Source organism: Pseudomonas sp. GM50 (genome assembly GCF_000282375.1).
Classification (GTDB): Bacteria; Pseudomonadota; Gammaproteobacteria; order Pseudomonadales; family Pseudomonadaceae; genus Aquipseudomonas.
The window spans coordinates 1-54970 of sequence record NZ_AKJK01000108.1 but is presented as its reverse complement, the minus strand read 5'-3'; the positions used below and the strand labels follow the sequence as shown (position 1 = coordinate 54970).

Genomic DNA, 54970 nt, shown 5'->3' with positions numbered 1-54970 from the left:
GCAACATCGGCTGCGAATACCACTAGGTGCTGCGTACCGCTCTGAGCTCCTTCGTTGCCCGTTTTTACGCTCGATAAACATTGTGCGTAAAAAACATTTTGCTGCACCACGAATCACTTTGTGCACAAAAAATATTCCTGCGCAAATTCAATGTCAAGCAGATTCGGGAACCCAGGTTCATGGGCGTGGCGCGATGGGTAGCAGGAGGAGGAAGTGGTGCAGACTGACCACGTCTTCAGGGAAGGAGGCTCAGGGCCGGACTAGAGCGCTGCGAAGACTGTTCTGAAATTTTCTCCTTGCGACGAAGGAAAATTCATGCACAAGAAGCGATATTCATCCTTTGCACTAAACTGTTTTTTGCGCATAAAATCCGTTTAGTGCAAAATTTCAGGATGACCACGACCATGATCCTCTCCCCCAGCAGTCCGCTGATCGATGTCGCGTTGGCAAAGATGAAAAAAGCGATTGTTTGCTGTGAGCTGGCCCCCGGCGAAAAACTCAAAGTTGCAGAGCTGTCCAAAACCTACGGACTCAGCAGCTCCCCTATTCGTGAAGCGCTGAATCGACTGACCCAGGATGGCGTTGTCGAAGCCAGCGATAACAAGGGGTTCAGGGTTGCGCCTATTTCCACGACGGACTTCCGGGACATCACGCGGATGCGTTGTCTGCTGGAATGCGAGGCGCTGGCGGATGCCATTCAGTATGGCGATGACACGTGGGAAGCCGACGTGCTGGGTGCGTTTCATCGCTTGAATCTGATCGAGAAAAAACTCGGAAGCGGTGAGCTCGTGCTCGATGATGAATGGTCCACCCGGCACAAGGCATTCCACTTTGCACTGTTCGCCGCCTGCCCTTCCCCGCTGATGTTGAAGATGATCGACTCCCTGTTTGACCGGGCCGAGCGCTACCGGCGCTTTTCAGCCAAGCAGCGGATCACCCCAAGACACAAGGGCAATGAGCATCAGGAACTGATGGAGACTGCCCTGGCGCGTGACTCCGAGAAAGCCGTGACGCTGTTGCGCAATCACATTCAGGACACCCTGGGCCGAACCGTCGAAGCGATCGAACGCCAACAGGCCACGCTTCAATAAATCAATCCACATTTACTGAACTCAGCGCAAATACCTGTGGGAGCGGGCTTGCTCGCGAAGAGGGAGTGTCAGTCAACATTAATGTCGCCTGACGCACCGCTTTCGCGAGCAAGCCCGCTCCCACAGGGAATCTGGGGTGCCAGGTTAATGTGCAGAAAAAAGCCCTTCGCCTCGTCACTGCTTTCGTGGACAGTGCGAAGCGAAGGGCTATTCCTGTTACTGGCTTAGCGCCTGCGCAAACCTGATCGTCGTATCGCACGTACCGCCATGAACCTGCGCAGCCTGTTCCGGCTCCTTGCACCACAGCGCAAGCTCCATTCCCTCAAGCAACTCCATCGCCCAGGCCACCGTGACCGCCCCGCCATACACGTAGTGATCCGGCCGCACGATCACCACATTGCAGCCTCGACGTTCAAGCCATTGCGCCAGTACGCCATCGACCTCCTGATAATCATCGGCAGTGCGCGTCCCTGGCTGTTGAGCGCTGACCAACCGCACGACATGGATAGGCAAGCCTTTAAGCGATTGACTGCTGTGCAGACACCTCAACAAAGCGCTGGCGTCGAACCCGGGCGCTATGACCACGCGAAAAGACTGGCCGGTAAATTCATCGAGAAGCGCCTGCTTGCCGGCATGGTTGATGACCATTGGCTGAGGAAACAGCTCACCGGCCGGCGCGACTTGCGCGACAAAGCCTTGAGACAAACCGGGAATCAGCGATTGCCTGATGATCCCGTCAGGGTTCTCCGTCATCTGCTGGATCAACCGCGCATCCCGAATCGCGGCTTTCTCGCTATCGCGCTCGCAGATCACCCCACCAAATTCCTTGGCCGCCATCGTGGTTTGGCGGACATGGGGAATTCGCTCGGTCTGGTAGGTGTTCAGAAACGCGGGAGCTGCCAGCCCTCCTTTCACCAGTGCAAGCTTCCAGACCAGGTTCAGCGCATCGCGGATCCCCTGACACATGCCTTGTGCCAGGAACGGCGGCGTCATATGGGCCGCGTCCCCGAGGAAGAACACTCGGTCGGCTTTCCACTGCTCCAGAATCAGCGCGTGGAATCTATACGCAGAGGCGCGCCATAGCTGGTAGTCACCCTCCGGCAACCAACGAGCGATCAGTTTCTTGATCGCTTCAGGCTGTGAGATTTCCGAAGGCTGTTCATCAGGATTGATCATGAATTCCCAGCGACGATGCCTACCGGGGCCGACGACAAACGTGCACGGCCTGGCCAGCTCGCAAAACTGCACGTTGGTCTTCGGCAGATGCTCGCCCGCCCCTTCGTTGAGGATCACGTCGACCACCAGCCACGGCTCGTCGAACGCGAGGTCCTCCATTTTCAGCCCCAGACGGGTACGGATCGGGCTGGTTCCGCCATCGCACGCCAATACATAATCAGCTGTGACCGTGCGCTCAATCCCGTCTTTGGCTTGAATGCGCACCTGCGCCTGGGAACCGCTGGAGTCGACCGACAGCACTTCTGAACCGAGCTCAACGGTGACGGACTTCAAGTCGGCAATTTTGCTGCGCAGTGCACGCTCGACCGGTGGTTGCGAGAACACGTAGTTAGGCGCCCACCCCAGCGCAAAGGGCGGCTTGGCCGCATCGATGCGCTTGATCAGCCGGGAACCGGTGGTTCGGTACTCCGAGGGACGATAAGGCATGACATGCTCGGCGATCTCATTGGCCAAGCCAATATTGCCGAAGACACGCATCACTTCATGGTCAAAACCCATGGCCCGGGGATTGGTGTACACCGTTTCGGACTTGTCTACGACGAGCGCATTCAGCCCCCACATGCCGGCCAGATTTGCGCACAGAGCACCCACCGGACCCATTCCAACAATGATGACATCGTAGTCCATCGTCTACTCCGCTTTTTGTTTTTATCCCGTGTGACTTCTGGTTGATGAACGGGCTTGTGCACGCCCATCAACCAGACCTCAACAACCATCAGCCGATTCGAACCCGCTGCTCGGCGATCTTCGCCCGAATGGAATCCATCCACTGCTCTCGCGTCTGGAAACCGGGACGGCGCTTACACATGGCTTCGGTCTGGGCCAGGATGACCTCGGTCGGCAGTTCGAGATCAAGCGGCTCCTTGCAGGGTTGAGCGGTGTAGAAAGGCGCATCGACATACATTTCGATGGGGTTGCCTTCAGGATCTTTGAAGTAGATCGACCAGGCGTTCCCGTGATCCACCTGGACAACCCCTTCGATGCCGCTTTTTTTGGCGAATTGGTAGTAAGTCTTCAAGTCGTCCAGGGAATTGAGCAGAAACGACAATTGATTGATCGGGTTGAATGGCAGGTCAACAGGTTTGCCGTCAAACAGCACGACCTGGTGATGCAGTTCCGGGTTCTGCGTCATGAAGAACAGACGATGACCGGTCGAGGCCACGCCCTTGTCGCTGACGATAAAGCCCAAGGTGCGGCAGTAGAAATCGACCATACGATCGAGGTCTGCGCAAAACACGCCGGTGTGGGTGAAATTGATGGTCGGTAAGGCGGGCATTTGGAACCTCCGGTTTTTATGATTGTGTAGAGGACAACGCTTAGGCTTCGTCAATCACGCCGTTCGATAGCGTCCCGATCTCGGTGATGACCACTTCGAATACATCACCGGGTTTCAGGAAAATCGGTGGATTTCTCTTGAAGCCGATCCCGCTCGGCGTACCGGTTGCCAGAATGTCGCCCGGGTTCCATGGAAGCGCTTTCGACACATACGAAATCAAATGCGGAATGTCGAATGCCAATTCTGAAAGGCTGCCTTCCTGCAATTGCTCGCCATTGAGTACACCCCGTACCACCAGCTTACGGTAATCGGGAATTTCCGACGCTGGAATGACCCATGGGCCCAACGCGCCGGTTTTTCTGAAGGTCTTGCCCATGCCGTACTGGTGCGTATGGAACTGCCAATCGCGAACACTGGCATCGTTGAAGCAGGTGTAACCCGCGACGTGATCCATTGCATCGGCAGGATCGATGTGCGCGCCGCCCTTCCCGATCACCACGGCCAGCTCGGCTTCGAAGTCAAATTGCTCTGACACCTGAGGCCTCACCAGCGGCTCGCCGTGGGGAAGCAGGGTTTCGGCAAAACGCTGGAAAATCACCGGGAATTCCCCAACCTTTCGGCCCGCCTCTTCGGCGTGCGCCACATAGTTGATCCCCACACAAATCACCTTGCCGGGATTGGGTATGACCGACTCCAGTTGAATGCTTGAAAACGGGTAATCGGGCTGGACAGTCTCTACGACTTTACGCGCCTCCTGTACTAACAACGGATTGGCCAGAAAGGATGCGAGATCCGGAACCTGCGCAAAACGACGGGTCAGCTCAACGACCCCGTCACCCGACACGGCGCCGAAATGGGCCTTTCCTTCTTTACGGTACGAAATCAGCTTCATGTTCTTCTCCTGTTTTTTATGCACAAAAACTAATTTCTTGCACCATACATCATTAAATGCATAATGCAAAAGGCCGGTTTAAAAAAATAACGAGCTGCATAAAGCTCACGGTTCTGGAGGTTAGGCATGTCGCTTGTGATGGTTCGTAAGGTAAAACTGGACATCGAAGAAGTGTTCCACGAAGGCGGGCCTCGCTCGTCGGTCCCACTGAGGATCGCGGTCGCCACCGCCGTGGTCGCCAACCCCTACGCGGGTAAATATGTAGAAGACCTGCTGCCGTTCATGCAGGAATTGAGGGGGCTCGGCGCAGAGCTGTCCGAGCGACTGATCCACGCGCTGGGCGGTGCCCAACACGTGCAGGCCTATGGCAAAGGTGCAATCGTCGGTGAAGACGGTGAACTGGAACACGGCGCGGTCTGGCACGAAGCCGGTGGCTGGGCAATGCGTGAAGCGCTCGGCAATCCGAAGGCGATTGTTCCGGCGGGCAAAACCATCGGCGGCCCCGGTTGCCGGGTGATGATCCCGCTCGGGCATATCCAGGCGGCCTATGTTCGCAGCCACTTCGGTGTGGCTGAAATGACGGTATGGGACGGGCCCCGTCGCGGCGAAATCGCTTTTGGTCTGGCGATGGCCACCGGAGGCCGGATTCATGCACGGCTGGGCGGTCTGGCTGCCGCCGATGTGAAGGGCGAAGACGGGCTGCGTTAAGGTTCAGGGTTTAAAGCGTGCTCCAGGGTTACGTACCACTACAAAAACAATATGTGTGTTGGAGAAGATCATGACTACAAAAACTATGCGCGCCGCACGTCTGTATGAAGGCGGTAAACCCATGGTCATCGAGCAAGTGCCCGTGCCCGAAATTCGCCCGACCGAGGTGCTGGTCAAGGTCAAGGCGTGCGGGATCGTCCCGAACCTTCACAACATTCTGACCAACTGGGTCAAATGGTTCCCGCAGAGCCCTTTGCCCAAGCTGCCTGCCATTTTCGGACTTGACCCTGCCGGGGTCGTCGAAGCCGTCGGCGCCCAGGTCTATGACTTCAAGGTCGGTGACCGGGTTTATGTGAACCCGGGTCGGCACTGCGGCTCATGCCGGGCCTGCCGCGCGGGCAACACCATTGCCTGCAGCGCCTATACCTTCAACGGTTACTTCGGGTTCACCGCCAAAAGCCCGCGCATGTTCGAAGACTACCCTTACGGCGGTCTGTGCGAGTACATCCCTGCCCCGCAATACAGCCTGGTCAAACTGCCCGACAACATCAGCTTCGAGACCGCCGCACGCCTGGGCTATCTGGGCACCGCCTATAAAGCATTGATCAAGGCCAACGTCGGTCCCGGCAGCACCGTGCTGATCAACGGGATCAGCGGCACACTCGGCCTGGGTGCTGTCGCCCTGGCGCTGGCCATGGGCGTTCGTAAAATCCTCGGCACCGCCAGGAACCAGGACCTGTTCCAAAAGGTAAAAGACCTGGCGGCCCCGGGCCGGATCGAAATCCACACCCTCGGTACCGTCCCGACTAACCAGTGGGTCAGTGAAATCACCCACGGCGAAGGTGTCGATGTCGTCATTGATGCCCTGGGCCCCGGCGCACCACACGAGACCCTGACTCAAGCGCTTAAATCCCTTAACCGCGGCGGGCACCTGGTCAACGTCGGCGCCATCGCCGGTGATGTCCCCATCGACCTTCACTGGATCATGGACAACGATGTCCAGATCAGCGGCTCGGCCTGGTTCACGACAGGGCAAGGCCAGGACATGGCTGACATGGTTGAATCGGGAGTACTGGATCTCTCATTCTTCGAAAACACGGCCTTCAGTCTGGAAGACGTCAACAACGCGATCACCGGTATCGAAAACCGCCACGGCGGCTTCAGCAACTACGTGATCTGTCCTTGATAAAACACAGCGAGCGGAGCGGTTCCCCCTCCCTCGCTGCCTCTTTGAGTAATCCAGAATGAAGATAAGAAGAATCGTGACCGGCCACGACGAACAAGGGAATTCCGTGTTCGTTTCAGACGACTATGCCCCAAGGGCGCAATCCTTTGCCTCAATCCCGGGGCACGCGATGGCACAGCTGTGGACCACTCCCGCCAATCCTGCGCTCCTTGAACAGGAACGCGATCCCACGCTGGATTACGCATCGCTGATTCCTCCTCAGGGAGGCACAAGTATCGCCATGTATGATTTTCCGCCTGACACCGTCATGCAGAACCCCGTCGATGGCGTCCGGGTCTATGAGGAACTGGGCGCCGCATTGCCTGGCTTGTTCGAAAGCTTTGAAGCGGATAATCCGGGCATGCACACCACCCCCACTATCGATTACGGAATCATTCTGGAGGGTGAAATGTGGCTGGAGCTGGATAACGGTGAGAGTCGTCTGGTAAAAGCAGGCGAGATCGTGATCCAGAATGGCACCCGGCACGCATGGCGCAACAAAAGTGACCGGGTTGCCCGAGCACTTTTTGTGATGATTGGTACGTCGCGTCCAGAGAAAACCTGATGGGTAACCCTAATGCCTGTCAGTGCGCAAACTTGTGGGAGCGAGCCTGCTCGCGATGATGGCGGTACATTCAGCATCAATGTTGACTGACCCGCCGCTATCGCGAGCAGGCTCGCTCCCACAGGGGCTGCGGTGTTCAAGTCCTTAACTGACTGACATCAAGTTGTAGCCCCCCTTTTTTTATTTCTCCGGGTTAAGGATTTTTATGGACACGCTCGTTCATCGTCTGCTCGGTATCTCCGGCAGCCTGCGTTCACAGTCAACGAATACGGCGGTACTCAAGGCACTTGCCTCGCGATTGGGTGATCAGGCAGAGATGAGTCTCTTCACTCTGAACGATATCCCGTTGTACAACAGTGATCTCGAAGCAGAGGCGCTGCCAGCATCGGTGGCCGCTCTGAAAGAGGCCATTACACATGCCGATGGTTTGATCATCTGCTCGCCCGAATACAACTACGGCACCTCTGGCGTTTTGAAAAATGCGCTGGATTGGGCTTCCCGTCCCGGCTTCGATTCACCCCTGAAAAACAAACCCGTGCTGATCATGACTTCGTCACCCGGCGTGCTCGGCGGGGTGCGCGCCCAGTCTCAACTCCGAGAGACGTTATCGGCCACTCTTTCCAGGGTGATCTCCCGCCCGCAAATCGTCATTCCCCACGTCACTCAAAAGATCGAGGACGGCAAATTCGTCGATGAAACAACAATCGGGTTCATGCTCGCCGCCGTCGATGATTTGATCCGTGAAATCAATCTTGGGGGGTAACGAGTGAAATCGCTGCGCTGCTTGCTAGCCCCCCTGTAGCAGCTGGCGAAGCCTGCTGCTACAGGGTCGCATTCGACCCAACTGGCATTGCCCTCAAACCTTCCTCTTCTGCAGCCCCTTCAACCGCAAACTCGCGCGTTGCGCCGCCGCCATTTTTTCCGGACGCTTCATACGCTTCCATTTTCTGATGTCGTCCTTGGTGCGGCCACAACTGACACACAGCTCACCACTCAGCTGGCAAATGGAAATACACGGATTTTCGATATCCTTGGCCACGTTTCAACCCCGCGTCGAGCGCTTGGGCGCCAGGCGTTGCTGCCAGTTGCCGGCATGGGTGCGCTGACATTGTTCTTCAGAATCGAACTGCACATGGGCCGCTACCGGGCTGACGAGAACATCCGCTTCACTTAATGCCACGGCCGTCAGTTCGACCATGCGCTCGCCCTGCCCGCTCGCCAGCGCCTGAGCCTTGTTGGCCTGCGTATCGAACACCCAGATCACCCGCAGGCTGGAAGGAAAGACTGCGTAGTCGATCTCGTGGGTCAGCCAGCAGAACCCGACTATTTCCGCTTTGGCGGTTTCACACGCCTCGGTCAGGGTGGCGACCAGGCGACGTTCGATATGGGCCTGATCGCGTTTGCTTAAAGACATCGGGTAAGGGTCCTTGGGTGGGCGTCGATGGAAGGGGCTCATCATACGATACCGTTTGGCGAATAATGGAATTTGGGTTGAGCCGAGAGCGGCTGTGTCTGGGCTGCCGTCTTCGCGGGCAAGCCTCGCTCTCACACAGTCTGTAGGAGCGAGGCTTGCCCGCGAAGAGGCCAAAACACTCACCGAAAATTCATGCTCTGGAAACGATTGCGACGGGCCAGATAAAAGAAAATGCCTATCACCCCCCAATACTCCACCTATTAGCTGACTGCTTTATAGGCGTCTAACCTTACTGGAGCGCTGGCGTGAGCCGGCCGGTTGAGACTTGATAAAAAACACGAATGAGTCAGAAGCGTACTAGGCTTGCCGTGGGCCACCGTACAGGCAACTCGATTGCTGCTATCCAGATTTCCCGTGTGACCACAACGATCGGTTGATCGAACGGCTGCAGCCTATGTCATTGATTTCACTCGTCGCTATTTAACGCCCACCCCGGGCCGGATAGCCGGATGAATACGACCAAAGGTAGTGCACACATGGCAAATGAATCGAAATGCCCGTTCAATCACGCCGCCGCGGGCGGTGGTACGACGAACCGCGATTGGTGGCCGAACCAACTGAACCTGAAGATCCTGCACCAGAATTCGCGGCTGTCCGACCCCACGGACGAAGGCTACAACTACGCCGAAGCGTTCAAAAATCTGGACTTTCAGGCGCTCAAGCAAGACCTGCACGCGCTGATGACCGATTCGCAAGACTGGTGGCCTGCGGACTTCGGTCACTATGGGCCGCTGTTTATTCGCATGTCCTGGCACGCCGCCGGCACGTACCGCGTCGGTGACGGTCGTGGCGGTGCCGGCTCCGGTCAGCAGCGCTTCGCACCGCTCAACAGTTGGCCGGACAACGTCAGCCTCGACAAGGCGCGCCGGCTGCTTTGGCCGATCAAGCAAAAGTATGGTCGCAACATCTCCTGGGCCGACCTGATCGTCCTCACTGGTAACGTCGCGCTGGAATCCATGGGCTTCAAGACCTTCGGTTTTTCCGGCGGGCGGCCAGACGTTTGGGAACCGGATGAGTCCGTCTATTGGGGCTCGGAAAACAAGTGGCTGGGCGGCGACACCCGCTACGAAAAAGACAAAAAGGAACCCATGCAAGAACCCGGCGAAGGCCCACTCGTTGCTGAGCCGGGGGAAAATGAGGACAGCCGTACCGAAGGAGGACGCAACCTGGAAAACCCGCTCGCCGCGGTGCAAATGGGCCTGATCTACGTCAACCCGGAAGGCCCGGAAGGCAATCCGGACCCGGTCGCTGCTGCGGTGGACATCCGCGAGACCTTCGGGCGCATGGCGATGAATGACGAAGAAACCGTGGCACTGATCGCCGGTGGCCACGCCTTCGGCAAGACCCACGGTGCCGGCCCTGCCGACAACGTCGGTGCCGAGCCCGAAGCTGCTGGCCTCGAAGCTCAAGGCCTGGGCTGGAAGAGCACCTTCGGCAGCGGCAAGGGCGGCGACACCATCACCAGCGGCCTGGAAGTGACCTGGACCACCACGCCCACCCAGTGGAGCAACAACTACCTGGAAAACCTGTTCGGCTTCGAGTGGGAACTGACCAAGAGCCCGGCGGGTGCCAACCAGTGGACAGCGAAAGGCGGTGCTGGCGCGGGCATCATTCCAGATGCTCACGACCCGTCGAAGCGGCGTAACCCGACCATGCTGACCACGGACCTGTCCCTGCGATTCGACCCGATCTATGAGCCGATTTCACGGCGCTTCCTGGCGAACCCCGATCAGTTGGCCGACGCGTTCGCCCGCGCCTGGTTCAAGCTGCTACACCGCGACATGGGCCCCCTCTCCCGCTACCTCGGCCCGGAAATGCCCAACGAAGAACTCCTGTGGCAAGACCCCATTCCGAAGGTCGACCATGCCCTGGTCAACGACAGCGACGTCGCTGCACTCAAAGGCAAGCTCCAGTCCTGCGGCCTGTCGGTCTCGCAACTGGTGTCGACTGCCTGGGCGGCAGCCTCCACCTTCCGCGGCTCCGACAAACGCGGCGGCGCCAACGGCGGGCGCCTGCGTCTGGCCCCGCAGAAATTCTGGCAGGCCAACCAGCCTGAGCAACTGGCGAGCGTACTGGCGAAGCTCGAGAGCATCCAGAACGAGTTCAACAGCGGCGGCAAGAAAATCTCGCTGGCAGACCTGATCGTTCTGGCCGGTTGTGTCGGCGTCGAACAAGCGGCGAAAAATGCCGGCCAGACCGTGACGGTGCCTTTCACACCGGGCCGGATGGACGCCTCGCAAGAGCAAACGGACGTCGAGTCCTTCGGGTTCCTCGAACCCGTCGCCGATGGTTTCCGTAACTACCTCAAAACCCGCTACAGCGTACCGGCCGAGGCCTTACTGATCGACAAGGCGCAACTGCTGACACTCACCGCGCCAGAAATGACCGCGCTCATCGGTGGCCTGCGGGTGCTGAACACCAACGTCGGACAAACCCAGCACGGGGTGTTCACAAAGCAGCCGGAAGCGTTGACCAACGACTTCTTCAAAAACCTGCTCGATATGAGCGTGGAATGGAAACCGGTGTCGCAGGCCAATGAAGAGTTTGAAGGACGCGATCGGAAAACCGGCGACCTTAAATGGACGGGTACGCGTGTTGATTTGGTGTTTGGCTCGAATGCGCAGTTGAGGGCATTGGCTGAGGTCTATGCCTGCGACGATGCGAAGGAGAAGTTTGTGAAAGACTTCGTTGCGGCTTGGGTCAAGGTGATGAATCTGGATCGGTTTGATCTCAAGTAACGCGAGCAGTACTGCCGAAAACCCGCAACGCCTCCCTGTGTGGAGGCGTTGTGCTTTTTGCTGTTCTATCGGCCAGGATAGATACCCAATCGTGGACTTATTGAACCAGCTGACGGATCCCCAGAGACAAAATCAAACCGCCGCACAGTCGATCAATAGCTTTTTTCCTCCGTCGATACGCTGAAGCGATCTCAGGTTGCGAAAGAGCGATTGCGACCACTCCATACCAAGTCATCGAAACCACCACTACGACCGCCAGCATCGACAAAAACGTGCCTGGTGAAACGTGGGCGGGGGCTGCCGCTGAGAAAATAGCGGCATAGAAGGCCATGGATTTCGGGTTGCCAATGTTTGTAACGACCCCCTGAATGAATGACTGCCGCAAGTTACCGACGACAGCATTATCACAGGGGGCAAGCGCGCTCTTCCCGGCCTTGAGCAGCAGTCCGAATCCAAACCACATCAGATAGGCTGCCCCCAGAACTTTTACGATCAGCGCCGCCCAAGGGAACGCAGCGAATACAACGCCGATTCCTGCGATTGCACAGGTAGCCCAGAATAAATTGACCAATACGATGCCTGCTACCAAGGCCAAAGCTTCTGACCGCGTAGCCGCCACCGCTTTGTGGACTACTGCAACGAAATTTGGCCCTGGAATAACGACACCGGCCAGGTAAACCAAAAAGACTGTCAAAACGGCGGGACCATCGATCATCTGCATTCCTTGCGAGTGTTGTGGCTAGGGGACGTCTTTCAGATCAAGGCCGCCCGCGGACTCAACGTACAACGAAATAATAATTCGATACAGGGCTTTTCGGCGTAGTTGTATTTTTACGCCAGGAGCAGTCATTTCAGGCTCGGGCCGCGCTTGATCTTCAAAAAGAAAAAGCCCCACCTCACCTAAAAATGAGACGGGGCTTTTTGCAGAGCAACTCGCTGAAATATGAGCAACTCACCTCTCCTTACACCGGAGAAATAGTGGCAAGCGCACCAATCAAAATGGTCAACACCAGAAATCCACCCAGGAAAAATGCCATCTTGCCCATGGGGCCTCCTACGTAATGAGTTTGCGGTGCAGCGGCTACCACAACTGCTGACCGTGCCGTCATTGTGAGCCGGAGGCTGGGTGCATTACAGATGCAGATAGGCTAGAAAAATACGGATCAGCCCAACGCCGCCCCGAACAATCCCCGCCCCGTAGATGAAAATCAAAAGATCGCAGGCTTCGCCAGCTCCTACGCCGACCTCATACACCCCTGGGGTACGCCATCTCCGCAGGAGCCTTGGCCCGCTCGATGCTAAAGCAAGTCACTCAAGGTGTCGTACTTGTAATACTGGCTGTAATTCAAGACATCTCGAGGTGTCACCTTTTCCGGGAAAGGGCTGTACATCGGGTCATCAATCCGATGGAACTTGAGCGTATCCGGGGCATTTCCCGCAGGTACGTATGCGGCGGCGGGATGCTTCGCTTGCCATGCAGCCCAGAGCCGGTCGACGTTGCAATGATGCAGAAAGAACACTGGATCATTCGGCGAAGACGACAATCCCATATCACCACCGACCCACACATGGACGTTGTTATGAATGCGTTCTTCGCCCGCCCATCCCTCGATACTGTTGCGCGCACCACCGGTGGACTGCGCCGCGTTGTAGGGCGCTTTGTCATACACCGTGTTTTCATGGATGACCTTGCGCACATTGGCTCGGCTGGGCAGCGACCCACCGCCGCCCAAATAACGCACCAGGGGGCGGTTTACCCCGTCCAGGTCCATGGTGCGGCCATTACCCGTCAATCGCACCCGCCACTTCCCATTCACGAACTGCCCCAGGTACTCATCGGACCAGATGAGTGAAGTCCTCGGGTCCTGAAGTTCCGCGTCAGTGTTCCAATCCCAGTACGGGACTCGAAAGTGTGGGTCGTTTATCGCTTTGCGAAGCAAGGTTTCCAGGCGCACGAGGAAGTAGCGATGCCACGGCAAGAAGGATGGCCCGCCATGCGCGGCGTTCCTGGCCATCTGCCCGGCCGGCGTTGAAATCATCATGGCCCGGTGGTGCCAGGCCACGAAGGAGTCATAAATCGACAGGTTGGCCTGCCCGGGCCAGGGATTCTGCGCGGGATCCTTGAGCCGCTTTACCCCTTCGACGTATTTCTTAAGCGCCGGGATATCTTTGACCGCATTAGACCTGATCATGATGTGCTCCGTGCTCATGGTGGACGGGGTGGTCTGGGTGCTCTCCCCCGTCGCCATCGCCCTTGGCGAAGGATTCTGGATAGGCATCGATCACGGCGGTCATCAAGTCGAGAGCCGATCCGTAAGTGACGAATGGGGTGGCGTGCGTATGGACCTGGCCCGCATCGTCCACAAACAGATGCGCCTGGACCGGAGCCCCATCAACCTCCACCTGGTAGGTGGTCACGATCCGCACAACATGCCCTTTGTGGTTAATCTCGCGAACCGTCCTGGCTTCATGCCCTGCATGCGGGTCCACGTACTCAGGAAACTGCTCCTTGATCCACGCAGGGTGCGTTTTGTCGGGGTCGGTGATGGATATCTCTGCGAGAGCACCTATGTCAGGCGGGTTCAATAGCACGTTGGTTTTTGTGCCCGCTGGTTCGGGGCTGGAGACATTTTTCCCTGTCATGATTCCTCCTGGAGTGTGCCCCCGGACGGTTGCCCAGACTGGCTGGAGAAAGTGTAGTTGGTCCTTGGCCGGTGGGCTGTCTCACGCGACTGCTCGTGAAGCGCGCACTTTCTCGTACCGCGCGAATCCGATCTTGATGCCGACCAGAATGGGGGCGGCAATTACAAAAAGCAGGGCCACGGCGACGAACGCTGTGTCGAAGGCAATCACCGTGGACTGACTTGTCACCAACCGGCCCAGAAGGCTCGTCGCTGCCCGGCCAGCGGCCGCTGCATCCATTCCTTTCACGGCCAGCATGGCTGTCGTGTTCGTCATCCGCTCGATGAGCGCGGCGCCGCCTGGGGTGACGTTGGCGCCGAGGACCACGGCATTGGTGACGACGTTATGGTCGATCAGTGTCTGGAGCCCTGCGACCCCAATAAGGCCACCCAACTGGCGCCCCGTATTGAAAAGGCCTATTCCGCCAGCGAGGTTTCGGCTGTTGAGGTGGCTGAAAGCGATCAGCGTGATCGATAGAAACAGGAAGCCAAGCCCCAACCCGCGCAACAGGATAGCCGCCATCATGTCGTCCGCGCCGCTTTCGCTGGTCGAACCGGACAGCATCCACATCGCTACCATAATCATCAGGATTCCAAAGGGCACGGTGGCGAATGGCGCAACGCGGTGGGCCTGCATCAGATAGGCAGATATGAGGAGCGCGCCGACAAAAAACGCGCCACTGGGCAACAGCAGCTGACCGGCATCGGTAGGCGTGAACCCGAGGACCGACAGGGCGAACGCCGGAATCAGGAACGCGCTGCCGAACAAGGCGGCGCCGGCGACAAAACTGACGATAAAGGCGAAAGAAAAATCGCTCGTTTTGAACAGGGTAAAGTCGAACAGTCCCTGCCCTTTGGCCAACACTTGTTGGCCGAGAAATGCCAGCAAAGCCGCTACGCCAATCACGGTTAGCCACAGGATGCGAGGTTCCTCGAACCAGTCCCATCGGCTGCCCTGGCTGAGGACGTAGGTGAAACACAACAGGGTGGTAGAGATCAGCGAGAAGCCAATCCAGTCAAACGGACGCTGCCGGGCCTTGGCGGGCATTGGGCCGCCTGCGATCAGCACAAGTCCGCTAGCCGCCAAGGCAATCGGGACAACACTGAAGAAGATCCATGTCCAGGATTGGCTATCGATCAACCACCCTTGAAGCGCCGGGGCAAGCGTCGCGGGCGCGACAACGGAGCCCATGGCAAACAGCGCTTGAAGGATGGGTTGATGGGACCGCGGAAAAGCGCGAAAGATGATCGCCTGGCCCCCGACCAGCAGAGTGCCACCCGCGAAGCCCTGGATAACTCGAAGTGCAACCAGCAGATCCAGCCGAGCGGTGATGGCGGCAATGCCACACGCCAGGCCCATGACCAGGGTTGAGCTGATGATCACATGACGCGCAGCGAAACGGTTCATCAGCCAAGGGGCGGTCATGAACCCGATCAGCTTGAGCGCGATGTAGCCGATATCTAGCCAGGCAAACTCATCAGGCGTTGCATAGGTGTCGCCAATGATGTCGCTGCGTCCGAGCGACAGAACGGTGCTGGCGATCGCCTCTGTTAGCGTGGCAAGCACGATGCCCGCCATGAGCAGGACACCGCTCGTAGCGCTGGCGTTGCTCCGCGTGGCGCTGGCAACCGTGTTCATGAGCCGTCCCCTTGCGCAACCTCGACACGCGCGGACAGGCCAGGGACGATGCGACCCGGCAACGGGTTGTGGGCAAGCCGGATTTTTACCGGAACCCGCTGCACGACGCGCACAAAATTTCCTGTTGCGTTGTCTGTGGGCAGCAAGCTGAACGCCGATCCGCTACCCGGTGCAAAGCTGTCGACCACGCCTTCAAGTGCCCCGTCGGGATAGCCGTCGACCGTGATGCGCACGCGCTGACCGGGGCGGATATGTTCGAGCTGGGTTTCCTTGAAATTCGCCACGACCCACACATCATTGACCGGCACGATATCGAGCAAGGCCCCTCCCGGCGTAACGAACCGGCCGACACGGACCTGACGGTTACCGATAACGCCATCAACAGGCGCGTGTACCACGGTGCTGTCGAGATCGATCTGGGCCAGATCGCGCGCGGCCTGGGCCTGCGCCACAGCAGCAACGGCAGCTTCTCGCTGGGCCACGAGGACGGTGATGCGTTGCTGTTGAGCCTCGACCGTTGCCGAAGCTGCCGATACCGTCGCCTCGGCTCTGGAGCGTGCCGTGCCGGTTTCATCGACCAGGGCCTGGCTGACCGCGTGGCTGACGATCAGTTTTTGGCTGCGATCATGGGTCTTGGTCGCCAGATTCATCTCGGCGGCGGCCGAGCGTCGCTGGGCTTCGGCCTGTCGAATCAGGGCACGCTGAAGCTGGGTTTCGGCATCGACGTGGGTCAGGCGAGCCTGGGCAGCGCTGACATTGGCCACTGCCTGCGCAAGCCGTGCGCGATAGTCCCGATCGTCAATCCGGAACAGGACGTCACCCGCCCGGACGGTCTGGTTGTCCTCGACCTCTACCGCCGTGACATAGCCAGCAACCTTGGCGGCGAGCGAGGTGAGGTCGCCGCGCACATAAGCGTTATCGGTGGAGGTCGAACCGCTCGAAAACGCCATGGCCCATCCGCCGGCCACGACCACCACGGCGCCGATGCACAGCAAGATGCCGATCATTTTTCTCTTGCTTTGCCGCGCCACCACGACAGGGATCTCGGCGCTTGCGCCGGTGGCAATGGCGGCCTTGTCCTGAAGCGAATTCATGTTCTTGTTTCCTGTTCAATGCCAAGGACCTGCAACAACCGCAGGACGGCAGTGACCTGCCGCCCGGCTGTCGAGCGTCGATGAGCGCGTTGATCGGCTCACTTTTTGATGAGTGTGACGAGCACCTTTTCGTTGCTGTCGAGGACGAACACGGCCAGCAGGCGTGCAGGTTTCGTGTCGCTGGCGTTAGCGCTGACTTCGTGCACGGAGCCCGGCTCCTCTACGAAGTTTTCGCCGACGTTGTAGATCTTTTCCGGCTCGCCTTTGACTTTGATGCGAAACGAGCCCTCCAGGACCGTTGCATAAATGAAAGCCGTTTTCGGATGGGTGTGGGACGGCGACGCGGCGCCCGGCCCATACTCGACCAGCACGCCCTTCATGCTCTTGCCAGGGATGTTGGGAATGGGCCGGTCGAATACGACCGTTACCTTGCCTGCGGGCGGCTCGGCGGCCGACGCTGCGCTGATCGACAGCGCGGCGAAGGCAGCGGCCAAGAGATATCGGGTAACCATGGCGATGCTCCTTGGTGCGTAGGTGGTGTGAGCACGCGGCCCGTTACCGAGCCGTCGACTGAGCGAGCCAGTCCTCGAAGCGAATCGCGCCCAAGCGTGGGTTCTTGCCGGGGGTCAGCGATTGATCGTCGAGTACCGAACCGAAGTAGCGCGCATGCACGTCCGGCACGACCTTGCGCGTGTCCTGAGTGGCCCGCAGGAACCGCCTGACCAGTTCGTCGAGCGGCATGGCCTCGGGACCGGCGACTTCGACCGTGCCATTGACCGGCGCTGCCAGCGTGACCTCGGTGAGCGCCGCCACCACGTCGTCGGACGCCATCGGCTGGATCAGCGCCGGCGACAGGCAAATCTCCTCGCCGACGGTGGCCGCCTGCGCAATGCCGCCGACAAACTCGAAGAACTGCGTAGCCCGCAGGATGGTGTAAGGAATGCCGGACGCCTCGATCAGGTTTTCCTGCGCGACCTTGGCCCGGAAATAGCCATTCTCGGGCAGCCGTTCACTGCCGACGATCGACAGGGCAACGTGATGGCGAACGCCAGCGGCCGCCTCGGCAGCCAGCAGGTTACGGCTCGACGTTTCGAAGAACTCGAGAACGGCCTGGTCTTCCCACGAAGGCGCGTTCGCCACGTCGACGACAATATCGGCGCCATCCATCGCCTGGGCCAGGCCCTCGCGGGTGATGCTATTCACGCCCGTGCTAGGGGCGGCTGCGAGCACGTCATGGCCGCGCTCGCGGAGGTTCTGCACAAGTTTCGATCCGATGAGGCCGGTGCCTCCAATGACGACGATCTTCATGGTTTCTCTCCGCTTCTCGACTGCAACCATTGCTGTCGACGTAGATCGAGAGTGCCAGCGCGCGTCAGGAACGTCCTTGTACCGGCCTTGATTTTGCCTTCAAGGAAGCTTGGTTTTTCGTCCAGAAAAACAGTTATTCGACGGGTCTACCTTGCCGCAAACGGTGCAGCGGGTCAGGCGCTGCCGTATTATCGATACCACTTACCCACCGCCAGCTCAGACACGGAGTCGAGGGCGCTCGACCAGGGGATCCTCACCTTGCAATTCGTGTTTGAAGACTACGTGCTCGATCAGCAGCGCCGGGAACTGACCTTGCGCGGGCAAGTCGTGGCTGTCGGGCCGCAGGTCTTCGATCTATTGCTGCAACTCGTCAGCAACCGCGATCGCGTCATGAGCAAGGACGACCTGCTCAAGGCCGTGTGGAGCGGCCGGATCGTCTCGGAATCGACCATCACCAGCCACATCAATGCGGTGCGCAAGGCCATCGGCGATACCGGCGAAGAGCAGCGTCTGGTGCGTACGGTTGCCCGTAAGGGATACCGCTTCGTCGGCGAGATCAGGGTGGATGAGGTCGGGGAAACGCGACAGCCTGACATCGAAGAACCCACGCCCGTGGACCTGAAGCAAACGCCTGCGCCCACGCTCGTCCTGCCGGACAAACCCTCCATTACTGTCCTGCCCTTCCACAACCTGAGCGGCGATCCGGAGCAGGAGTATTTCGCCGACGGCATGGTGGAGGACATCATCACCGCCCTGTCGCGTATCCGCTGGCTGTTCGTCATCGCACACACTTCAAGCCTCACCTACAAGGGTCGGGACGTGGACGTCCAGGGCGTCGGCCAGACGCTCGGCGTGCGCTACGTGCTGGAAGGTAGCGTGCGCAAGTCCGGGAACAAGGTACGCATCACCGGGCAACTGATTGACGCGACAACCGGGACGCATATCTGGGCGGAGCGCTTCGAAGGCATGCTCCACGACATCTTCGAGCTGCAGGATCAAATCGCCGAAAGCGTCGTCGGCGCCATAGCGCCGCAGCTGGAACGGGCGGAAATCGAGCGCGCCAAGCGCAAACCGACGGAAAGCCTGGACGCCTACGACTATTACCTGCGTGGAATGCCGAAACTGCACAACGGCACCCGCGAAGCCATCGAGGAAGCGCTGCCGTTGTTCTACAAGGCCATCGAGCTCGATCCGGAGTTCGCCTCGGCCTATGGCATGGCAGCCTGGTGCCACTTCTGGCGCAAGTTGAATGGCTGGATGACCGATCGGACTCAAGAGATCGCCGAGGGCGCACGACTTGCGCGTTTGGCGGTGGCGCTCGGCCGGGACGATGCGGTGGCGCTGACGCGAGGCGGACATGCACTCGGCCATCTCGCCGGCGATATTGATGGTGGCATTGCCCTGCTCGACAGGGCACGCCTGCTCAACCCCAACCTCGCCCCCGCCTGGTACCTGGGCGGAATCCTGCGCGCACTGCGCGGTGAAACCGACGCCGCCATTGCGGATTTAACCCATGCCGTTCGCCTGAGTCCGCTGGATCCGGAAATGTTCAGAATGCAGGTTGGAATGGCACTCGCACACTTCTTCGCCGGACGCTTCGATCCCGCTTCCGCCTGGGCGGAAAAAGCGCTGGGTAATCTGCCCTGCCTCCTGGCATCGGTTGCCCTGATGGCGGCCAGTCATGCACTCAGCGGACGCATGGACAAAGCGAAGCAAGCGATGCAGCGTTTGCACGAGCTGGATCCGTCCTTGCGCGTCTCCAACCTGAAAGACTGGCTGCCAATCCAGCGTCCTGAGGATCTTGCGCGGTTTGCCGATGGGTTGCGGCTGGCTGGGTTGCCTGAGTGACTGCGGCCCGGTGACCTGCGAATTGCCTGCTAAAGCCAACGCAGGAATTCCCTACCGTAGGAGCTGCCGAAGGCTGCGATCTTTTGATCTGAAAACAGAAAAGCCCGGTCGCCGGGCCATCAGCAATCGGTCGTCCGTCACTTAGCCTGATTCGATGGATAAAGACCGGCAAAACGAGCGATCACAACACCAACGTAAAAGACGCCTGAAAACTCTTCGACCATTACCAGTGAGCGGGCGTGATTGGTCAACGGAATAACATCTCCGTAACCGGTGGTTGTGAGCGTCGTGAGGCTGAAATAGATTAATTTGAAAAACGTGCCAGGCTGTGCGAAGTCGAGGGGGACAGGACCGAATGAGCCAGCGCTGTATATCTCCACCAGGGCATAAACGAAGGACCAAACGAAAGCCAGCATGATGTAACCCGCCAGCGCGCCATGCAGCTTGCCCGCTGTAATTGGCCCCCGCTTGAGAATGTAGAGAAGCACTCCGCTAAACGAAACGGCAAGAGACGCCGTATACGCTATCCCGGCAAGGCTAAGAATCGCGATACTCCCAGCCCACAACGCCGTCCATTGAAGGCCAACTCCAAGCAACGCCAGGCCCAGTTTGAGAATGAACCCCCGCCGAGTCTGCCTGGCGGCGAAAGCCCCCACGAGCAGCACGATCGAAAAAAGAATGCCGAGCAAGGTACGAGCAAATATACCTTCCTCAAGAAAGGGAAACAGAAGGATCAACCCTAGCAAGAGCAGTAATAGATAGGTGTAGGGACCTTTCCCCATAATCAACCTAGCTAAATCCTCGTCGGGTTCGGCTTTATTTTGAGGATTTGTCATATCGGTTTCCCAGAGGCTGAAGTAACGCTCGATGTCTGACCGTGCACAGTTGAAATCTGACTTGGCTTTAGAGTAGTCGGCGGTGAAATCCTTGAGTGGCGGCTATGGGTTGAATTCTGCCTGTAAGGAAGGGCAGCTCTCGGCTGTGGATTCAACCGGTCGACGCAACACTCCTTCTGCTTACACAGAATTTAGTTGTGTTACATCGACCGGTTGAATCCACAGCCAAAAGCAGTCATTGGCACACCTGGTCAAAGTGAAAGACTCGTGCGTGTACTCCGCGAAAAAAGAAGGCAACATTCACTTCCCCCTCTTACCCAACTCTTGAGCAATGGAGCTTCGCGTCAGTATGGAAATTCAAGAGATCAGACAACGCTTGGCCAGGCCGGCCACAAAATTCGTCGCTGGCGGATTTCGACCTACCAAAGAGACTGAGGAAAACTGGCTTGGAAAAGTAATTCTTTTCCGGCCAGATGAAGTCATACCAAGAAACAAAGCCGGAGATGAGCTGCATCCGTATGCACAGTTTCACCTACCAAGCCTGCCATTTAACAGCCCGGTTCTTAAAGGGGTTCGTACACTTACACTGTTCGTTTCTGATCCCTTTCCAGAGCAGTTCGAGCCGATGGGTAACAACTGGCTTATCAGAGAGTATGGGGCTGACGATGTGCTTATCCGTAAGGAGCTGTCGGTAGCGGGCTCGTACATCAAGCCCTTTCCCTTGAAGGCTGAATTGGTGGCAGAGGACTTTCCTCTATGGGATAGAGGCGGAATACCGGCGAACATTGAAGCCGAAATACTCAGGCTTGAGCGGACAGGTGAGATACAGAGCTATTACGATCTTATGACTCACACATACGAACACAAGATCGGTGGATACCCCTCATTCTGCCAGTCTGGCGTTGACCCGGGTGATGATTTTGAGTTCGTGTTCCAGATATCGTCAGACCCAAAAATAAACTTGAATGTGGTGGACGGCGGAAGCCTGATGTTCTGGAAAAATAACACCACTGGCACATGGGCTATTTACTATGACTTCTACTAATCGTCATGATTAAGCGCCCAAGATTAATTGAGATCCATCCACTTCGTAGTCGGCTCACACACCGGCTTCGACAGCAGATCTCTAAGAGGTCTGCTCTGCCCCCAAATGCGACCGTACCCTTTGCACCATCTTCTCCGACTGACTGCAATGGGTCGTTTTCTGCCCATCGCGATAGGCAGAAAGCAACCATCACCCGCTCTGGATGATATGCAACAAAAAGAGTAATAACAGTGGCATTGGAAAACGCAAGGATAGTGAGGCATCTATGGAATTGATTGAAGAAATTGAAAAAGCGTGGGGTTGGGCCGGGATCAAACCTGCAGAAGTAGTTGGCGATAATGATTTTGGCAACCTCATCATCAAAGATGTAGCGGGTAGCTATTGGCGCCTGTGTCCTGAAGATCTGTACTGCAATCGTGTCGCAAATGATCGCGCGGAGCTTGACGCCCTCTCTCAGAACCAGGATTTTTTGCATGATTGGTACATGGAAACATTGGTCAAACAGGCAAGGGATAGACTTGGCCTGCTTCGCCCAGGGTACAAGTATTGCCTGAAAATCCCTGCCGTGTTGGGTGGGCAGTATGAAGAGAGCAATCTGGCGACAATCTCACTTCACGAACAGGTGGCAATTTCAGGCTACCTTGCCAAGGAAATCGACGATTTACCAGATGGTGCACAAATCCGCCTTAAAGTTACGGAGTAGCAATTCATGCGCATTCCTTGCTGGATGTTGGACTGCTGTTGGCCGAAGGCGGCTATTTGCAGATTGCTTCTGAGCATCTGAGAAATTCCATAACCGGCAGCTTTGGGTCGATTTTTGCCTGTCGCCACCCTCAGATATGTGGCTTGGGGTTGGCGACCAGTTAAACATTGAGAGTGGGATGGAGTGATGGTGTTAAATCCAGTCCGGGATACGACTAACGCCCCTAATATTTGAGGCTTCAATCGACACGAATCTGTTGGGTGACCCGCGGTAAGTGAATGCGGCTTAATGCCCAGCGGGCGAAAAGTGAGAGTATCCACTTACATCGATTTGACCGAGACTACTTCCACAAACCTGAATTTTTTTCTGGCCATCTTCGTAGCTTCTTGTTCTGCAACTAGGGAGCTCAGCGTATCGGCCTCATGCACCATCTCGTGCATCTCTCCTTCAAATTCGTTTCCCACACGGAGCGTAACTCTCAACCTAGGAGTGAAGCCTTTTGAGACTGCCTTTTTCTTCGCTGCCTTCACCGGTTGCACGATCACAACATCCGGGACTGTGGCCTGCACGTCTGAGTTAATTACCGGCGCAGAGGGCTCAGAATCACCGAATAGCGCCCGGCGCATCTCATCTTCCATCAATTCCGTATTCATACCATTTCTCAGAAGGGCGTTATCTATAACCTGATCGATTCTATCAGGATGGCCGGACTCTGTAGTAAAGCGTCGTTGGGTCTGACCTGAAGTGACAAAGGCCAGCAGCTGATACTGGCGAGCGTCAGCATCTGTCCATCTGCCGCCTATCATGGCGGGCACCTGTCGGCCAGTCTTAGCCAAAGACGAGATAAGCTAGGCTTCCGGCATCATTCCTCAAGGGCGACCGCCATGCCAGATAACTCAGACTGCAAGATCGCCACGGCGGACGCTCTGACATTGCTCCTCCACAACCAGCACGCCTTAAGTGCAGCTATAGAAGAAATAACCAAGTGGCTCTCAGAAAATGGGGTAGGAAGTGTCGCCGCTAATGCGATGTCGGCCATGGAAACGCTGGACACTAACGTTCAAGCCATCACAGATTCCATTTTGAGGATACGCCAGTCATAAATTACTCAGCGCAAGACTGCCCTCTGATTTGAATGCCCCCCGATTTTGTAGACACAATTGATTGGCGGCTATGGGACGGATAGCGACGGTCTAGAATCGACCGTCGCAGTGAATGGTCAGACTTCCGTCTGCTCCGCCATTTCCAAGGCATCATCGACCTCGATGCCCAGGTATCTAACAGTGCTTTCAAGCTTCGTATGACCAAGCAGGAGTTGTACGGCTCTCAGGTTCTTCGTCCTGCGATAGATCAACGAGGCCTTGGTTCTCCGTAGCGTGTGGGTACCGTACATGGTTGGGTCAAGGCCAATGGTTGTCACCCACGCTTTGACTATTCGAGCGTATTGCCTAGTGGAAAGATGGTCTGAGGCGTGCAACCGGCTCGGGAACAAGAAGTCGTCGCTGTGAAGACGCGCCTGATTCATCCAAGCCTCCAGAACCGTTCGGGTTTGCTCAGTGATTTCAAATTGCACTGGATGCTGAGTTTTCTGCTGCATCACGATGGCCCGTGACGACACATGCTCCCCATGGGCGATGTCGCGGACTCGCAGCTTGGTTAAGTCACAGGCACGCAGCTTGCTATCGATGGCCAAGTTGAAGAGCGCCAAATCACGCGTCTTCTCAGCAAGCTGAAGTCTTACGCGGATTGCCCAGATATCTCTGACTCGAAGCGGAGCTTTCTGCCCGACAAGCTTTCCCTTGTTCCAAGGCTGATGTCGGTATCTAGCAATAGAGTTCATGACTCGTCCTCCAGGTGAGGGGAGGACAAGGGTGGATCAGTCACAATGGCTGGTGGTCACTATCCGGCCAAAAGCGGACGCTTACACAAACATAGAATTGCTCATAGATCTGATGGCGCATGCGTCCAGCCCGGGGTTTCGTCTATAGTTTTTGCGGGGCCCGCCGCCTATACAATCCCAGGCAACCGTGGGTCCCTCTCCCTCACATTGCGAAGCCTTGGAAGTATGAACGGTGTCTTTCAAGGGCTTCATTCTGGATTTTATTGTAGACGTTGTCAGTTCGAAGTCCTTGCTTGTACATTTGATCAATTAGACGCTTGATAACTGTTTTGGCGGACATTTCGTAGCGCCTTCTATAGCATTCTAAAAGCATATCAAGAATGTTGTGTTGCCCTGAATAACGTGAAGCGTGCATTAAGACTTCGAAAGTCTCAATGTCAAAAGAGTGCAGTCCAGGGGCAAGATTATTGCCATGACCATCCTCGACGTTGAACTCCATAAAGTTCATCGGGTAATTATTCATGGTAACACTCACAATGGTATAGCGTGAGTCGACGCTAAACGACGGGTGAGCTTCGTGCTTCAAAATATTTTGCACGGCCTTGAATGCTTGCTTTAAAGGTGTTACGTACAGCTTGTCAACGCTTTTGTCTACGGCCTCTTGGTTGTTTTCTGTGGAAAGGCTATTATAGAGTGGTCTTGCTGATTTCATCTCAAAAACAGCCAAGGCTGACTTGCCTGGAACTGAGATAATAACATCGGGGGATAAAATCTTATTTTTCTTGTCTCCAAACACAAACTCTTCAATGACCTCATACTGTGGCAGGTTTTTCATGAAGATAAATGCATATTCCTGAGCGTATTTCTCGAACTCAAGGCCGAAGAGCGATAGAAACTCACGTTCCTCGCCATTTGCTTTGTGAATTCGATAGAGGAGGTTTTCGAAAAGTAGTTCCTCTAAAAGCTTTCCTTCCACAGGTACATAGCGTCCATCACTAATTTCAAACAGAGGGGTTTCTCGGTACAGCAAGAACTCGTTCGGTTGATGAATAGTGGACTCTGCAAAGGCTCGCCCCTGATCAGCAGAGAAGGAAATTTCCTTCAGGATAGACTTTATCTGATCAACGGAGGTATTGGTACGATTGCTGAGCCACTCAGCGGAAATAGCCCATTCGTTAATGCTTGGCGGCGATTGCCTGCTAGAACCCAAGTTATGCCAGTAATCTATGAGATAATAGATAACGTTGACATACATCTTCAAGGGTACGCCGAGATTTTTTTCAAAAAACTTGATGTAAGGCGCAAGAGATTCTGAGCCAAGGAATATGTACTGAGCGCGTCTTAACTTTGATACTCTATTGTCCCGACTGTTGCTCGCGTATGCCTTAATCAAGGCATGTAGAGTGTCGTCCTTAGTGTCATCTCCTCGATCGTTAAGCAGCGTAAATGCTTCATGAAGTATCTCGCGTGCAGGGCGATGCCCGTGAATGCTGGCACTTCCATCCCATTCGCTAAAAATAACACTCCAAAGCCGCCAGCACTGAAGTCGTGAAAAAATACAGAGATTTGCATATTGCTTGCGTTGAGCCTCAGACTTGCAGAGTGCTGCAAGCGCCCATTGCCGAAAAATATTTTCTTGACCATGAACGAAGGAAAGCCAAGAAAGTACGTTCAGTAACTCGACACGTTGACCATTTTCCAGAATGTTTTTGAAACTACGTGGCCTTTGATAAAACTTGGCATGCGACAATAAAATTTCCGCATTTGCCATTTTGTTGATATCAAGCATCCCTTCTCTCCGAATCCGAAATCTCAAAGCCTCACGGGCCCATTGCTTGCGCCAAGATACCTACGTCTGAGCGGCCCAATCTATGATATCAAAAAGGCATCATCCTGCAGGGAAAACTTCGTTTTGACTGTTCTGCCGGGCAGGCTTTTGGGATGCCTAGGTTCTGTACGAAATCCCGAGAAACGCCATGGCTTCCTTAGGAAGCTTAAATTCTGTCGGGTTCTCGGCTATCTACGGAAAGGAATTCTGTGATGGCTAAGCGTTACGAACTCTCGGATGAGGACTGGACTATGGTCGCCGATCTCTTCATTGAAATCCATGGCTGGGCGCGGCTCCGCCTGATGCTCGATGTCGTGCTCTGGGTCGTTTTCAGCCGGTCGCGATAGGCAGCAATCGGCCAGATGCTGCCGGTCGACACCGAAGCTGTTCGCGGTTTAAATGGCCGTCTCTTCGTTCTCAGGTGTGCTCCAAAATGACTGACGTCTTCCAGGGCAGCTGCCTTTGCGGCGCCGTCAAATACGAAATCCGGTCACGACCAAAAGCGCTTTCTCACTGCCATTGCAGCAAATGCCGCAAAAGCCATGGAGCCGCATTCGCCAGCTATGGCAGTGTATTGCGTGGCGATCTGCACCTCATCCAAGGCGCCGATGGCATCAAGTTGTACAGATCCTCTGAATCAGTATTGCGCCAGTTCTGCGCCCAGTGCGGCTCTTCGCTGTTCTGGTCAAAAAGCCAAGGTGAATACTCCAATTGGATCTCGATAGCGCTGGGCACCCTGGACACTACATTCACCTCGGATAAGCAGAAACATATCGAGGTGGCGTCCAAGGCTCCATGGTATGAAATTCAGGATCATTGGCCGCAATTCCAGTGAGCGCTGAGAGCCGAAAGCAGGCATCCGACTTCAATATGCTGGATTGGCACGACAAGGAGTGTTCGCTCATGAAATTTGGCTACATGATCATCTACGTCTCAGACGTTGCTACCTCACTTCAGTTCTTTTCATCAGCCTTCGGGCTCAGCATTCGATTCCTCCATGAATCCGCCACCTATGGCGAACTCGAAACAGGAGAAACTGCACTGGCATTCGCCGCCGATGAACTGGCCGCGATGAACTTCAGTACCGGCCATGTTTCGGCACACTCGTCCCCCAAACCGCTAGGCATCGAAGTAGGACTAGTGACTGAGGACGTTCCAGCGGCTCATGCCAGAGCGCTGCAAGCGGGCGCTACTGAAATGTCCGCCCCAAGCACCAAGCCCTGGGGGCAAACCATTTCCTACGTTCGATGCCCTGACGGGACGCTGGTGGAACTCTGCACACCAGTGATGCAAAAATCAGGTGTTACCCATGACTGAGGCAGAAATTCTGTCTTGGCTTTTTTCCAATGATTGGCCTAAGGCTGAGGAACTGGCCAGCTACGCAATAAGTCATCACGGATATGTGGGGGATGATGGCTACTACGGAATGAGATTTCGTTCCGATCTCGATGAGTTTGAGCGGACGGTTGAAGGTGCGTTCATCCCTGAAGGGTTTGTCGAAATAATGTACTGGGACGGTGACCACAAAGAAATTCACATTCCCGAAAGCAACTACATCTTCGGCTTAAAAAAGCACCTTTTGAAACTGGGCTATTGGAGTCTTGCTACCGATCTTGACAGTGCATACCCAGCGGCTCAAACAACAACGTCAGTTCTCCCATGAGCCAGGTTAAGTCAGTTGCCTGCGGGTCGATTTCGGTCAGTCGCGACAGACAGAAATCGGCCAAAAAGCGGATGATCACGACCGGCAGCTATGGGTCCAGAGTGTGTAAAAACGCTTCGCCGGAATCTGACTCTCCCCTGACGAAGACGGCGAACTGCTCCCCTCCTGCATCTCCCTCGGCCCCACCGGAGATGCCGCCCGAAACCTGAACGAGCCTGGTAGTGAATGTGTATGGATTTTCTGGGCTATGTCCCACATTGAAGCAATGCAGATTTACTACGACTTTCTGGATTTCGGAACATATCGAACCGAGTTTCCAGAGGACTCGATTTCTTGAACATCTTCCAGGTGGAGAAACGGCTGTTCCGCCTCCCTGGATAGCGTTTGAGGGGTACAACCCTTCGTGGTGGGGAGGAAATATGCAAGGCGCTAAGGGTTACTACAACGTATCCGTCCGGCCAAGTCACCTACCAAGCCCCGCAAAGCCAAGACATGGTGTGCACTTAACACGGAATCCCGGGAAACACAGAAACAAGAACGCCGATTTGACTGATGATGTTCGTGCGAGCATCACCCAACTCTACGACCGGCGTGATTCACGACCGGTGGATTCGCCTACCTTCAAGGTCCGTTACTGATACGGATGGATCTTAATCTTGAATTGATACTGCGATTTAATCACTGGGGGAAAAATATGAACCAGAAATCTGACATCGAAAGTAAACGCTGGATAGTTCAGCTGCGCTTGCCCGGCTAATCACGCGTGGCTATCCTGCCGCGCTCCAAATATTTTTCTCACAAGGAAGTCCCAAATGCGCCTGCTCTTAGCCGTCTTGCTCCCCCCTGCGTTACTCGCCGGGTGCGCCGGCATTCCCTACGAAAAGCCCGAGGATCGTGCGGCCATTCAGAAAGACCTAGCGGTGAAACCAGACGATGTTGTCACGATGACCCAGGTGTTGTGGTGCGCCAACCCCTACGGTGACATAACACCCTGTCAGTTGCAGGATGCACTGGCCGTGCAGACCCGCACAAAGCTGATTCTTGCCAGTTACAGCAATAAGCACTACAGGCCGGTCTTCCAGCCCCAGGCAAGCGAAGTCATGTGCGCCCACGCACAGGCATCCGTCGACACAGCGCCGAACTTCTACATGTTTACCAAAGACTACGCCCTGCAAATATGGCCGATTACCCCCGACGCAAAACCGGACTTACTGAAGAAGAAACTCATGCTGGATGCAATGACGCAGGGCAAAAAAACCTTCGTCGGCCCCCAAGGTAACTTCGTGGAGAACACCGGGCGGTACAATTATGGCGGGGGTTATATTGCTAACACTGCCATTCCCTATGCGACAAGGGCGCAGGTATTGCAGTTGGTTAATCCTTGTGGGGGTCGGGAGTAGGAGGCCGGGCTCGCGAGGTTGTCGCAGCCTATTGTGCCGCTTCCTACTGGCGTTGCACCCGCTCGCTAATCCGACCGTACCGTTGAGGCCAGGGGAATTAGGGGACGCGTAATGTCATTGCCTTGGCAAGCAATGACTGGCGGGGCCATCTTGATGACCTAAGCCCGAACGCCTTAGATAACTGCGAGCATGCCACGAAACGCTTGTGCTTCCATCTCCACGAGACTAGAAGAGGTGCTGCCCTTATGCTCCAACAGGAATCGTTTTACGAGCTGAAATCCAAGTGAATAGCCCAACCATCTCGGGAGGTCGGATGCACCAAAGAACCACGCGTCGTGGCCATAATCCTTGCGGTTCCAGTAGCTCGCCGCCATTCCGACATGGCGTCGAATGTCAGACACATCGAGGCGCTCCCATGGTTCAGGTAAACCACCACAGATTTCCTGTGCAAAAGCGCCCGCCAGCCCCTCCGAAACAAGCGCTTCACCTAATGATGATCCATAACCTGGCCCATCCCATCGGGCAGCATGGTGAAGCTCATGTGCGAACATCCGTTCGAGCGACGCTTCTTGGTTTGCTCTGAAAATTTCACTCGCAGGATCTACGGTCAAAAAAATAAGGCCTGGTTCGGGCGCATATCCTAGATGCCCCTTCTCTGGAATGACCTGAGTGCCAGCTTTCACGATCACATCAAGTGGGCGCAACGGCATCAACGCAATTGCTTTTTCGTAGGTTTCTAACAGGCGGGTGTGAAGCCAATTACGGTGATCGATAAGCGTGCCGCGCGCGTCGATGAAATGGAAATTTATGGATGTCATTGGTATGCCTCCTTGCATAAAGCCTTGCGTAACGAGATAGGTTGCCACCTATGCGGCAACAACTGATCGATTTCACTCGCCCGCTGCGTCGGCAAGCGAGTGAGCACGTCCTTCAAATAATCATACGGATCATGCCCATTCAGCCGCGCAGACTGGATCAAGCTCGTGATCGCCGCAGCACGTTTTCCGCTGCGTAGCGCCTCAGGGGGCACACAGCGCTCTCAGCCTCAGGGGCAGGTAGCCAGAGGCCAACCGACGCGCGCTGCACGGAGGAGACTGGCCTTAACAACCAAGCGGTGAAATGGGGCAATAACGAAGATGTAGGCCCGGCCTAGACGGTTGTGGCACTGGACCACGGTTGAAAAAACCAGTTGGCGACTGCCTTCTGGCTCTGCCTCTCCAGAACACAGGATCGATATCCGGAAGTCGAGGTGCTTGTCGTCCTCTCCCAACACGATTTCAGTCTGGTTCGTGCTGTAGACCTTGAAGATTCCAATCCGATTAGCAAGTGTTGCCAAATGTTTGGCTGTCTTGAGACCAAAACAGGCAACGATAGTGTCTCGGACTTTCATGAGCCATCCGATCCAGGATGGCTGGTGGGAAAGGATGAATCGAGCTAGCAAATCTGGATTGCCAGATGTGCCCGCAGGGAGCCGAATCGCAAAAGCGTCCGCCAGGTTCATCGACTTGTAGAGGTGGGTGATGCCGGACCTCGAGGGGACTGGCACGGACATAATGAGCTCAAATTCTCGGGGCATCGGGGATCTCTCCTGAGTTCTAACTACTAATTAGACGACATGCCATGTCGCGTTTCTTGTTGCGATGGTTTGTCGTATAACGCTCCTGGTCGCCCTGTAAGTGCTTGTCTGGCTTGGAAGTGACGGTTACCGACTTTCAAGCCGGGCACGGACAATCGCGCTCACTGCTCATTCCCAAGCACACGAGGTATCTGCATAGTGGAGGAATCTCGCTGCACAAGTGGCTCTTTTTCCATATTGCGGCGTGCCTGCTTAGGCTTGATGAGGTCCAGAGCCTCGCTGAGCGAGCATGGATTAACTGGATGTTGTTGAGGCGCCAACTTCTCCTTGCCGGATACTCAGCCCGATCAAGGCATCATAGAGCTCTTGCTGCCCAGCTGGCAGAACAGGGAGCAACGTCGCACGGCGCTTGTCGACATCGAACCAGGATTCAACCAACCATCCCACCAGATAGAGCGCCGAAAGGCATCCGCCAGCGGTTGCAACGTTCCCTTGGCACACAAGAGGCTGGTCCACGGGCTCAAGTCCCAGAGCTTGCAAGCTCGATCGTGCCTCCGGGTGTGTAGTTGCCTGGCCGCTGAGCAATCCAAGCCGTTCGAGAATGAAAGCTCCGGCGCATATGGAGCCGATTCGCTGGCGTCTGGAGTCAAGTTCAAACGACGGCAGGAAATCTGGGGCGGCAAGTGCAGCGGGTATCCCTTCCTTGCCGCTGACGAACAATACCGCGTCGGCACTATTGGCCTCGGAAAGCGGACCGTGCACCGAAACAGGCAGGCCGTGCGCTGATCGCACGATAGAGCTGGAACCCAATATTCGGACGTGCCAGTCCTCAGTGTTGCGGCCTAAAATGTCCCACATCAGGAACAGGTCGATATCAGTGAATTGGTCGAAAGCAACCAGAACGATTTTCTTCAAGGCGAGCTCCATGAAAAGTGCTGGCGTGCAAAACGCAACGGCCATCTTTGCTGGTGCTCGCAGCGTATCAATCGGTTGCGCACCATACACAGTCTGTATGGCGCTAAATATGGAGCGGAATAACGGGTGAGAAAACTAACTCGTAACCATTGGATCGCGGCTGGTTTTGAGGCCCTCGACCAAATTGGGCATATTGGCGTTTCGGCCGAGAGTCTATCGCGCCGATTGAATGTGACCCGCGGATCGTTCTATCACCATTTCCGCAATCGCGAAGACTTTGTCCGTACCTTGCTGGCCGCTTGGGAAGAAGACTACACGGAGCGCATGCTCGCTTATGCGGCGCAGGGTCGTAGCGCGGGCGAAACCTTGAAACGCTACTTGAGTATTGCCGCTGAGAAACAACCTGGGCGGGAAGTTTCCATCCGAGCCTGGTCGCTGCACGATCCGTTGGTAGGCGAGTTTCAGCAGCGTGTTGACACAAGACGACTGGACTTCGCGATACGGACGTGCCGCCGCTTGGTCCATATGCCAGGCGAAGCAGAAGTGATTGGTCAGGTGGCCCATCTGTGCCTGATTGGTGGTCAACAGGCAGGGCTGCGGCGTGATGCCGCTCGCTTCAACAGTTTCCTGCATCGAGCCTTTTCACTTTTCGAAGGGGCTCTTCCACCGTGGCGGGCCTAAGTCATGAGCTAAATGGGGTAACTGAATAAATAGAGGTCGCGTGCCAACCGTACGCTTACATCAGCCTTGGCCACCTAAACGGGACGAGGCTTCTTATTGCGCATCACAATGAAACAACGCCCTCACCTACTCCTGCGGATCGACCTGATCCAACACCCGATTCACCGACAACGGCGCTACGCCTTCGCTACGATCTCGTCCCACGCGGTAGGGCTGGGAAATAGCTCGGTCAGGAAACCCACAAACGCCTTCACATTCGGGCTGCCTCGGCGGCTCTCTGGCCACAAGGCCGTGATGGAGGAACGGTCGACTGCGAACTGAGGAAATAGCGGTTTCAGTTCTCCCCGTGCGACATAGGGCGCGGCGACATAGGTGGGTGAAATGCCAATGCCACCGCCCGCAGCAAGCACTGCGGCAACCGCATCGCTAGCGTCGATGACGATGGATGCGTCGGGCGCTATCTCCACCATTCGGTCCCCCACGCTGAATGGCCAGCGCAGCGCTTGGCCCGAACTCTGGTAGCGAAAATTCACGCAGTCATGGTCGGCCAGATCGCTGAGTTCCAGCGGCGTGCCGCGTTTGGCCAAATAGGCTGGCGAGGCAAAAGCGCAAATTCGATGCGGTCCCAGCGTACGAGAGATAAGTCGCGAGTCGGCCAGGTTGCCCACGCGCACGGCCACATCGATGCCTTGCTCAACGATGTCCGCAAACTGATCGCCCAGGCGCAGGTCGATGGCGAGCTTGGGGTAGCGCTCGCGAAACCTGGGAATCGCTGGCGCCAATATGTTCAGCCCGATAGGCGGTGGCGCTGTCACTTTCAAGGTGCCGGAGGGCTCGGCGCGCGAGGCCACTGCGGCCTGCTCGATGTCCTCTACCTCGCGCAGAATTCGTAGCGCCCGTTCGTAAATATCCCGGCCTTCAGGTGTCAGGGTCAACGAACGGGTGGTGCGGCTGAATAAACGCAGCTCGAAATGTTGCTCCAGGCGTTGCACGCTTTTGCTGATAGCGGACGGCGACACAGATAAATCGCGGGCTGCAGCGGTGTAGCTGCCTAAAGAGGCAGCGCGGGCAAAGGCAATAAGACCGGTAAGGCGGTCTAACCCTATTTGTTCCTTCATGGCACTAGTAAAGCGACTTATGGCCTGATTATCAATGTTGGCTCGAGTCTTTAGTCTTTGCCCAACGACGCCATTCAGGCAGTCAAGGAGATCGACCATGAGCCATTCCACCATCCTCCAAACCGCATTTACCCAACAGCTACCCGCTCATCTGGAAGGCCGCACGGTAGTGATTTTCGGCGGTACATCCGGCATCGGTTTAGCCGCTGCGATTCAAGCCAAAGCCGCCGGGGCATCGGTGACCGTGATCGGTTCCAATGCCGAGCGCGCCGAGCAAGCGGCGACAGAACACGGGCTCGCCGGCTGGCGCGCCGCTGATGTCACCAACGGCGATGCCGTCTACGCCGCCTTGGCGGACATCCCTCACGTGGATCATCTGGTTCTACTCGCCGGCACATTTGTGGCGGGCAAGGTGCTGGACACTGAAATCGACTACCTGCGTCGGGCGTTCGAAGAGCGTATATGGGCTTCGTTGCACGCCATCCGCGCATTGGGAACCCGGTTGTCCAAGGACGGCTCCATCGTCTTTATCTCTGGCTGTTTGGCCGACCGGCCCAACGCCCATGGCACCGCCGTGATCGCTGCTGCATCGGCGGCAATGGAAGCGCTGGCACGTGGCCTGGCCCTGGAGCTGGCGCCCATCCGTGTGAACACTCTGTCCCCAGGCCCGATCAACACCCCCATTTTTAGCAAAGCCCTGGGCGAGGGGCGCGATGCGTACGTGAGCGCATGGGAGCAAGTGCTGCCGTTACATCGCATCGGTACCGCCGCTGAAGCAGGCGCTGCTACCGTTTTCCTGATGACCAACACCTTTATGAACGGCGCCACGCTAAACATCGACGGTGGCGCTCGGCTGGTCTGAGTGACCCGCCTCGCACTGAGTCCATTTCAGGAACAACGCCATGACTTCGTTGGATACGTTACGGTTCAGGATTGCTTGCGCCCGGAAGCGGCCTGTTTTCTCCATTGCGTAAGATCAAAAGCTCGCGGCTAAAGCCCTCCTATAGGTAGAGGCTTTAGTCGCGATATTTTTTGAGGGCAGCAGGAGGTCCGCTTATGGCCGCGACGGGCAGTAATTTGGCCAGAAACGGACACTCGAACATTTGCGAGCAGGCATGGGATGCTGCCGTCGATGCGGATGCTGATTGATTTTATGGTGGAGCAATTCAAGTTGCTGGATGACCCGGCGCGGGGGATGCGGGTGAGTCCGCTGGTTTGATAGGAGCCACCGGCGATATCTGCGACACGCGAACACCACGAACACGTAGGAGCTGCCGAAGGCTGCGATCTTTTGATCTTTTGATCTTAAAAACACAAAAGCCCCGTCCCACCTAAATGGGACGGGGCTTCTTATTGCGCATCACAATGAAACAACGCCCTCACCTACTCCTGCGGATCAACCTGATCCAACACCCGATTCACCGACAACTCTGCCAGGGAAATCATCTGCTGGATGGCTAGCGCCATGTTGCATTGCGGGCCGGTGAGGCTGAAGGCCAATTCACTGGCTATTACGTTGGCGGAAGCGAGGGTTTCGCAGCAGTGGGCCAGGAGGGTTTCTTTGTCGACGTTGGGGGCGATGACGAAGATTGTGCTGGGACGGCGGTCGGCCAGCTTTGGTTTTGAGGGGGGTGGCGACAGGTAGTAATCGAGCGCGCGGATCGCGGCGTCGTGGAGTTTTTTTGAGTCGAGGCAGGAGTATGGGGAAACTGGATCGGTTTCTGCCGGTTCTGGGGTTTCTGGGGTTTCAGATGGGTTTTCGTCGTCGTCGAGCATTTGGAACTCCAATGGATTGGGTTCCTATGAAAATCGGGCTACCACACCCGGTCGCTGAATTGGCAGCGACGGAGGGAGGTTAGCGAGTGGGCTTCCGAAGGGCAAGGCCGGCGATGTGTAGGAAAGTTCTGAGGACGTGGTTTTCCGATTGATACTACGTGGTTGCTTTTAGTCAATCTATGCATCGACCGGTTGAATCCACAACCCATAGCTGCTGGTCGTTCACATGCCATCCAAAGTCAGCATGTGTGGATATGAAATCTTTGAGGCGATATATAGACTTATCTAGCGCTGTAAAGCCATCTATAATTTTTCTTCCGCGCCTTGAAAATTTCACATTTGAGTATCTCTGCAGTTTTTAATATTTCGGCTACAGGTGGTTTGATATTTTCTGGAAGTCCCTTATTAGGGAAGTTGTAACCGGTGCAGGACTTATTGAATTCGGTAAGTGCCGATAAGATCCGGGTCTTGTTAAATCCAGTATAATCCTTATTCAGGGCATCGACGCAAACCGTCAAGCTGGACTTCAGGCCAATGAGATAGGCTTCATCCGTGTACAGTTTGTCCGAGTTATCATCGATCCAAAATCTACAGCTACTTTCCGCTTTCCGGTCGATGAGTGCTAAGATCTGCTCCACTCTTTTCGAAAAATCGGCTGAGTATGCAGAATATTGGGTGCGGGATATGGTTATCCATACGCCAATTGCCCCCCCGAGTAGAGCACTGGCCAACGGAATCAGGCTCGTCGCAATACTCATGAGGGTTCCTCAGCCTCTTTTATGAACATCATCACTTCAGCCTTCTCGGTGTCCGTTGTTGCGACAACGTTGAGACGTGTAATCAAGTCATTTTTTGAAATAGTGCCATCTCTGAGCAGTCCTCCCACTACCTCCGACAGCCAAGAACTTCCCCATCCGGGTAAGTCGGAGAAATCGAGGGTGACTAGATTTTCTGTCGCCAAAGCGGGCTGGAGGACATCCTCGCGAAATGCTTGGGCATTCCCTGGTCCATCTTCCCGGAATCGGCCACAAGGAAACGGACATTCATCCTTGATCTTAATGATTTTTCCCTTCATGGCTTTCCGTCCATTCGAGCAACCGCGAACGTAATCCGAGTGCCGCACTGCAGATCGACGTCAGCAGCAAGGGTGCTTGTCTCTCCCAAAAAAACCGATCCAGCCGGACTTTCAATAGACAACGCAAGGAGTTCGCCTGACTTAAAATCCCCGACGACATCGGCAATTCCCTGTCCTCGGTTGAATCTATTCAGTCGACTCGCGGTGAGATTGGCGAGCGCGAGGTCAGCCGTGGTCTCAGTACCACCCTTTAGTTGAAGCGATTCGAAAAAACCTAAGCCATCATCCTGGATGCGAACGATAACGGCATGCTTGCAGGTGAAGCAATCGAAAGACCAGTTGACCTTGGGACGTTTCGGGTGGGGCGCATGGTGATACACGTTGCTGATAAGCTCAGCCGCATGCCGATACATCAGCCTGCTCTGAGCCAAGTCAGCGTTGACAGACATCACCTCATGGAAATGCGCCATATCCGCTGGTTGATCGGTACTCAGCTGGACGGTCTCTGCATTCTCTTTGCGCATTGATGCACTCCTGTTTCTTTGGCTCTCGGGCATCCTGCATCCATTCCAATTTTTTCAGGCCACGGGTCAGAAATGGTAATGGAATGATATCACGACGCCTCGGATGGCCTTGCTGCCGTCTTTTCGGAAGTTGGCAATGGTCTTGAAGTCCGGTATCAAACGCCCGGCCCGTAGTATTGACCGTGCGATCGCTCGACCAACGAACGTCGATGATCCGAGATGATCCGAGATGATCCGAGATGATCCGAGATGATCCGAGATGATCCGAGATGATGAGGCTATGAGCGTTTTTACACACTCTGGGCCATTAGCGGACGTTCTGGATGCCCGGCAAAACGAGGTGCAGTTGAATATTTTTGTTCCGCTTTAAACGTTGGGCAAATAAAGAAACTCGTCGAAAACTTGCATAAATTTTTCAGTCTCTTTCGCGTAAGTTGTGCAAAGATATTCGATAATTTGCGCTTCCGTCATAAGTTTATTTCTCACTACATGCTTATACAATTGTTTATTATCGAGACCTTGTATCTTACCTATTGCACTTTCTAAAAAACCTGACCCTCCATAGTAGTCTGAGTGCAATTGCTTTTCGACGCTCTCGAACGGGATGCAGTAAACATTTTTATAGTTTTTGACATGTTTTTCTTTCGCTTGGTCGCCATCAAGAATAGAGATTACGTTTTTCTGGTCAGCGAAGAATTCTTCTTTTGCATTTCTGCTCATTAAATCGACAACACCACTCCCCCCTCCAATATATATAATTTTATATTGAAAATGTGTTTTTGGATGGTGCTTTTCAAGTAGATGCTCTAAAAGTTTCTGGAGCAAGTCATCTTCAGTAAGGATATACCTGTCCCATCCTTTAAATCCGAAAAGAATGCTTTTCACATAGCTATAAGAAGCGGGAATTGCGCGAACACAAGTGGAATCATCAAGCAAATAAAAAATCTCATTATCGTTGAGTGTTTTCATCAACGCTAGAGAGTGTGTTGTAAATAAAATATTCACATTGTAGATTGCGCAAAATGATCGAAGTTTTGTTGCCAATCTAGTTTGGGCCGCCGCATCTAATGATATATCGATTTCGTCAATCACGATAAGTTTACAGCGATTTTTGATTTTTCTGTATACGCTAATAAGAAGATATTCGCCTGAACTCAAATAATCTTCACGTATATACCTACTCTCTTCCAAAAGAATGCAGTAGTACTCGTTACGCTTTACTTTTATCTGGACCAAATCATTAAACTTTGTCGTGGAGTATATATAATTCAGAAACTCAATTAGTTCCACAGGTCCTTCGTGTGTTCCCATTACAATGTTGCTTCGAATGTCTGGGTCTGCTTTTGTCAGTGTTTGGAAAAAACTAAATCGCTGGCCGTAAGGCATCGGCAACTCTACATCAATATTACTTTTTATAATATCTGGTATGACGTCCTTTGAGTTTAAGCTCCGAATGCCCGGGTCATAGGTGAACGTAAAAGAGATTTCGTCTACTAAATATTTTATATGACTATCGGTACGAAATATGCCTGGTTGTGATGTTTGAGCAAAGGTGTCGGCAAACCTTAAATTCTGTATGGCTTTAATGAGCGTAGTTTTGCCTACGCCATTCTTACCTATTAAACATGTCAACTTATTCAGACTTAGATCAATATCAAACCTCAACATGGACACATGTTGAATGTTATTGATTTCGATCTCAATTTTCATAGGGCCTTCACCGATCCGCGGACAAACATATCAACCACAGATGCCCCATATTTTTTGCGGAGTTTATTGAGATAAATTTTGTCTGTTGTGTTGATGTAATTTAAATACCCAGACACCTTGGCGAGCGCAGTAGCACTATCGGTTTCAATCTTATCTAAAAATTTTTGTTTATCTTTCATGAAGAAATGCAACAACACTTCAATATCGGCTTTCAACTTCGAGTCTATCGTGATGGTGCCGTTAGGCAAAATCATCATCCCGAGTATTTTAAGTTTATTGCCTGCAGAACTGTATTTTGTTTTGGATGAATTGATAGACAGACTGCCTTTGAATTGCTGATGAAGTACCTCTGCGATTATTTCACCTGTCCCGTACAGTTTTCTCTCACCCCCAGAAATTATGATGTCATCTGAGTAGCGTGTATATATTAATCCGTTTTCCTCACAGTAAAGCTCTACTTCATTATCAAAATGCAGTAGGCATGCGTTACTAATTAAAGGTGATGTTGAAAACCCCACCGGCAGCTTGCCAGATACAGTGCAGAGCTCGATTATTCTATCGATATATATAAGTACATCGGCAATAGGCATTCTATCAATGCTGGCGACTATACTAGCTTTAACAAAATCGCTTCGAATACTTCCAAAAAAATTGTTCAGATCGGTTTGATAAAAGTGCTTACTGTGAGCATGTTTCTTTACTGCGTCAGCTACATTCATTCCTTTTCTATAAGAATATACGCAATTCTCATTAAACTTGAGCCATTGAAATACAAATAGATTAAGAAATTTATGGTAGATTTTTAGTGTCGGATCGGCCTCGTATATATTTTTTTTATTTAGATCAAGCTTTCTGAATTTCTCGGAAATATCACCCGACTTAAAATCTTCAAAATCATACTTACCATGATACATGGCTTCAAATGCAGATTTAAAGTCTCTATTAACCATTTATCAATCTCTGATCAGATTCAACTATTGTTACGGCAACGCGCCCCAGGACAGTTGCATGTCGCATAAAAGAAAATTGGCGCGCATTAATGACACGCAATATTAATGCTAACGAGCCAAGTATTCGGGATCGGGATTTTGTATCGAGGTGAGGTCGAGCGATAATAAATATAAGAAGAGGAGGTGCAAAGGAGCAGACTTTACAATTCGCATGGCCCCCCTGATCAAACGATAACTGAGGAGGGAGGCCATACAAACGTAACATGGATCAAGACCTCTAGAGGTCAGCTTGACGACTGGAGATACCCCTAGTCACTGACATAGAGACATGGTAAAGCCTTCAGAATAAAAAAACAACCGTTGGGAATGTATTTGGAATACGATCTATTTACCTGATTTAACTAAGTATTTTATGTTTGATGGTGCCTGCGGTGGCGCCTCTGCTGCACCCAACCTCGACATGTGAGCAAAGCCGTCGGCAACACGATTGTGTCTGCTGCTCAAATGTATCCTATGGATAATCTTAGATAGCATTCGACTATGGTAAGCAGGAATGCCACTGCACCACGGCCTACCGTCACTATGGATAACGGCCTTTTTGCATGGAGGAGATAACGGCCCATGCAGACGTTTTGAATCCTCTCTAATTTCGCAATCACGCTGAAGGGCTGCTTTTGGGCCGAAAGCAGTCATGTGGGCCGAAATGAATCTGCCCCTTGAAAACCACCCCCCCCACAAAAAAGCCCACTGACCGTCACCGACCAGTGGGCTTTCCGATTACGCTTCTACTTACAAAGCCATATCCGTCGCAGCATTAGCCTTCGGCGCCTTGGCCGGAGCGGCCGGAGCAGCAGCCGGAGCCGCCGCCTGACCAATCACCGGCGGCGGAGTCAGCTCCAGCACCTTGGCGGTGTAAGCCCACTCTTCAGCCACTTTCGCAGGGTTGCTGTTCAGCTGAGTGCCATAGCTAGGCACGATCTGGTGCAGCTTTTCCTGCCAGGCAGGGGTTGCAACCTTGTCCTTGAACACTTTCTGCAGCACGGTCAGCATGATCGGTGCGGCAGTCGATGCGCCTGGCGATGCGCCCAGCAGGCCGGCGATGGTGCCGTCAGCGGAAGCAACGATTTCGGTGCCCAACTTCAGCACGCCACCAGCGGCTTCATCACGCTTGATGATTTGCACGCGTTGGCCGGCTTGCCACAGGCGCCAGTCTTCGGCTTTGGCGTTCGGGAAGTATTCTTTCAGGGCGTTGAGGCGGTCTTCGTCAGACAGCATCAGTTGGCCTGCAAGGTACTCGACCAGCGGGTATTCCTTGATGCCGACCTTGGTCATTGGCCACACGTTGTGCGTGGTCGTGGTGGTCAGCAGGTCCAGGTACGAGCCTTCTTTGAGGAACTTGGTGCTGAAGGTCGCGAATGGGCCAAACAGGATGACGCGCTTGCCGTCCAGGACACGGGTATCCAGGTGCGGAACCGACATTGGCGGTGCGCCAACGGAGGCTTTGCCGTAGGCCTTGGCCAGGTGTTGCTCGGCAATGGTCGGGTTTTCGGTCACGAGGAACGAGCCGCCAACCGGGAAGCCTGCGTATTCCTGGGCTTCAGGAATGCCGGACTTCTGCAGCAGGTGCAGTGCACCGCCGCCCGCGCCGATGAACACGAACTTGGCGTCGGTTTCGGTTTTGGTGCCGTCTTTCAGGTTTTTGTAGCTGACGCGCCAGCTGCCGTCTGCGTTCTTGGTGATGTCTTGCACTTCGCTAGACAACTTCAAGTCGAACTTCGGCGTGGTTTGCAGGTGCGCGACGAACTGGCGGGTGATCTCGCCAAAGTTCATGTCGGTACCGATCGGGCTCCAGGTGGCCGCGACTTTCTGGTTCGGGTCACGCCCTTCCATCATCAGCGGAACCCACTTCTTGATCACAGCTGGGTCTTCGGAGTACTGCATGCCGGCGAACAGCGGGCTCGCTTGCAGGGCTTCGTAGCGTTTCTTCAGGAACTTGATGTTGTCATCGCCCCACACAAAGCTCATGTGTGGAGTGGAGTTGATGAACGAACGCGGGTTCTTCAGCACGCCTTGCTGAACTTGCCAGGCCCAGAACTGACGGGAGATCTGGAAGGCTTCGTTGATTTCAACGGCTTTCGCGATCTGAACGTTGCCCTTGTCATCTTCCGGGGTGTAGTTCAACTCGGCCAGGGCGGAGTGACCGGTACCGGCGTTGTTCCAGCCGTTGGAGCTTTCCTGGGCGACGCCATCGAGGCGCTCGACCATTTCCATCGACAGACCAGGTTCCAGCTCATTAAGCCAGACACCCAGCGTTGCACTCATGATGCCGCCGCCAATGAGCAGCACATCGACTTTCTTTGCCTCTTCCGCGTAGGCGGACGTGATCCCCATCGACAAAGCCAGCCCCAGCAGGGCCGTGTTCAGTTTCTTAAACATCTGTAGCACCTATGATAAACGCCATCCGCCCTCAATCCTCAACATGAGCAACCCAAGAGTACGGGTACGCAGGCAGCGTGCCGTGGGTTCCTACACTTACAAGGATTTGAAGGTGGGCACACAAGGCCGACGTGTCTCCATCGACCTCAGTTATATGTCCCTCGTGCACTGATTTTTATCTTTATTGGGCTCAGCTACTGGAGCGACATTGATTCCGTCGGACGTCTGTGGACGTACGAACCGAATAGGTCAAACCAAGTTAGTGCGACAGAATATCACGCCTCGGCCAGCCTGCGCGCCCGAAAGGACTCAACAGTCTAGTCGGGACGAGACCCGCGCCCGGCGTCTTGGCTCAAACGATCCAGCACAAACGCCTTGGCGTTGCGCGTCATTTGGTCGAGATGACGGTCGCGTTGCTTTTCTGCATCGATCATCGCCCGCTTGCCGTGTTTCTGCAGCAGATACGTATGTATCTGCCGCACCTCCAAAGAACTGTAGATCGAAGTGACATCCAATAGGCCCATCAAGCCTTCGGTGCCGTGATCACGGGTGTTCATCAGCACCTGAGTGCCGCGCACGCCCAGCACCTGGAAGCCCATCGACTCGAACCAGGGCACCTTGGCGACCGTGCAGGTCAGTTCGGCATGCGGGTAGCGACCGAGCATGTCTTGCAGCATCGCCCGCGCGACGCCCCGCCGCCGATGGCTGGCCTGCACCGCCATATACGCCACGCCACACGCCTGGGGGTCGTCCTTGACCGGCAGGTACAGCAGAAAGCCGATGACCTGCTCGGGGTCTTCATCGTCCGTGGCGACGATCAGTTCGACCGCAATGCCTTTGGCGCCGCCGAGCGCTTCGAGGTAGAGATGAACCTCATAGCCCACCGTGTATTGATAGACGTTGTACAACGGGTTGCTCGGCGCGATGCCCACCATGCTGATGTCGGTCAGGTTGTCGACGACCATCTGCAGAATCTGGCTGTTGATGGGCTCTGGGCACGGGGTGGCAAAGTGGGTGAGCTGGGGCATTGCGTTTTAGACTCCGGGTTAAGCCCGCTATTGTCACAGATCGAGCCCTCGCAGGAAAATCAACGCTCGGGCGCGACGATGCGGAAGCGGATGTTGATGTCGTTGGAGACAACCGTGTCGCCCCACTCCCCTTCGCCGATCTTGAAGTCCCTGCGTTTAAGAATGATGTCGCCATCGAAGATGCCGATGGCCTTCTCCGGCTTCAGCAGCACCTTCACCTGCAACTCACGCGTCATGCCCCTGAGCGTGAGGTTGCCGGTGATCATGTAACGGTGATCGCCCAGCGCTTTCACCCCAGTCGATTCAAAGGTCGCCACCGGATAGTCCGCCGTGTTGAACCAGGCAGGCTTTTGCAGCTCGCTGTTGGCGTCGCTGCCCCCGGCGTCGATGCTGGCAAGGTCGATGGTCAGCTTGGCGTGGGCCGCGGTGGGGTTCGCCGTGTCGAAATCGAGCGTGGCGTCGAACTTGCCGAAGGTGCCATACGCCCTGGAGCCGAACTGGTTATAGGTGAACGAGATCTTGCTGGCGGTGGTGTTCACCTGGGTGTATTCGACGGCGTGGGCGCAGGGCAAGGCGCCGACCAGGAGGATGGCGAGCAATGCGGCGAAACGCGGGAATCGAGGGGTCATGGGATTCTCCGGTTGAAGCGCCTTGGGATTCAATCACCGCACAGGTGTGTCAGTGGACTTAAGCAAATATTCGATGTTTATTCCAGTGCAGCCGTACCGCGCGCCTTTACCCACAGCGCCATTACTGGATAATGGCATCCCGCCACAATCAGGCCCCGGACCTTGATATTTCAAGGTTTTCTATTCTACAGCCTGACAGTCACCTTCAAGGACGGACGATCGGCTACGAAACAAGGAGTCAACACAGTGATATCCCCGCAAGATTCAGCAATACCGCTTACCCGCACTCAGAAATTCACTTCATTGATCACCCGCGGCATGGCAGGGCTCAGTATCGTGCTGGGCGCCATGTGGGCGTTAATCACTTATGCGGTGCCGGACCCCAGCGTGTTCGGCTTCAGCTTCATCAGTTGGAAAAACGTGGTATTGCTGGTGAGTACCTTTCTGTTTCTGGGAACCGTTTCAATCGGCTGGCAGATTCGTAACTTCACGCCGATGCTCCGCGGCGCGTTGCAGTTTCTCATGGTTGCCGGCTTGTCTTTTGGCTTCTTCATCCTGGGCACCGAATACGCCAAGCCCTCTTTCGAGTTCGCAAAACTGCAAGCCAAGATCGTCGAAAACGAAGGCAACAACCTGCTCGGCAAACGCATGGAAGTGCTGGATAACGTACGCATCGAACTGGAGGGCTGCGAAAATATCGGCCGCTTGCCCACTTGCACATTTGAACTGACCAATCTGAACGTGGATCGCAGCTTTCGCTTCGACGACGGCACCCGACTATTCGACGAGTCTGGCGGCCCTCTCAAGTTCGAGTCGATCCGGGTAGGCCAGGTCGAGGACAACGCCTGGCTACGCTTCCCGCTGATTCGCAACGTACCGACACGCGTTACGCTGATCTTCCAGCAGAGCAACAGCAAGCTCAGCAAAACACCAGCGATCAAACTGGCGTTTCGGGATGGGAATGATGAGACGCTTACCGTCAAATTCAGTGAGATTGTAATGCGCTAGGTGCAGGAATAAAGGCTCTTCACTGTCTGGTTCAGCTCAGCGCTGCCCCAGAAATGTCTGGAGGCTGTGATGCCCCTCGACGATCAACTCCCGAATAACTTCCTGGTACTGTTCTGCCCTACTCGGTTCGCGCAGCTCAAAGCTGGCGGACCAACTGATAAACGCCTTGGACTGGCCTGTCAGGGGCGCCAGTTTCACGGTGGCCACGTAATTATCCAAGGGTAATGGCGCCTCTTCGAAGCGGTATGAGAATGTCAGATTGCGGTCATCGACTGACAACAAACGCTCCCTGACGACCGCGCCATCGGCCAATACGAGTTTGCGAATGCAACCCACCATGCCATCAGGCTGGTTGTCCTCAATGCCGCTTTCGACAATCGCCGGATGCCACCTTTGAATCTCGCCAAACTTCTTCAACACGCTCCACGCGTGTGCTGCGTCACTGTCCAGAACAGCGGAAAATTCAACCATCGGCATTTGTGTTCCTCCTAGAAAAAACCTGCTTGAAAACCCCCACCGAACCTGTACTCAAATGCAGCGTTCGGAGGAGATGACATGAATGCCCGGCGCGCGCTCAAGGGCGGACTCGAGTAACGCTCGGGCGATCCGCGACGCGGGGTTAAGTCGCCAGCGAGCGGGCAACAGCCGTCCGGCCAGGCCAAGTGCGCAAACCAGTGCACACTCACCCAATCGCAACTCGTCCCGCTGCCCACCGATGACACCGGGCCTTACATAGGTGAGTGAGTGAAAGCCAAGCCCGGCCAGATGCTTCTCCAGTTCGCCCTTCACTCGGTTGTAGAAGAAACGCGAAGTCGGATTCGCCCCGATGGCCGAATTGAGTACATATGCTGAGGTGCCATGCCGCTTGGCCAAGCGCGCCACATGCATCGGGTACTCGAGATCGACGCGTCGAAAGGCGTCTCTCGAACCGGCACTGCGCATCGTTGTGCCCAAGGTGCAGATCACGGCATCGGCCTGCCACCAGTCAACCGTTTCGGGCAAAATGTCGAAATCGACCAGAGGCGCCTGCAGCTTGGGATGAGCGACAAGTGCCCGGCGAACCGGAGCTACCACACGACTGATACGTGGATCGGCGAGCGCCATTTTCAGCACCTCTCGCCCTACAAGCCCCGTGGAGCCAACCAAAACCAACTTCATTGCGAATACCGCTGGTCGAGTCCGCCCGCGCCGATGATAAAAACGTCACTCACGGTCGCTTCTCCCCTTGGTGATGGACGAACTCCGGTCCCGGCACTGCCTCAACCAGGACCGGTGGACGCTCAACCTTCGAACTGGTGATAGACCTTGGCGATGACCTTCCAGGCACCATCGATTTTGATCAGGGTCAGGTAATCGTTGTAGTCGGCACCGATCGCATCCTTCTCCATATCAACACGCACAACAGCGGTCGTCGGCGTGATCGCCAGTACGTCGAGACGGGTTGTGATGTCGGGGGCACTGCCGTTTTTCCGAACGAAATCAAACAGGTTTTTGATCGGGCCGCCGAGCAGTTGGCCATTAGTGAAGCCATACATCACCGCGTCTTGGTGGAATGCCTTCGCGACACCTTCCGTACTGCCCGCCCGCAGTCCTTCAACGTACTGATTGGCGACGGCAATGACGGCGTTGTACTCGGCGGTCGGTACTGCCTTGATGTTCTTTGACATGGTGCTCTCCTTTCGGTGAAGACGAGGGATCAGGTGTTCGGATGGGTGTGGTAGATCTTGCTGACGATGGTCCACTTGCCCTCTACCTTCAGCAGGTTGAAGAAGTCGGTGAAGCGGAATCCGGAAACGTTGTCGGTATCGACCCGCGCACTGGCAGCCGTGCCGACGATGTCGATGCGCACGATGGCGGCTTTGGCTTCCGGGGATGGACGGAACGCGGTGTCAATGACGTCGTAGAGATTCTGGATCGCGCCGCCGACGAGCTTGTCGCCATCGACACCAAACATGGTGGCCTGCTCGTTGAAGGCGGGTTTCATCAGCGCGCTGTCGGCCTTCGCGCCACCTTCGTTGTACTGGTTAAGCACCTCGACAATCGCGTTGTATTCCTGAACGTAAGTAAGACTGCTCATTGCATGACTCCTGATAAGTAACTGACACGGGATTGGTTTTTTTCGCACTCATGTGCGGTTGCAAGGCGCCGGCCTGCAATCATTCAACCGGCGCTTTTTCGGGGATCAAGCCGCGCACTTTCAACATTTCCCAGAAGGCCTTGGGGGCTGATCTGGACGCCGCTTGAAGATTCGTGCTGACGGCCTCTGCGTTCTGCGCACCGAGCAACACCGTGCTGACGGCGGGGTGCAATTTGACGAACTCGATCGCGGCGGACACAAGTTCGACATTGAACGCATCGCACACTTTTTCGATGCTCCTGACGCGCGTCAGGATGTCCTCGGGGACGGTGTTGTAGTCATACGTCAAGTTGCCGGCTTTCGTTCCTGTCGCCAGAATTCCCGAGTTGAAAACACCTGCCGCGATGACCGAGACATTGCGCTTTTGGAGTTCGTCAAAGGCACCGTCCAACGGCGCGTGATTGAGCAATGAGTAGCGCCCGGCAATCAGTGCACAATCGATGTCGAACTCGGACGAGGCGCGAAGTACCGAATCGGTGTCGTTTACGCCGAGGCCAACGGCCGATATATAGCCGCCTCCGCGCAACTCATCGAGCGCCCGGTAGCCACCGCTTTTATTGAGCTGATCCCAATAGATGGCGGCCTGATCGCCGTGCCAGGCTTCGCCCACATCATGCAAAAGCAGAACGTCGATGAAGTCTTGCCCCAGGCGAAACTGGCTGTCTTCGAACGAACGCATGATGCCGTCGTAGGAGTAGTCGTACTCCGCCACAAAGGGCAGCGGCTCGACCCAATCAATTGCATATCGCCCTTTCACTTCCCTGAAGCGATTGGCGGGCTTCAGAATCCGGCCAGCCTTGGTGCTGAGCGTTACGTGTTGGCGAATTCCCAGCTCCCGGATCGCATGCCCCAAGTAATACTCGGCCTTGCCATGCCCATAGAACGGCGCTGCGTCGAAGTGTTGGATGCCTCCTTCGAAAGCTACACCGATGGCTTCTTCGAACTGGCGATAGTTGACGTGGTTGTTGAAGCCCGCCATGCCGACGGTGCCCAGCCCGATGGGGCTGACCAGCGCCCGGGATTTGCCGAGTGGAGTTTTCCGTTGATCAGACATTCACTTCACCTCCAGCGTTGGTGGTGGGCCAGTCGGTGTAACCCTCTGCCCCACCGCCGTAGTAAGCCTCACGGGGTGCAACGACCAACTCGAAGCCAAAGCGCAGACGCTCGACCAGATCCGGGTTGGCGATAAAAGGTCGGCCGAATGCGACGGCATCGACCTTGCCTTGCGCGCGCCGCGAAACGGCCAGATCAAGGTCATAACCGTTGTTGCCAATGTACGGGCCGTGGAACAACGCCCGTAGCGCGTCCAGGTCAATGCCTTCCGGTACATCGCGAGATGTGGCGGTGGCCCCTTCGACGATATGCAGATATGCCAGGTGGAACGCATTCAGTCGCTTGATCAGATAGCCGTAGGTGACCATGACGTTGCTGTCGGGCGGTGTATTGCCCGCGTCCGGCGTCACCGGCGAGAGGCGGATGCCAACCCGGTCGCTGCCCCAGATCGCGACCACGGCTTCGGTGACTTCGAGGGTCAACCGAGTCCGGTTCTCGATGGAACCGCCGTATTGGTCGGTGCGCTGATTGGTGGAATCGCGCAAGAACTGGTCTAGCAGATAGCTGTTGGCAGAGTGAACTTCAACGCCGTCGAAGCCTGCGCGTTTTGCACATTCGGCTGCGTGCTTGTACTGCTCGATGATGCCCGGGATCTCCGATGTCTCCAGAGCGCGGGGCATGGACACTTCAACCACGCCGTTGGCGGTGTAGGTGGTGCCTTGGGCTTTGATCGCCGATGGCGCCACCGGAAGTGCGCCATCCGGTTGCAGGTCTACGTGGGAGAAGCGTCCCACGTGCCACAGCTGGCAAACGATTCGCCCCCCCGCGGCATGGACGGCATCGGTCACCTTCTTCCAGCCAGCCACCTGCTCTGGCGTCCAGATACCAGGGGTCATGGCATAGCCGCGACCCTGGGCGGAAATATTGGTGGCCTCGCTGATAAGCAGTCCGGCGCTGGCCCGCTGGGCGTAGTAAGTGGCATGCAATTCGTCAGGCACACCGTCTTCACCCATGCGGCTACGGGTGACTGGCGCCATGACAATACGGTTGGGGAGATCGAATGCGCCCATTCGGTACGCAGAAAAAAGATCGGTTCTCAGGCTGTTATCGGTCATGTTTTACCTCGAATAAAAGACCAGAGCCATCGCCCAGGGTTGGCCGACGGCTCTTCATGGCTAGGTTTTCTGCACCACCCGGGCAACCCCCGAAGGCTCAATGCTGACCTTTTCCCATTTGGCGATGACCAAGGGTGCAATCGCATTACCCAGCACGTTCAGGGTGGTGGTACCGCTGTCGATAATCCGGAAAATGCCGGCAATCAGTGCGACCCCTTCCAGTGGAAGACCGGCCGATGCCAAGGTGGCGGACAGGATGATGATGGCGAAGCCGGGAACTCCGGCAGCCCCTTTGGAGGTCAGCACCATCGTCACCACCAGCAGTATCTGCTGGGACAGCGACAGGTCGATCCCATAGAGTTGCGCGACAAAAATCGTCGCCACGCCGAGGAAGATCGATGCGCCATCCAGGTTGAATGCATACCCCACCGGCACCACGAAACTGACGATGCGGCGCGGCACGCCATAGTGTTCCAGCTTGCTCATCAGCTGCGGCATGACCGACGCCGAGGCGGCGCTGGAGAACGCCAGAATCAGCTCATTACGAAAGTACTTGATCAGTTTGAAAATATTCTCGCCAATCAGGTAGCAAATGCCGCCCAGCACCACCAGCGCAAAGACAATCAGGGCCAGATAAACCACACCGATCAACTTGAGCAAAGGCAACAGTGAGGCAAAACCGAAGGTCGCCACGGTAGCGCCAATCATGCCGAATACCCCGATCGGCGCATAAGCCATGACAATACTGACGACCTTGAACATGGCATCAGAAATGCCTTGAACCACCGCCACTACCGGTGCGCTTTTTTCTCTGGGAAGCGAGTTCAATGCCAGGCCAAACAACACGGCGAAGAACAGTACCGAGAGCAACTTCGCTTCCGACATCGCGACAAAAACGTTATCGGGAACGATGTTCTGCAAGATGACGAGAGCGCCCTTCGAAGGCTCCATGTTGACCGAAGCGGTGCTGTGGGAAATGCCCGAAATATCAGTGCCCGTGCCGGGCTCGAAGATATTGGCGAAACACAACCCCATCACAATGGCCAGGCCGGTAATCGCGAAGAAATACCCCAGCGACTTGACGCCCATGCGCCCAAAAGACTTGTTATCACCGCCGCCGGCAATCCCCAGGATCATGCAACAGAAGACAATGGGAACCACGACCATCTTCATCATCTTGATGAAGATATCGCCAAGGGGTTTGAGGATTTCAGAACTGATCCACCCTTGATATTGCGGGTGTGTATTGAAGTACCAACCGACGAGCACGCCAAGCAACAGCCCGGCAACTATTTGCCAAACCAAAGGGATACGTTTCATGTCTAGCCTTCTTGTTGGAATGAAAGGACTGCGTTACGTAGCAGTTGCTAGAGTCATGAGCTTCCAGCTCACTTGAAATCGAATGGCACAACAAGGTTGTGCCATTACTTCTATTACTTGGCGAAGAGCTGGCTCATATCCTTGAACGCCTTGAACTCAAGTGCGTTGCCACACGGGTCGAACAGGAACATGGTGGCTTGTTCGCCGACCTGCCCCTTGAATCGAATGTAGGGTTCAATCACAAACTCGGTACCAAAGGACTTCAGGCGCTCGGCCAGGGCTTCCCACTGCTGCCACTCCAGGATGATGCCGAAGTGCGGAACGGGGACGTCGTGCCCGTCTACCGGATTGCTGTGGACGCTCTCTTGGGAAGCAGTCTTTGGGTGTTCATGAATAACCAGTTGGTGACCGTAGAAATCAAAGTCGACCCACTGCGTGCTGGAGCGACCCTCTTGCAGCCCGAACACTTCACCGTAAAAGGTGCGTGCCGCCGCGAGGTCATAAACAGGGATCGCCAGGTGAAAAGGAGAAAGGCTCATCGGAACTCCAATCAAGGTTTTTTATCGGTTTTGTTTTTGAGAACGGAGCCAATCGTAGAGCCGCAGACCAAACAAAAAAATCAATATATATTTCTTAGAAACACAACTAATATTTGTTAATGATCAAAGAACTGAAAACACTTATCGCCGTCGCACGGGAAGGCACCTTTGCCGCTGCCGGCAACAGGATCGGGCTGACGCAGGCCGCCGTGAGCGCCCAGATGCAACGTCTGGAGGCCGAGCTGGGTTTCCAGATTTTCGACCGCAAGGGCCGCTCGGCTCACCTGAACAGAATGGGGCACCAGATACTTCTGCAGGCGCAGGAGCTGCTTCGCCTTTATGACAATCTGGGGTCTACCACGGTTGGGCTGCCGGCCAGCGTCCTGGTGAACATCGGCGCCATCGCTTCCGTGCAGCGCTCGTACTTACCGGATGCGCTCGCCAGATTTCACCAACAATGTCCGCAATGCCGAACCCGTGTGATCCCGGGTCTGTCGATGGAGTTGGTCAACCTGGTGGATGCCGGCGAGATCGACATGGCGGTGATCATTCGCCCGCCCTTCTCGCTGCAAAGCGATCTGCGCTGGACGACCCTGGCACTTGAGCCCTACCGGCTGATCGTTCCGCGCGATGTGCCCGGAGAAGACTGGTCGGCACTGCTTTCCAGCCAACCCTTCATTCGCTACGACCGGTCATCGTTCGGCGGCAGGCAGGTCGATCGCTTCTTGCGGCAGATGCATTTCACCTTGCGTGAAGTGTGCGAGCTGGATGAACTGGAGGCCATTATCAAGCTGGTCGAAAATGGCGTCGGTGTTGCGCTGGTGCCGCAGACGGCGACCCATCAGGATTGGCCGGCCGGGGTGCGTGCGCTGGACTTGGGGCAACACACCTTCCATCGTGATATCGGCCTCGTCCATCGGCCTCGGCAAAGTTTTACCGAGCCGGTACGGGTATTGGCCCAACTGATCGTTGAGCAGGTTCAGAGCGGCGCTTGAATCAACTCTGCACAGCCCTCTTCCGACTACGAATAAGCCCCAATCATCCACTTCACTTTTTCCAGCGCCTCGCGCAATGCGCCCATCTCCACGGAGCCCAGCGCCAGACGAAACGCATGCGGGACGTTGGCCGAAGTGGCGAACGGTTCGGCGGTGGAAACCGAGACGTTTTCGCGCATCAACGCCATGGCGATCTGATCGGCCCTTGCGTCTTCCGACAACGGCAGCCAAAGAAAATACGACGAGGGATGGCGAATGCAGCGCAGCCCCGCCAGTACCTCGCCGGCCACGACTTGCCTCGCTTGCGCGTCCTGGCGCTTCTCGGCTTCCAGTTGCATGACGGTGCCGTCGTCGAGCCATGCAGTGGCGATTGCCGTCATCACGCCCGGAGTATTCCAGGTCGTCGCTTTGATCGTGCGCTCCAGCGCGGGCACGTGTTGAAGGGGGGCGACGACGAAGCCGACGCGCAGTCCGGTGGCCACGCTCTTGGAGAGGCCTGATACGTACACCGTTCTCTCAGGGGCGAGGTCCGCCAGCGGTGCGGGGGGATTCTCCGCCAGGAAGGCATAAGCGGCGTCCTCGATGATCAATAGCCCATGTCGGCGCGCAATCGTCACCAGACAGTCGCGTTGATCGGCACTCATCACCCATCCCAGCGGATTGTGCAGGGTCGGCATCGTGTACACGGCCCGTACGCGCCTGTGCCGGCACAGGCTTTCCAGCGCCTCCAGATCCGGACCGTGATCGAGCACTGGAATGGGCACGATTTCAAGGTGCAGTGAGTCGGCCAGGGCCTTGAATCCCGAATAGGTCAAGGCATCCGCCGCAATCACGTCACCGGGTTGCAACAGCGCCATCATCGTCACGGCCAACCCCTGCTGGGCACCGGTGACGATCAGCACCTGCTCCGCCTCGACCGTCAGGCCTCGGACGCGCAGATGTCGCGCCACAGAGGCGCGTTCATGCGGGCGCCCCGCGTGTGGCTGGTAGCGCAGCAGCGATTCCAGATCGCCGGCCGATGCGAGTTGGCGCAGGGCATTTCGCAGCAGTTCTGCCTGCCCGGGAAGCGCCGGATAGTTGAAGTTCAGGTCCGTCATGCCAGCGGCAACGCTATGCTGGTCAATACTCTGGCCTGGCGACCACGAGGTTTCCCTGACGAAAGTCCCCCGCCCCATCTCCCCGCTGACCAGGCCCATGGCTTCCAGCTCCGCGTAAACCCGGCTAGCCGTCACCAGGGCCAGGCCTTCCGTTGCCGCCAGCTGGCGGTGGGTTGGCAGGCGCGTGCCCGGCAACAGTCGTCCTGAGCGGATATCCGCGGCAAATTCATCCACCAGTGATTTATAGCGTGAACGAGGCATGCGCAAGTGTATCCATGACAATATTTTGATTGTATTGAGTTTCGTCCATACGATGCCTCCCATGCAACCTGCATGAAGGGGAACCTCAATGGAACGCACATCGCACCTGCAACACCACACCACGGAAAAGACCGCGAGCGGATGGCTCAACGGGTTCATTGGCGTGCTCATCTTCAGCGGCTCGCTGCCGGCAACACGGGTGGCCGTTCTGGAATTTGATCCGGTCTTCTTGACGGTGGCCCGGGCCAGCATCGCGGCCATTTTGGCGCTGTGCATGTTGCTGCTTTTCAACGAAAAGCGACCGGCCAAGAGTCAGCTTCTCTCCCTGGCAATCGTGGCCTTGGGCGTTGTATTCGGGTTTCCGCTGCTGACTGCGCTGGCGCTGCAATATGTGACGTCTGCGCATTCCATCGTCTTCGTAGGCCTGTTGCCACTGGCCACGGCAGCCTTCGGGGTCTGGCGCGGTGGCGAGCGTCCCCGGCCGGTGTTCTGGTTTTTCTCGGTGTTGGGCAGCCTGCTGGTGGTGGGGTTTGCCGTCTCCCAAGGCCTGACCGCTTCTCCTGCGGGGGACATTCTGATGTTGCTGGCCATCCTCGCCTGCGGATTGGGCTATGCAGAAGGCGCGAAGCTTTCAAGAACACTGGGCGGCTGGCAGGTGATTTCCTGGGCCCTGGTGCTGTCGCTGCCGGTCATGATCCCGCTGACCTGGTTCCTGGCCCCGCCTTCGCTCTCGGGAATCACCCCGACCGCCTGGTTCAGCCTGGCTTACGTCTCGCTGTTCAGCATGTTTATCGGTTTCGTGTTCTGGTATCGCGGGCTGGCTCAGGGCGGGATTGCCGCCGTCGGTCAGCTTCAGCTGCTACAGCCGTTTTTTGGCTTGGCGCTGGCGGCCACGCTGCTGCATGAGCAAGTCAGCCTTGGCATGTTGGGTGTGACTGTTGCGGTGATTCTTTGCGTGGTCGGTGCGCGCAAGTTCTCGAGATAGACGGCTCGCCGCCAGAAACCGACTGTTGGTTGGCCTGGCAGCCGCAGGAATACTAACCTTTTAAGGTAAGGCCTGAATCTGTCGTGGTGGACCGGCCTCCGAGACGTTCCCGGCCCACCGCAGTGCTCGATAGGAGGAATGAAAAATGGCCAATTTCGAGAAAAAAATGCCGGTGCATACCGACGACGAAAAAACCGATCAGCAACCAATGGCGACAGACCCTTGGCGGCCCCTGGAAAAACTGCGCCAACAGGTCGATCACCTGTTCGAAGACTTCAATCGTGGCTCGGGGCTGACGCCTTTTCGGCGTGGGCTGTTTGATGTCGAACCGTTCTGGAGTCGGGATTTTATCGGCCGCAGCCTGCCTGCGGTAGACATTACCGAGAAGGATGAAAGCTTCGAAATCACCGCCGAACTGCCGGGCATGGATCAGGAAAATATCGACATCAGATTGTCCAACGGCAATCTGATCATCAAGGGTGAAAAGAAAGAGGACAAGGAAGAAAAAAGAAAGGGTTATCACCTGTCAGAGCGTCACTATGGCTCCTTCCAGCGGGCATTCAGCCTGCCTAAAGGCGTCGATGCCGACAAGATCGAAGCGAACTTCAGTAAAGGTGTGCTGAGCATTTCGCTGCCGAAAAAGCCCGAAGCCATGAACGCGGACAAAAAGGTGCAGATCAAATCCAGATGAATCGCCAAGACAGACACTTCGCGCAAAAAAGCCCCTTGTCGGGAAGCCGGCACGGGGCTTTTTTGATGTGGTCTAACAAAAAAACCGGGCGGGCGCGGTTAATGCCTGTCAGTTGAGGTCCGCAAACCTGTTGTGGCGAGGGGGCTTGCCCCCGTTGGGTCGCGAAGCGGCCCCAAAACCTGCAATCGCGGTGTATCAGATACACCGCATGCAATGGTTTTACGACTGCTTCGCAGCCGAACGGGGCGATGCGGCGTTCCG

Annotated in this window: 59 protein-coding genes and 3 pseudogenes; 21 read left to right on the top strand and 41 right to left on the bottom strand. The window is 55.6% G+C overall.

The genetic code is table 11. From position 1 onward, the window contains the following. Positions 1 to 296: 296 nt before the first annotated feature. Complete coding sequence (locus PMI30_RS04565; RefSeq protein ID WP_238542034.1) at positions 297 to 1091, top strand: GntR family transcriptional regulator; 795 nt, start codon at positions 297 to 299, stop codon at positions 1089 to 1091. A 216-nt stretch (positions 1092 to 1307) separates the two neighbouring features. Here PMI30_RS04565 and PMI30_RS04570 read toward each other — a convergent pair whose 3' ends face one another. The 3 genes from PMI30_RS04570 to PMI30_RS04580 form a co-directional block, all read right to left on the bottom strand. Next, positions 1308 to 2954 (bottom strand): bifunctional 3-(3-hydroxy-phenyl)propionate/3-hydroxycinnamic acid hydroxylase, encoded by a 1647-nt coding sequence (locus PMI30_RS04570; protein WP_008013711.1) that lies wholly within the window; start codon positions 2952 to 2954, stop codon positions 1308 to 1310. Between the two features lie 88 nt (positions 2955 to 3042). Continuing rightward, on the bottom strand, positions 3043 to 3603 hold the full coding sequence (locus PMI30_RS04575) for a VOC family protein (protein ID WP_008013710.1): 561 nt from the start codon (positions 3601 to 3603) through the stop codon (positions 3043 to 3045). Between the two features lie 40 nt (positions 3604 to 3643). Further along, entirely contained in the window at positions 3644 to 4495 is an 852-nt protein-coding gene (locus PMI30_RS04580) for a fumarylacetoacetate hydrolase family protein (RefSeq protein ID WP_007906489.1), read from the bottom strand. Positions 4496 to 4621: 126 nt separating this feature from the next. Between PMI30_RS04580 and PMI30_RS04585 the strand changes: the two genes are divergently transcribed. From PMI30_RS04585 to PMI30_RS04600, 4 genes are all read left to right on the top strand, one after another. Continuing rightward, positions 4622 to 5203, top strand: coding sequence for an amino acid synthesis family protein (locus PMI30_RS04585; protein WP_008013708.1), 582 nt, complete (start codon positions 4622 to 4624; stop codon positions 5201 to 5203). A gap of 70 nt (positions 5204 to 5273) precedes the next feature. Continuing rightward, a complete protein-coding gene (locus PMI30_RS04590; RefSeq protein ID WP_008013705.1) occupies positions 5274 to 6389 on the top strand; it encodes an alcohol dehydrogenase catalytic domain-containing protein in 1116 nt (371 codons plus the stop codon). Between the two features lie 58 nt (positions 6390 to 6447). Next, positions 6448 to 6993 (top strand): cupin domain-containing protein, encoded by a 546-nt coding sequence (locus PMI30_RS04595; protein WP_008013704.1) that lies wholly within the window; start codon positions 6448 to 6450, stop codon positions 6991 to 6993. Positions 6994 to 7198: 205 nt separating this feature from the next. Continuing rightward, positions 7199 to 7756 (top strand): NADPH-dependent FMN reductase, encoded by a 558-nt coding sequence (locus PMI30_RS04600; RefSeq protein ID WP_008013701.1) that lies wholly within the window; start codon positions 7199 to 7201, stop codon positions 7754 to 7756. A 93-nt stretch (positions 7757 to 7849) separates the two neighbouring features. On the opposite strand, the gene PMI30_RS30930 is transcribed toward PMI30_RS04600, so the two are convergent. Both PMI30_RS30930 and PMI30_RS04605 read right to left on the bottom strand, forming a co-directional pair. Next, positions 7850 to 8032: a DUF1289 domain-containing protein gene (locus PMI30_RS30930; protein WP_081499251.1), complete on the bottom strand. Its 183-nt coding sequence runs from the start codon at positions 8030 to 8032 to the stop codon at positions 7850 to 7852. A gap of 3 nt (positions 8033 to 8035) precedes the next feature. Then, positions 8036 to 8407, bottom strand: coding sequence for a hypothetical protein (locus PMI30_RS04605; protein WP_008013700.1), 372 nt, complete (start codon positions 8405 to 8407; stop codon positions 8036 to 8038). A 509-nt stretch (positions 8408 to 8916) separates the two neighbouring features. On the opposite strand from PMI30_RS04605, the gene katG reads away from it, so the two are divergent. Then, entirely contained in the window at positions 8917 to 11205 is a 2289-nt protein-coding gene (gene katG / locus PMI30_RS04610; RefSeq protein WP_008013698.1) for a catalase/peroxidase HPI, read from the top strand. Positions 11206 to 11302: 97 nt separating this feature from the next. Here the strand turns inward: katG and PMI30_RS04615 are convergent, their stop codons facing one another. The 7 genes from PMI30_RS04615 to PMI30_RS04645 all read right to left on the bottom strand — a co-directional run bounded on the left by PMI30_RS04615 (position 11303) and on the right by PMI30_RS04645 (position 17927). Next, entirely contained in the window at positions 11303 to 11920 is a 618-nt protein-coding gene (locus tag PMI30_RS04615; protein WP_008013696.1) for a LysE family translocator, read from the bottom strand. Positions 11921 to 12503: 583 nt separating this feature from the next. Continuing rightward, positions 12504 to 13397, bottom strand: coding sequence for a tyrosinase family protein (locus PMI30_RS04620; protein WP_008013694.1), 894 nt, complete (start codon positions 13395 to 13397; stop codon positions 12504 to 12506). Further along, the gene (locus tag PMI30_RS04625) at positions 13384 to 13848 is read right to left on the bottom strand and encodes a hypothetical protein (RefSeq protein WP_008013693.1); all 465 of its coding nucleotides are present in this window, start codon (positions 13846 to 13848) and stop codon (positions 13384 to 13386) included. Before PMI30_RS04625 ends, PMI30_RS04620 begins: the two co-directional genes overlap by 14 nt. A gap of 81 nt (positions 13849 to 13929) precedes the next feature. Then, positions 13930 to 15525: a DHA2 family efflux MFS transporter permease subunit gene (locus PMI30_RS04630; RefSeq protein ID WP_008013691.1), complete on the bottom strand. Its 1596-nt coding sequence runs from the start codon at positions 15523 to 15525 to the stop codon at positions 13930 to 13932. Then, positions 15522 to 16619, bottom strand: a complete 1098-nt coding sequence (locus PMI30_RS04635; protein WP_008013690.1) for an HlyD family secretion protein — start codon at positions 16617 to 16619, stop codon at positions 15522 to 15524. The genes PMI30_RS04630 and PMI30_RS04635 overlap by 4 nt, the downstream gene beginning before the upstream one ends. A 98-nt stretch (positions 16620 to 16717) precedes the next feature. Then, a complete protein-coding gene (locus PMI30_RS04640; protein ID WP_008013689.1) occupies positions 16718 to 17131 on the bottom strand; it encodes a cupin domain-containing protein in 414 nt (137 codons plus the stop codon). Between the two features lie 43 nt (positions 17132 to 17174). Continuing rightward, positions 17175 to 17927, bottom strand: coding sequence for an SDR family oxidoreductase (locus tag PMI30_RS04645; RefSeq protein ID WP_008013688.1), 753 nt, complete (start codon positions 17925 to 17927; stop codon positions 17175 to 17177). A gap of 258 nt (positions 17928 to 18185) precedes the next feature. Between PMI30_RS04645 and PMI30_RS04650 the strand changes: the two genes are divergently transcribed. After that, positions 18186 to 19775, top strand: coding sequence for a winged helix-turn-helix domain-containing protein (locus PMI30_RS04650; RefSeq protein ID WP_008013687.1), 1590 nt, complete (start codon positions 18186 to 18188; stop codon positions 19773 to 19775). Between the two features lie 137 nt (positions 19776 to 19912). Here PMI30_RS04650 and PMI30_RS04655 read toward each other — a convergent pair whose 3' ends face one another. Beyond that, positions 19913 to 20611, bottom strand: a complete 699-nt coding sequence (locus PMI30_RS04655; protein WP_008013686.1) for an ion channel — start codon at positions 20609 to 20611, stop codon at positions 19913 to 19915. A gap of 349 nt (positions 20612 to 20960) precedes the next feature. Here PMI30_RS04655 and PMI30_RS0129975 point away from each other — a divergent pair, with 349 nt between their 5' ends. Together PMI30_RS0129975 and PMI30_RS04660 are read left to right on the top strand one after the other, a co-directional pair. Next, entirely contained in the window at positions 20961 to 21656 is a 696-nt protein-coding gene (locus PMI30_RS0129975) for a DUF1963 domain-containing protein (RefSeq protein ID WP_032836147.1), read from the top strand. A gap of 265 nt (positions 21657 to 21921) precedes the next feature. After that, positions 21922 to 22359: a T6SS immunity protein Tdi1 domain-containing protein gene (locus PMI30_RS04660; RefSeq protein WP_008013684.1), complete on the top strand. Its 438-nt coding sequence runs from the start codon at positions 21922 to 21924 to the stop codon at positions 22357 to 22359. A 320-nt stretch (positions 22360 to 22679) separates the two neighbouring features. Here PMI30_RS04660 and PMI30_RS04665 read toward each other — a convergent pair whose 3' ends face one another. Then, entirely contained in the window at positions 22680 to 23012 is a 333-nt protein-coding gene (locus PMI30_RS04665) for a hypothetical protein (protein ID WP_008013683.1), read from the bottom strand. Positions 23013 to 23243: 231 nt separating this feature from the next. Here PMI30_RS04665 and PMI30_RS31845 point away from each other — a divergent pair, with 231 nt between their 5' ends. Further along, entirely contained in the window at positions 23244 to 23462 is a 219-nt protein-coding gene (locus PMI30_RS31845; protein ID WP_008013682.1) for a hypothetical protein, read from the top strand. 116 nt (positions 23463 to 23578) lie between these two features. On the opposite strand, the gene PMI30_RS04675 is transcribed toward PMI30_RS31845, so the two are convergent. Together PMI30_RS04675 and PMI30_RS04680 are read right to left on the bottom strand one after the other, a co-directional pair. Beyond that, the gene (locus PMI30_RS04675; protein ID WP_008013681.1) at positions 23579 to 24199 is read right to left on the bottom strand and encodes a tyrosine-type recombinase/integrase; all 621 of its coding nucleotides are present in this window, start codon (positions 24197 to 24199) and stop codon (positions 23579 to 23581) included. A 202-nt stretch (positions 24200 to 24401) separates the two neighbouring features. Continuing rightward, positions 24402 to 25988 carry a hypothetical protein gene (locus tag PMI30_RS04680; protein ID WP_008013679.1) on the bottom strand — a complete coding sequence of 529 codons (1587 nt, stop codon included), beginning with the start codon at positions 25986 to 25988 and terminating at the stop codon, positions 24402 to 24404. A 251-nt stretch (positions 25989 to 26239) separates the two neighbouring features. On the opposite strand from PMI30_RS04680, the pseudogene PMI30_RS31840 reads away from it, so the two are divergent. The 5 genes and pseudogenes from PMI30_RS31840 to PMI30_RS04700 all read left to right on the top strand — a co-directional run. Next, positions 26240 to 26362: pseudogene (locus PMI30_RS31840) on the top strand (IS5/IS1182 family transposase); the annotation flags it as partial. A 98-nt stretch (positions 26363 to 26460) separates the two neighbouring features. After that, a complete protein-coding gene (locus PMI30_RS04685; protein ID WP_008013675.1) occupies positions 26461 to 26862 on the top strand; it encodes a GFA family protein in 402 nt (133 codons plus the stop codon). A gap of 68 nt (positions 26863 to 26930) precedes the next feature. Further along, positions 26931 to 27344: a VOC family protein gene (locus PMI30_RS04690; RefSeq protein ID WP_008013669.1), complete on the top strand. Its 414-nt coding sequence runs from the start codon at positions 26931 to 26933 to the stop codon at positions 27342 to 27344. Continuing rightward, entirely contained in the window at positions 27337 to 27690 is a 354-nt protein-coding gene (locus PMI30_RS04695; protein WP_008013668.1) for a hypothetical protein, read from the top strand. The genes PMI30_RS04690 and PMI30_RS04695 overlap by 8 nt, the downstream gene beginning before the upstream one ends. 812 nt (positions 27691 to 28502) lie before the next feature. Then, complete coding sequence (locus PMI30_RS04700; protein ID WP_008013666.1) at positions 28503 to 29090, top strand: hypothetical protein; 588 nt, start codon at positions 28503 to 28505, stop codon at positions 29088 to 29090. A 173-nt stretch (positions 29091 to 29263) separates the two neighbouring features. On the opposite strand, the gene PMI30_RS04705 is transcribed toward PMI30_RS04700, so the two are convergent. The 4 genes and pseudogenes from PMI30_RS04705 to PMI30_RS04715 form a co-directional block, all read right to left on the bottom strand. After that, positions 29264 to 29908: a DUF2268 domain-containing putative Zn-dependent protease gene (locus tag PMI30_RS04705; protein WP_008013665.1), complete on the bottom strand. Its 645-nt coding sequence runs from the start codon at positions 29906 to 29908 to the stop codon at positions 29264 to 29266. After that, positions 29905 to 30108, bottom strand: a pseudogene (locus PMI30_RS30920) (transposase domain-containing protein); the annotation flags it as partial. The gene PMI30_RS04705 and the pseudogene PMI30_RS30920, both read right to left, overlap by 4 nt. 27 nt (positions 30109 to 30135) lie before the next feature. After that, positions 30136 to 30666 (bottom strand): DUF2867 domain-containing protein, encoded by a 531-nt coding sequence (locus tag PMI30_RS04710; RefSeq protein ID WP_008013664.1) that lies wholly within the window; start codon positions 30664 to 30666, stop codon positions 30136 to 30138. Between the two features lie 294 nt (positions 30667 to 30960). Beyond that, positions 30961 to 31581, bottom strand: a complete 621-nt coding sequence (locus PMI30_RS04715; RefSeq protein WP_032836160.1) for a DJ-1/PfpI family protein — start codon at positions 31579 to 31581, stop codon at positions 30961 to 30963. 126 nt (positions 31582 to 31707) lie between these two features. Here PMI30_RS04715 and PMI30_RS30915 point away from each other — a divergent pair, with 126 nt between their 5' ends. Next, on the top strand, positions 31708 to 32262 hold the full coding sequence (locus tag PMI30_RS30915) for a TetR/AcrR family transcriptional regulator (RefSeq protein ID WP_081501307.1): 555 nt from the start codon (positions 31708 to 31710) through the stop codon (positions 32260 to 32262). Between the two features lie 176 nt (positions 32263 to 32438). Here the strand turns inward: PMI30_RS30915 and PMI30_RS04725 are convergent, their stop codons facing one another. Then, positions 32439 to 33380, bottom strand: coding sequence for a LysR family transcriptional regulator (locus PMI30_RS04725; protein ID WP_008013661.1), 942 nt, complete (start codon positions 33378 to 33380; stop codon positions 32439 to 32441). Between the two features lie 97 nt (positions 33381 to 33477). On the opposite strand from PMI30_RS04725, the gene PMI30_RS04730 reads away from it, so the two are divergent. Then, the gene (locus PMI30_RS04730; protein WP_008013660.1) at positions 33478 to 34242 is read left to right on the top strand and encodes an SDR family oxidoreductase; all 765 of its coding nucleotides are present in this window, start codon (positions 33478 to 33480) and stop codon (positions 34240 to 34242) included. A 521-nt stretch (positions 34243 to 34763) separates the two neighbouring features. Here the strand turns inward: PMI30_RS04730 and PMI30_RS04735 are convergent. The 10 genes and pseudogenes from PMI30_RS04735 to PMI30_RS04765 all read right to left on the bottom strand — a co-directional run bounded on the left by PMI30_RS04735 (position 34764) and on the right by PMI30_RS04765 (position 43508). Next, positions 34764 to 35156 (bottom strand): DUF6124 family protein, encoded by a 393-nt coding sequence (locus tag PMI30_RS04735; RefSeq protein WP_008013658.1) that lies wholly within the window; start codon positions 35154 to 35156, stop codon positions 34764 to 34766. A 281-nt stretch (positions 35157 to 35437) separates the two neighbouring features. After that, the gene (locus tag PMI30_RS30140; RefSeq protein WP_008013657.1) at positions 35438 to 35914 is read right to left on the bottom strand and encodes a hypothetical protein; all 477 of its coding nucleotides are present in this window, start codon (positions 35912 to 35914) and stop codon (positions 35438 to 35440) included. Then, entirely contained in the window at positions 35911 to 36231 is a 321-nt protein-coding gene (locus tag PMI30_RS0129970; RefSeq protein WP_050562575.1) for an STAS-like domain-containing protein, read from the bottom strand. The genes PMI30_RS30140 and PMI30_RS0129970 overlap by 4 nt, the downstream gene beginning before the upstream one ends. After that, complete coding sequence (locus PMI30_RS04740) at positions 36228 to 36755, bottom strand: hypothetical protein (protein ID WP_008013656.1); 528 nt, start codon at positions 36753 to 36755, stop codon at positions 36228 to 36230. Before PMI30_RS04740 ends, PMI30_RS0129970 begins: the two co-directional genes overlap by 4 nt. Positions 36756 to 36836: 81 nt before the next feature. Further along, positions 36837 to 36920 (bottom strand): annotated as a pseudogene (locus PMI30_RS31835) (hypothetical protein); the annotation flags it as partial. Between the two features lie 201 nt (positions 36921 to 37121). Continuing rightward, on the bottom strand, positions 37122 to 38465 hold the full coding sequence (locus PMI30_RS04745; protein ID WP_008013655.1) for an AAA family ATPase: 1344 nt from the start codon (positions 38463 to 38465) through the stop codon (positions 37122 to 37124). Further along, a complete protein-coding gene (locus PMI30_RS04750; RefSeq protein ID WP_008013652.1) occupies positions 38462 to 39415 on the bottom strand; it encodes a reverse transcriptase family protein in 954 nt (317 codons plus the stop codon). The genes PMI30_RS04745 and PMI30_RS04750 overlap by 4 nt, the downstream gene beginning before the upstream one ends. Positions 39416 to 40204: 789 nt before the next feature. Beyond that, positions 40205 to 41851, bottom strand: a complete 1647-nt coding sequence (mqo, locus tag PMI30_RS04755; protein ID WP_008013650.1) for a malate dehydrogenase (quinone) — start codon at positions 41849 to 41851, stop codon at positions 40205 to 40207. A gap of 317 nt (positions 41852 to 42168) precedes the next feature. Next, positions 42169 to 42879, bottom strand: coding sequence for a GNAT family N-acetyltransferase (locus tag PMI30_RS04760; RefSeq protein WP_008013648.1), 711 nt, complete (start codon positions 42877 to 42879; stop codon positions 42169 to 42171). Positions 42880 to 42938: 59 nt separating this feature from the next. Next, a complete protein-coding gene (locus PMI30_RS04765; RefSeq protein WP_008013647.1) occupies positions 42939 to 43508 on the bottom strand; it encodes a YceI family protein in 570 nt (189 codons plus the stop codon). 318 nt (positions 43509 to 43826) lie between these two features. Here PMI30_RS04765 and PMI30_RS04770 point away from each other — a divergent pair, with 318 nt between their 5' ends. Continuing rightward, positions 43827 to 44516: a hypothetical protein gene (locus PMI30_RS04770; protein ID WP_238542031.1), complete on the top strand. Its 690-nt coding sequence runs from the start codon at positions 43827 to 43829 to the stop codon at positions 44514 to 44516. A 36-nt stretch (positions 44517 to 44552) separates the two neighbouring features. Here the strand turns inward: PMI30_RS04770 and PMI30_RS04775 are convergent, their stop codons facing one another. The 8 genes from PMI30_RS04775 to PMI30_RS04810 all read right to left on the bottom strand — a co-directional run bounded on the left by PMI30_RS04775 (position 44553) and on the right by PMI30_RS04810 (position 50680). Further along, complete coding sequence (locus PMI30_RS04775; RefSeq protein WP_008013643.1) at positions 44553 to 44993, bottom strand: SRPBCC family protein; 441 nt, start codon at positions 44991 to 44993, stop codon at positions 44553 to 44555. Positions 44994 to 45044: 51 nt separating this feature from the next. Continuing rightward, complete coding sequence (locus PMI30_RS04780; protein WP_032836144.1) at positions 45045 to 45674, bottom strand: NAD-dependent dehydratase; 630 nt, start codon at positions 45672 to 45674, stop codon at positions 45045 to 45047. 122 nt (positions 45675 to 45796) lie between these two features. Continuing rightward, entirely contained in the window at positions 45797 to 46183 is a 387-nt protein-coding gene (locus PMI30_RS04785) for a nuclear transport factor 2 family protein (protein WP_008013639.1), read from the bottom strand. Positions 46184 to 46212: 29 nt separating this feature from the next. Beyond that, complete coding sequence (locus PMI30_RS04790) at positions 46213 to 46593, bottom strand: nuclear transport factor 2 family protein (protein WP_008013637.1); 381 nt, start codon at positions 46591 to 46593, stop codon at positions 46213 to 46215. Positions 46594 to 46672: 79 nt separating this feature from the next. Beyond that, positions 46673 to 47707 carry an aldo/keto reductase gene (locus PMI30_RS04795; RefSeq protein WP_008013634.1) on the bottom strand — a complete coding sequence of 345 codons (1035 nt, stop codon included), beginning with the start codon at positions 47705 to 47707 and terminating at the stop codon, positions 46673 to 46675. Next, a complete protein-coding gene (locus PMI30_RS04800) occupies positions 47700 to 48821 on the bottom strand; it encodes an alkene reductase (RefSeq protein ID WP_008013632.1) in 1122 nt (373 codons plus the stop codon). The genes PMI30_RS04795 and PMI30_RS04800 overlap by 8 nt, the downstream gene beginning before the upstream one ends. Before the next feature lie 60 nt (positions 48822 to 48881). Continuing rightward, on the bottom strand, positions 48882 to 50141 hold the full coding sequence (locus tag PMI30_RS04805) for a cation:dicarboxylate symporter family transporter (RefSeq protein ID WP_008013631.1): 1260 nt from the start codon (positions 50139 to 50141) through the stop codon (positions 48882 to 48884). Positions 50142 to 50254: 113 nt separating this feature from the next. Then, positions 50255 to 50680 (bottom strand): VOC family protein, encoded by a 426-nt coding sequence (locus PMI30_RS04810; RefSeq protein WP_008013629.1) that lies wholly within the window; start codon positions 50678 to 50680, stop codon positions 50255 to 50257. 119 nt (positions 50681 to 50799) lie between these two features. Between PMI30_RS04810 and PMI30_RS04815 the strand changes: the two genes are divergently transcribed. Further along, a complete protein-coding gene (locus tag PMI30_RS04815) occupies positions 50800 to 51675 on the top strand; it encodes a LysR substrate-binding domain-containing protein (RefSeq protein ID WP_008013620.1) in 876 nt (291 codons plus the stop codon). Positions 51676 to 51701: 26 nt separating this feature from the next. Here the strand turns inward: PMI30_RS04815 and PMI30_RS04820 are convergent, their stop codons facing one another. Next, positions 51702 to 53033: an aminotransferase-like domain-containing protein gene (locus tag PMI30_RS04820; RefSeq protein ID WP_008013619.1), complete on the bottom strand. Its 1332-nt coding sequence runs from the start codon at positions 53031 to 53033 to the stop codon at positions 51702 to 51704. Between the two features lie 88 nt (positions 53034 to 53121). On the opposite strand from PMI30_RS04820, the gene PMI30_RS04825 reads away from it, so the two are divergent. Both PMI30_RS04825 and PMI30_RS04830 read left to right on the top strand, forming a co-directional pair. Continuing rightward, positions 53122 to 54018 (top strand): DMT family transporter, encoded by an 897-nt coding sequence (locus PMI30_RS04825; RefSeq protein WP_008013618.1) that lies wholly within the window; start codon positions 53122 to 53124, stop codon positions 54016 to 54018. A 145-nt stretch (positions 54019 to 54163) separates the two neighbouring features. Then, positions 54164 to 54709: an Hsp20/alpha crystallin family protein gene (locus tag PMI30_RS04830; protein WP_008013617.1), complete on the top strand. Its 546-nt coding sequence runs from the start codon at positions 54164 to 54166 to the stop codon at positions 54707 to 54709. Here PMI30_RS04830 and PMI30_RS31830 read toward each other — a convergent pair. Beyond that, the coding region (locus PMI30_RS31830) for a hypothetical protein (RefSeq protein ID WP_238542030.1) at positions 54696 to 54970 on the bottom strand (275 nt) is incomplete at its 5' end. The two genes, PMI30_RS04830 and PMI30_RS31830, sit on opposite strands and share 14 nt — an antisense overlap.

Bases quoted from the DNA above. Each gene is read 5' to 3' on its own strand.
- PMI30_RS04570 (WP_008013711.1), bottom strand. From the start codon at position 2,954: ATGGACTACGATGTCATCATTGTTGGAATGGGTCCGGTGGGTGCTCTG.
- PMI30_RS04575 (WP_008013710.1), bottom strand. From the start codon at position 3,603: ATGCCCGCCTTACCGACCATCAATTTCACCCACACCGGCGTGTTTTGC.
- PMI30_RS04580 (WP_007906489.1), bottom strand. From the start codon at position 4,495: ATGAAGCTGATTTCGTACCGTAAAGAAGGAAAGGCCCATTTCGGCGCC.
- PMI30_RS04585 (WP_008013708.1), top strand. From the start codon at position 4,622: ATGTCGCTTGTGATGGTTCGTAAGGTAAAACTGGACATCGAAGAAGTG.
- PMI30_RS04590 (WP_008013705.1), top strand. From the start codon at position 5,274: ATGACTACAAAAACTATGCGCGCCGCACGTCTGTATGAAGGCGGTAAA.
- PMI30_RS04595 (WP_008013704.1), top strand. From the start codon at position 6,448: ATGAAGATAAGAAGAATCGTGACCGGCCACGACGAACAAGGGAATTCC.
- PMI30_RS04600 (WP_008013701.1), top strand. From the start codon at position 7,199: ATGGACACGCTCGTTCATCGTCTGCTCGGTATCTCCGGCAGCCTGCGT.
- PMI30_RS04605 (WP_008013700.1), bottom strand. From the start codon at position 8,407: ATGTCTTTAAGCAAACGCGATCAGGCCCATATCGAACGTCGCCTGGTC.
- katG (WP_008013698.1), top strand. From the start codon at position 8,917: ATGAATACGACCAAAGGTAGTGCACACATGGCAAATGAATCGAAATGC.
- PMI30_RS04615 (WP_008013696.1), bottom strand. From the start codon at position 11,920: ATGATCGATGGTCCCGCCGTTTTGACAGTCTTTTTGGTTTACCTGGCC.
- PMI30_RS04620 (WP_008013694.1), bottom strand. From the start codon at position 13,397: ATGATCAGGTCTAATGCGGTCAAAGATATCCCGGCGCTTAAGAAATAC.
- PMI30_RS04625 (WP_008013693.1), bottom strand. From the start codon at position 13,848: ATGACAGGGAAAAATGTCTCCAGCCCCGAACCAGCGGGCACAAAAACC.
- PMI30_RS04630 (WP_008013691.1), bottom strand. From the start codon at position 15,525: ATGAACACGGTTGCCAGCGCCACGCGGAGCAACGCCAGCGCTACGAGC.
- PMI30_RS04635 (WP_008013690.1), bottom strand. From the start codon at position 16,619: ATGAATTCGCTTCAGGACAAGGCCGCCATTGCCACCGGCGCAAGCGCC.
- PMI30_RS04640 (WP_008013689.1), bottom strand. From the start codon at position 17,131: ATGGTTACCCGATATCTCTTGGCCGCTGCCTTCGCCGCGCTGTCGATC.
- PMI30_RS04645 (WP_008013688.1), bottom strand. From the start codon at position 17,927: ATGAAGATCGTCGTCATTGGAGGCACCGGCCTCATCGGATCGAAACTT.
- PMI30_RS04655 (WP_008013686.1), bottom strand. From the start codon at position 20,611: ATGACAAATCCTCAAAATAAAGCCGAACCCGACGAGGATTTAGCTAGG.
- PMI30_RS0129975 (WP_032836147.1), top strand. From the start codon at position 20,961: ATGGAAATTCAAGAGATCAGACAACGCTTGGCCAGGCCGGCCACAAAA.
- PMI30_RS04660 (WP_008013684.1), top strand. From the start codon at position 21,922: ATGGAATTGATTGAAGAAATTGAAAAAGCGTGGGGTTGGGCCGGGATC.
- PMI30_RS04665 (WP_008013683.1), bottom strand. From the start codon at position 23,012: ATGAATACGGAATTGATGGAAGATGAGATGCGCCGGGCGCTATTCGGT.
- PMI30_RS31845 (WP_008013682.1), top strand. From the start codon at position 23,244: ATGCCAGATAACTCAGACTGCAAGATCGCCACGGCGGACGCTCTGACA.
- PMI30_RS04675 (WP_008013681.1), bottom strand. From the start codon at position 24,199: ATGAACTCTATTGCTAGATACCGACATCAGCCTTGGAACAAGGGAAAG.
- PMI30_RS04680 (WP_008013679.1), bottom strand. From the start codon at position 25,988: ATGCTTGATATCAACAAAATGGCAAATGCGGAAATTTTATTGTCGCAT.
- PMI30_RS04685 (WP_008013675.1), top strand. From the start codon at position 26,461: ATGACTGACGTCTTCCAGGGCAGCTGCCTTTGCGGCGCCGTCAAATAC.
- PMI30_RS04690 (WP_008013669.1), top strand. From the start codon at position 26,931: ATGAAATTTGGCTACATGATCATCTACGTCTCAGACGTTGCTACCTCA.
- PMI30_RS04695 (WP_008013668.1), top strand. From the start codon at position 27,337: ATGACTGAGGCAGAAATTCTGTCTTGGCTTTTTTCCAATGATTGGCCT.
- PMI30_RS04700 (WP_008013666.1), top strand. From the start codon at position 28,503: ATGCGCCTGCTCTTAGCCGTCTTGCTCCCCCCTGCGTTACTCGCCGGG.
- PMI30_RS04705 (WP_008013665.1), bottom strand. From the start codon at position 29,908: ATGACATCCATAAATTTCCATTTCATCGACGCGCGCGGCACGCTTATC.
- PMI30_RS04710 (WP_008013664.1), bottom strand. From the start codon at position 30,666: ATGCCCCGAGAATTTGAGCTCATTATGTCCGTGCCAGTCCCCTCGAGG.
- PMI30_RS04725 (WP_008013661.1), bottom strand. From the start codon at position 33,380: ATGAAGGAACAAATAGGGTTAGACCGCCTTACCGGTCTTATTGCCTTT.
- PMI30_RS04730 (WP_008013660.1), top strand. From the start codon at position 33,478: ATGAGCCATTCCACCATCCTCCAAACCGCATTTACCCAACAGCTACCC.
- PMI30_RS04735 (WP_008013658.1), bottom strand. From the start codon at position 35,156: ATGCTCGACGACGACGAAAACCCATCTGAAACCCCAGAAACCCCAGAA.
- PMI30_RS30140 (WP_008013657.1), bottom strand. From the start codon at position 35,914: ATGAGTATTGCGACGAGCCTGATTCCGTTGGCCAGTGCTCTACTCGGG.
- PMI30_RS0129970 (WP_050562575.1), bottom strand. From the start codon at position 36,231: ATGAAGGGAAAAATCATTAAGATCAAGGATGAATGTCCGTTTCCTTGT.
- PMI30_RS04740 (WP_008013656.1), bottom strand. From the start codon at position 36,755: ATGCGCAAAGAGAATGCAGAGACCGTCCAGCTGAGTACCGATCAACCA.
- PMI30_RS04745 (WP_008013655.1), bottom strand. From the start codon at position 38,465: ATGAAAATTGAGATCGAAATCAATAACATTCAACATGTGTCCATGTTG.
- PMI30_RS04750 (WP_008013652.1), bottom strand. From the start codon at position 39,415: ATGGTTAATAGAGACTTTAAATCTGCATTTGAAGCCATGTATCATGGT.
- mqo (WP_008013650.1), bottom strand. From the start codon at position 41,851: ATGTTTAAGAAACTGAACACGGCCCTGCTGGGGCTGGCTTTGTCGATG.
- PMI30_RS04760 (WP_008013648.1), bottom strand. From the start codon at position 42,879: ATGCCCCAGCTCACCCACTTTGCCACCCCGTGCCCAGAGCCCATCAAC.
- PMI30_RS04765 (WP_008013647.1), bottom strand. From the start codon at position 43,508: ATGACCCCTCGATTCCCGCGTTTCGCCGCATTGCTCGCCATCCTCCTG.
- PMI30_RS04770 (WP_238542031.1), top strand. From the start codon at position 43,827: ATGGCAGGGCTCAGTATCGTGCTGGGCGCCATGTGGGCGTTAATCACT.
- PMI30_RS04775 (WP_008013643.1), bottom strand. From the start codon at position 44,993: ATGCCGATGGTTGAATTTTCCGCTGTTCTGGACAGTGACGCAGCACAC.
- PMI30_RS04780 (WP_032836144.1), bottom strand. From the start codon at position 45,674: ATGAAGTTGGTTTTGGTTGGCTCCACGGGGCTTGTAGGGCGAGAGGTG.
- PMI30_RS04785 (WP_008013639.1), bottom strand. From the start codon at position 46,183: ATGTCAAAGAACATCAAGGCAGTACCGACCGCCGAGTACAACGCCGTC.
- PMI30_RS04790 (WP_008013637.1), bottom strand. From the start codon at position 46,593: ATGAGCAGTCTTACTTACGTTCAGGAATACAACGCGATTGTCGAGGTG.
- PMI30_RS04795 (WP_008013634.1), bottom strand. From the start codon at position 47,707: ATGTCTGATCAACGGAAAACTCCACTCGGCAAATCCCGGGCGCTGGTC.
- PMI30_RS04800 (WP_008013632.1), bottom strand. From the start codon at position 48,821: ATGACCGATAACAGCCTGAGAACCGATCTTTTTTCTGCGTACCGAATG.
- PMI30_RS04805 (WP_008013631.1), bottom strand. From the start codon at position 50,141: ATGAAACGTATCCCTTTGGTTTGGCAAATAGTTGCCGGGCTGTTGCTT.
- PMI30_RS04810 (WP_008013629.1), bottom strand. From the start codon at position 50,680: ATGAGCCTTTCTCCTTTTCACCTGGCGATCCCTGTTTATGACCTCGCG.
- PMI30_RS04815 (WP_008013620.1), top strand. From the start codon at position 50,800: ATGATCAAAGAACTGAAAACACTTATCGCCGTCGCACGGGAAGGCACC.
- PMI30_RS04820 (WP_008013619.1), bottom strand. From the start codon at position 53,033: ATGCCTCGTTCACGCTATAAATCACTGGTGGATGAATTTGCCGCGGAT.
- PMI30_RS04825 (WP_008013618.1), top strand. From the start codon at position 53,122: ATGGAACGCACATCGCACCTGCAACACCACACCACGGAAAAGACCGCG.
- PMI30_RS04830 (WP_008013617.1), top strand. From the start codon at position 54,164: ATGGCCAATTTCGAGAAAAAAATGCCGGTGCATACCGACGACGAAAAA.